This is a genomic window from Leucobacter chromiiresistens, from assembly GCF_001477055.1.
In the GTDB taxonomy this organism is placed as follows: Bacteria; Actinomycetota; Actinomycetes; order Actinomycetales; family Microbacteriaceae; genus Leucobacter; species Leucobacter chromiiresistens_A.
Map to the genome: position 1 here is coordinate 1 of NZ_LDRK01000009.1, position 56,196 is coordinate 56,196.

Annotated in this window: 52 protein-coding genes, 1 tRNA gene and 1 pseudogene; 43 read left to right on the forward strand and 11 right to left on the reverse strand. The window is 70.8% G+C overall.

The genetic code is table 11. The annotated features are described in order from the left end of the window. Window positions 1-55: 55 nt before the first annotated feature. Window positions 56-808, reverse strand: coding sequence for an SDR family NAD(P)-dependent oxidoreductase (locus NS354_RS01135; RefSeq protein ID WP_058592793.1), 753 nt, complete (start codon window positions 806-808; stop codon window positions 56-58). Window positions 809-973: 165 nt separating this feature from the next. Between NS354_RS01135 and NS354_RS01140 the strand changes: the two genes are divergently transcribed. Further along, complete coding sequence (locus NS354_RS01140; protein ID WP_058592794.1) at window positions 974-2,071, forward strand: N-formylglutamate amidohydrolase; 1,098 nt, start codon at window positions 974-976, stop codon at window positions 2,069-2,071. Between the two features lie 60 nt (window positions 2,072-2,131). Here the strand turns inward: NS354_RS01140 and NS354_RS01145 are convergent, their stop codons facing one another. The 3 genes from NS354_RS01145 to NS354_RS01155 all read right to left on the reverse strand — a co-directional run bounded on the left by NS354_RS01145 (window position 2,132) and on the right by NS354_RS01155 (window position 4,200). After that, complete coding sequence (locus NS354_RS01145) at window positions 2,132-3,475, reverse strand: anaerobic C4-dicarboxylate transporter (protein ID WP_058592795.1); 1,344 nt, start codon at window positions 3,473-3,475, stop codon at window positions 2,132-2,134. Window positions 3,476-3,697: 222 nt separating this feature from the next. Further along, complete coding sequence (locus NS354_RS01150) at window positions 3,698-4,024, reverse strand: hypothetical protein (RefSeq protein WP_058592796.1); 327 nt, start codon at window positions 4,022-4,024, stop codon at window positions 3,698-3,700. A 103-nt stretch (window positions 4,025-4,127) separates the two neighbouring features. Beyond that, window positions 4,128-4,200: transfer RNA gene (locus NS354_RS01155), tRNA-Arg, on the reverse strand. A 97-nt stretch (window positions 4,201-4,297) separates the two neighbouring features. Between NS354_RS01155 and argS the strand changes: the two genes are divergently transcribed. Together argS and NS354_RS01165 are read left to right on the forward strand one after the other, a co-directional pair. Then, window positions 4,298-5,968: an arginine--tRNA ligase gene (argS, locus tag NS354_RS01160; protein WP_058592797.1), complete on the forward strand. Its 1,671-nt coding sequence runs from the start codon at window positions 4,298-4,300 to the stop codon at window positions 5,966-5,968. Between the two features lie 16 nt (window positions 5,969-5,984). Then, on the forward strand, window positions 5,985-6,752 hold the full coding sequence (locus NS354_RS01165; RefSeq protein WP_058592798.1) for an LmeA family phospholipid-binding protein: 768 nt from the start codon (window positions 5,985-5,987) through the stop codon (window positions 6,750-6,752). A 1-nt stretch (window position 6,753) separates the two neighbouring features. On the opposite strand, the gene NS354_RS01170 is transcribed toward NS354_RS01165, so the two are convergent. Continuing rightward, window positions 6,754-8,187 carry a PucR family transcriptional regulator gene (locus NS354_RS01170; protein WP_058592799.1) on the reverse strand — a complete coding sequence of 478 codons (1,434 nt, stop codon included), beginning with the start codon at window positions 8,185-8,187 and terminating at the stop codon, window positions 6,754-6,756. Between the two features lie 159 nt (window positions 8,188-8,346). On the opposite strand from NS354_RS01170, the gene NS354_RS01175 reads away from it, so the two are divergent. The 11 genes and pseudogenes from NS354_RS01175 (at window position 8,347) to NS354_RS01220 (ending at window position 21,636) form a co-directional block, all read left to right on the forward strand. Beyond that, window positions 8,347-9,450: an alcohol dehydrogenase catalytic domain-containing protein gene (locus tag NS354_RS01175; protein ID WP_058592800.1), complete on the forward strand. Its 1,104-nt coding sequence runs from the start codon at window positions 8,347-8,349 to the stop codon at window positions 9,448-9,450. Window positions 9,451-9,482: 32 nt separating this feature from the next. Further along, the gene (locus NS354_RS01180) at window positions 9,483-10,907 is read left to right on the forward strand and encodes an APC family permease (protein WP_058592801.1); all 1,425 of its coding nucleotides are present in this window, start codon (window positions 9,483-9,485) and stop codon (window positions 10,905-10,907) included. Window positions 10,908-11,156: 249 nt separating this feature from the next. After that, window positions 11,157-12,593 carry a diaminopimelate decarboxylase gene (lysA, locus tag NS354_RS01185; RefSeq protein WP_058592802.1) on the forward strand — a complete coding sequence of 479 codons (1,437 nt, stop codon included), beginning with the start codon at window positions 11,157-11,159 and terminating at the stop codon, window positions 12,591-12,593. A 69-nt stretch (window positions 12,594-12,662) separates the two neighbouring features. Continuing rightward, window positions 12,663-13,982, forward strand: a complete 1,320-nt coding sequence (locus NS354_RS01190; protein WP_058592803.1) for a homoserine dehydrogenase — start codon at window positions 12,663-12,665, stop codon at window positions 13,980-13,982. Beyond that, window positions 13,979-14,935, forward strand: coding sequence for a homoserine kinase (gene thrB, locus NS354_RS01195; RefSeq protein ID WP_058592804.1), 957 nt, complete (start codon window positions 13,979-13,981; stop codon window positions 14,933-14,935). The genes NS354_RS01190 and thrB overlap by 4 nt, the downstream gene beginning before the upstream one ends. Before the next feature lie 152 nt (window positions 14,936-15,087). Continuing rightward, the gene (locus tag NS354_RS01200; RefSeq protein ID WP_058592805.1) at window positions 15,088-17,295 is read left to right on the forward strand and encodes a transcription termination factor Rho; all 2,208 of its coding nucleotides are present in this window, start codon (window positions 15,088-15,090) and stop codon (window positions 17,293-17,295) included. Between the two features lie 99 nt (window positions 17,296-17,394). Next, on the forward strand, window positions 17,395-18,468 hold the full coding sequence (gene prfA, locus NS354_RS01205) for a peptide chain release factor 1 (RefSeq protein WP_058592806.1): 1,074 nt from the start codon (window positions 17,395-17,397) through the stop codon (window positions 18,466-18,468). A 216-nt stretch (window positions 18,469-18,684) separates the two neighbouring features. After that, window positions 18,685-18,762, forward strand: a pseudogene (locus NS354_RS13915) (hypothetical protein); the annotation flags it as partial. Between the two features lie 250 nt (window positions 18,763-19,012). Further along, window positions 19,013-19,519, forward strand: coding sequence for an endonuclease domain-containing protein (locus tag NS354_RS13755; protein WP_241490290.1), 507 nt, complete (start codon window positions 19,013-19,015; stop codon window positions 19,517-19,519). Between the two features lie 137 nt (window positions 19,520-19,656). Next, window positions 19,657-20,196, forward strand: coding sequence for a GNAT family N-acetyltransferase (locus NS354_RS01215; protein WP_058592807.1), 540 nt, complete (start codon window positions 19,657-19,659; stop codon window positions 20,194-20,196). 48 nt (window positions 20,197-20,244) lie between these two features. Next, window positions 20,245-21,636: an MFS transporter gene (locus NS354_RS01220; RefSeq protein ID WP_058592808.1), complete on the forward strand. Its 1,392-nt coding sequence runs from the start codon at window positions 20,245-20,247 to the stop codon at window positions 21,634-21,636. A 96-nt stretch (window positions 21,637-21,732) separates the two neighbouring features. On the opposite strand, the gene epsC is transcribed toward NS354_RS01220, so the two are convergent. Beyond that, window positions 21,733-22,299: a serine O-acetyltransferase EpsC gene (epsC, locus tag NS354_RS01225; RefSeq protein ID WP_058592809.1), complete on the reverse strand. Its 567-nt coding sequence runs from the start codon at window positions 22,297-22,299 to the stop codon at window positions 21,733-21,735. A gap of 37 nt (window positions 22,300-22,336) precedes the next feature. After that, on the reverse strand, window positions 22,337-23,272 hold the full coding sequence (gene cysK / locus NS354_RS01230; RefSeq protein ID WP_058592810.1) for a cysteine synthase A: 936 nt from the start codon (window positions 23,270-23,272) through the stop codon (window positions 22,337-22,339). A gap of 185 nt (window positions 23,273-23,457) precedes the next feature. Between cysK and prmC the strand changes: the two genes are divergently transcribed. The 14 genes from prmC (at window position 23,458) to NS354_RS01300 (ending at window position 35,761) form a co-directional block, all read left to right on the forward strand. Further along, the gene (gene prmC / locus NS354_RS01235; RefSeq protein WP_058592811.1) at window positions 23,458-24,363 is read left to right on the forward strand and encodes a peptide chain release factor N(5)-glutamine methyltransferase; all 906 of its coding nucleotides are present in this window, start codon (window positions 23,458-23,460) and stop codon (window positions 24,361-24,363) included. A gap of 53 nt (window positions 24,364-24,416) precedes the next feature. Next, window positions 24,417-25,082, forward strand: a complete 666-nt coding sequence (locus NS354_RS01240; RefSeq protein WP_058592812.1) for an L-threonylcarbamoyladenylate synthase — start codon at window positions 24,417-24,419, stop codon at window positions 25,080-25,082. A 1-nt stretch (window position 25,083) separates the two neighbouring features. Next, entirely contained in the window at window positions 25,084-26,292 is a 1,209-nt protein-coding gene (locus NS354_RS01245; RefSeq protein WP_153002067.1) for an MraY family glycosyltransferase, read from the forward strand. Then, window positions 26,285-26,755 (forward strand): hypothetical protein, encoded by a 471-nt coding sequence (locus tag NS354_RS01250; RefSeq protein ID WP_058592813.1) that lies wholly within the window; start codon window positions 26,285-26,287, stop codon window positions 26,753-26,755. Before NS354_RS01245 ends, NS354_RS01250 begins: the two co-directional genes overlap by 8 nt. 179 nt (window positions 26,756-26,934) lie before the next feature. Continuing rightward, complete coding sequence (gene atpB / locus NS354_RS01255; RefSeq protein WP_058592814.1) at window positions 26,935-27,738, forward strand: F0F1 ATP synthase subunit A; 804 nt, start codon at window positions 26,935-26,937, stop codon at window positions 27,736-27,738. Window positions 27,739-27,789: 51 nt separating this feature from the next. Next, on the forward strand, window positions 27,790-28,017 hold the full coding sequence (gene atpE, locus NS354_RS01260) for an ATP synthase F0 subunit C (protein WP_010157574.1): 228 nt from the start codon (window positions 27,790-27,792) through the stop codon (window positions 28,015-28,017). Window positions 28,018-28,056: 39 nt separating this feature from the next. Further along, the gene (locus NS354_RS01265; RefSeq protein WP_010157573.1) at window positions 28,057-28,608 is read left to right on the forward strand and encodes a F0F1 ATP synthase subunit B; all 552 of its coding nucleotides are present in this window, start codon (window positions 28,057-28,059) and stop codon (window positions 28,606-28,608) included. Next, entirely contained in the window at window positions 28,608-29,384 is a 777-nt protein-coding gene (locus NS354_RS01270) for a F0F1 ATP synthase subunit delta (protein WP_058592815.1), read from the forward strand. Before NS354_RS01265 ends, NS354_RS01270 begins: the two co-directional genes overlap by 1 nt. Before the next feature lie 54 nt (window positions 29,385-29,438). Continuing rightward, complete coding sequence (gene atpA, locus NS354_RS01275) at window positions 29,439-31,067, forward strand: F0F1 ATP synthase subunit alpha (RefSeq protein WP_058592816.1); 1,629 nt, start codon at window positions 29,439-29,441, stop codon at window positions 31,065-31,067. A 78-nt stretch (window positions 31,068-31,145) separates the two neighbouring features. After that, on the forward strand, window positions 31,146-32,036 hold the full coding sequence (locus NS354_RS01280) for a F0F1 ATP synthase subunit gamma (protein WP_010157570.1): 891 nt from the start codon (window positions 31,146-31,148) through the stop codon (window positions 32,034-32,036). Between the two features lie 22 nt (window positions 32,037-32,058). Next, the gene (atpD, locus tag NS354_RS01285) at window positions 32,059-33,519 is read left to right on the forward strand and encodes a F0F1 ATP synthase subunit beta (RefSeq protein ID WP_058592817.1); all 1,461 of its coding nucleotides are present in this window, start codon (window positions 32,059-32,061) and stop codon (window positions 33,517-33,519) included. Window positions 33,520-33,522: 3 nt separating this feature from the next. Beyond that, on the forward strand, window positions 33,523-33,780 hold the full coding sequence (locus NS354_RS01290) for a F0F1 ATP synthase subunit epsilon (protein WP_010157568.1): 258 nt from the start codon (window positions 33,523-33,525) through the stop codon (window positions 33,778-33,780). 82 nt (window positions 33,781-33,862) lie between these two features. Further along, window positions 33,863-34,663, forward strand: coding sequence for a YaaA family protein (locus tag NS354_RS01295; RefSeq protein ID WP_058592818.1), 801 nt, complete (start codon window positions 33,863-33,865; stop codon window positions 34,661-34,663). A gap of 30 nt (window positions 34,664-34,693) precedes the next feature. Then, window positions 34,694-35,761, forward strand: coding sequence for a PP2C family protein-serine/threonine phosphatase (locus NS354_RS01300; protein WP_058592819.1), 1,068 nt, complete (start codon window positions 34,694-34,696; stop codon window positions 35,759-35,761). A 57-nt stretch (window positions 35,762-35,818) separates the two neighbouring features. On the opposite strand, the gene NS354_RS01305 is transcribed toward NS354_RS01300, so the two are convergent. Then, window positions 35,819-37,189 carry an aminotransferase class III-fold pyridoxal phosphate-dependent enzyme gene (locus NS354_RS01305; RefSeq protein WP_058592820.1) on the reverse strand — a complete coding sequence of 457 codons (1,371 nt, stop codon included), beginning with the start codon at window positions 37,187-37,189 and terminating at the stop codon, window positions 35,819-35,821. Window positions 37,190-37,238: 49 nt separating this feature from the next. On the opposite strand from NS354_RS01305, the gene NS354_RS01310 reads away from it, so the two are divergent. The 4 genes from NS354_RS01310 to rsmA are packed head-to-tail and all read left to right on the forward strand — an operon-like array spanning window position 37,239 to window position 41,179. Beyond that, entirely contained in the window at window positions 37,239-37,715 is a 477-nt protein-coding gene (locus NS354_RS01310) for an OsmC family protein (protein ID WP_058592821.1), read from the forward strand. Between the two features lie 55 nt (window positions 37,716-37,770). Further along, window positions 37,771-39,357, forward strand: a complete 1,587-nt coding sequence (gene metG, locus NS354_RS01315) for a methionine--tRNA ligase (protein ID WP_058592822.1) — start codon at window positions 37,771-37,773, stop codon at window positions 39,355-39,357. Beyond that, window positions 39,354-40,274: a TatD family hydrolase gene (locus NS354_RS01320; RefSeq protein WP_082677839.1), complete on the forward strand. Its 921-nt coding sequence runs from the start codon at window positions 39,354-39,356 to the stop codon at window positions 40,272-40,274. The genes metG and NS354_RS01320 overlap by 4 nt, the downstream gene beginning before the upstream one ends. After that, window positions 40,241-41,179: a 16S rRNA (adenine(1518)-N(6)/adenine(1519)-N(6))-dimethyltransferase RsmA gene (gene rsmA / locus NS354_RS01325; protein ID WP_058592823.1), complete on the forward strand. Its 939-nt coding sequence runs from the start codon at window positions 40,241-40,243 to the stop codon at window positions 41,177-41,179. Before NS354_RS01320 ends, rsmA begins: the two co-directional genes overlap by 34 nt. Here the strand turns inward: rsmA and NS354_RS13760 are convergent. Both NS354_RS13760 and NS354_RS01335 read right to left on the reverse strand, forming a co-directional pair. After that, on the reverse strand, window positions 41,160-41,744 hold the full coding sequence (locus NS354_RS13760) for a MarR family winged helix-turn-helix transcriptional regulator (protein ID WP_241490291.1): 585 nt from the start codon (window positions 41,742-41,744) through the stop codon (window positions 41,160-41,162). The genes rsmA and NS354_RS13760 overlap by 20 nt on opposite strands. 5 nt (window positions 41,745-41,749) lie before the next feature. Then, window positions 41,750-43,405: an MDR family MFS transporter gene (locus NS354_RS01335; RefSeq protein WP_241490292.1), complete on the reverse strand. Its 1,656-nt coding sequence runs from the start codon at window positions 43,403-43,405 to the stop codon at window positions 41,750-41,752. 231 nt (window positions 43,406-43,636) lie between these two features. On the opposite strand from NS354_RS01335, the gene NS354_RS01340 reads away from it, so the two are divergent. From NS354_RS01340 to NS354_RS01385, 10 genes are all read left to right on the forward strand, one after another. Beyond that, window positions 43,637-44,563 (forward strand): 4-(cytidine 5'-diphospho)-2-C-methyl-D-erythritol kinase, encoded by a 927-nt coding sequence (locus NS354_RS01340; protein ID WP_058592824.1) that lies wholly within the window; start codon window positions 43,637-43,639, stop codon window positions 44,561-44,563. A 72-nt stretch (window positions 44,564-44,635) separates the two neighbouring features. Further along, complete coding sequence (locus NS354_RS01345; RefSeq protein ID WP_058592825.1) at window positions 44,636-45,337, forward strand: DsbA family oxidoreductase; 702 nt, start codon at window positions 44,636-44,638, stop codon at window positions 45,335-45,337. Window positions 45,338-45,364: 27 nt separating this feature from the next. Further along, window positions 45,365-45,574 carry a hypothetical protein gene (locus tag NS354_RS01350; protein ID WP_058592826.1) on the forward strand — a complete coding sequence of 70 codons (210 nt, stop codon included), beginning with the start codon at window positions 45,365-45,367 and terminating at the stop codon, window positions 45,572-45,574. 177 nt (window positions 45,575-45,751) lie between these two features. Further along, window positions 45,752-47,599 (forward strand): ABC-F family ATP-binding cassette domain-containing protein, encoded by a 1,848-nt coding sequence (locus tag NS354_RS01355; RefSeq protein WP_058592827.1) that lies wholly within the window; start codon window positions 45,752-45,754, stop codon window positions 47,597-47,599. A 31-nt stretch (window positions 47,600-47,630) separates the two neighbouring features. Beyond that, window positions 47,631-48,728 (forward strand): helix-turn-helix domain-containing protein, encoded by a 1,098-nt coding sequence (locus NS354_RS01360; RefSeq protein WP_058592828.1) that lies wholly within the window; start codon window positions 47,631-47,633, stop codon window positions 48,726-48,728. A 201-nt stretch (window positions 48,729-48,929) separates the two neighbouring features. Beyond that, window positions 48,930-50,213: an ArgE/DapE family deacylase gene (locus NS354_RS01365; protein WP_058592829.1), complete on the forward strand. Its 1,284-nt coding sequence runs from the start codon at window positions 48,930-48,932 to the stop codon at window positions 50,211-50,213. A gap of 102 nt (window positions 50,214-50,315) precedes the next feature. Next, on the forward strand, window positions 50,316-51,401 hold the full coding sequence (locus NS354_RS01370) for an S-(hydroxymethyl)mycothiol dehydrogenase (RefSeq protein ID WP_058592830.1): 1,086 nt from the start codon (window positions 50,316-50,318) through the stop codon (window positions 51,399-51,401). Next, on the forward strand, window positions 51,401-52,027 hold the full coding sequence (locus NS354_RS01375; protein WP_058592831.1) for an MBL fold metallo-hydrolase: 627 nt from the start codon (window positions 51,401-51,403) through the stop codon (window positions 52,025-52,027). The genes NS354_RS01370 and NS354_RS01375 overlap by 1 nt, the downstream gene beginning before the upstream one ends. 69 nt (window positions 52,028-52,096) lie before the next feature. Further along, entirely contained in the window at window positions 52,097-52,744 is a 648-nt protein-coding gene (locus NS354_RS01380; protein ID WP_058592862.1) for a VOC family protein, read from the forward strand. 11 nt (window positions 52,745-52,755) lie between these two features. Further along, window positions 52,756-54,066 carry an amidohydrolase gene (locus tag NS354_RS01385; RefSeq protein ID WP_193750680.1) on the forward strand — a complete coding sequence of 437 codons (1,311 nt, stop codon included), beginning with the start codon at window positions 52,756-52,758 and terminating at the stop codon, window positions 54,064-54,066. An 8-nt stretch (window positions 54,067-54,074) separates the two neighbouring features. Here the strand turns inward: NS354_RS01385 and NS354_RS01390 are convergent, their stop codons facing one another. Next, on the reverse strand, window positions 54,075-54,752 hold the full coding sequence (locus NS354_RS01390) for a TetR/AcrR family transcriptional regulator (RefSeq protein ID WP_058592832.1): 678 nt from the start codon (window positions 54,750-54,752) through the stop codon (window positions 54,075-54,077). A gap of 170 nt (window positions 54,753-54,922) precedes the next feature. On the opposite strand from NS354_RS01390, the gene NS354_RS01395 reads away from it, so the two are divergent. Then, window positions 54,923-56,143, forward strand: a complete 1,221-nt coding sequence (locus NS354_RS01395; RefSeq protein WP_058592833.1) for an acyl-CoA dehydrogenase family protein — start codon at window positions 54,923-54,925, stop codon at window positions 56,141-56,143. Window positions 56,144-56,196: the final 53 nt, after the last annotated feature.

Here is a 56,196-nt window from a genome sequence, read left to right on the forward strand (position 1 = left end):
GACCCGTCCGCGAACGGCCCCCCGATCACTGATCGGAGGGCCGTTCGCGGACGGGTCAGACGGCGGTGTAGCCGCCGTCGATCAGGTAGTAGGCGCCCGTGACGAAGGAGGCGTCTTCCGAGAGCAGGAACCGCACCACCTTCGCAATCTCCTCGGGGCGGCCGAGGCGCCCGAGCGGATGCTTGGCGACCAGACCCTCCTTCACCTCCGCGGGCGCTCCGGCGAGGAGCGGGGTGTCGATGTAGCCGGGGCCGACCGCGTTGATGCGCAGCCCGGCGGGGCCGTACTCCGCGGCGGCATTCTTGGTCAGGCCCACCACGGCGTGCTTCGTCGCGGTGTAGGCGGAGTTGCCGAGCGCCGCGACGGCGCCGTGAATCGAGGCCATGTTGACGATCGCGCCCTCGGCGGCGCCCGATTCGAGAATGGCCGGGATCTGATAGCGCAGGCCGTAGGCGACGCCGCTCAGGTTGATGCCGACCACCGTGTTCCAGCCGTCGAGGTCGAGCTCGCCGGTGGGGGCGGACGGGCCGCCGATGCCCGCGTTGTTGAACGCGTAGTTGAGCTTGCCGTACGTCTCGACGGCGAATTCGACGGCCTTGCGGCTGTCGTCGGCCTGCGCGGTGTCGCCCTGGATCGCGACCGCCTCGCCGCCGGCCGACGTGATCTCATCGACGACGCGCTGCGCGGCCTCGAGCTTGATGTCGGTCACGACGACCTTGACGCCGTGCCCCGCGAGCTCTTTCGCGGTGGCCTCTCCGATGCCGGATCCGCCCCCCGTGACGATCGCAACCTTGTCTGCGAATGCCATTCGTTGCTCCTCTACGTCCCGATCCACGGGCCGCCGGCGCATCGGGTGGCGCGACTGAGTTCGCCCGGATGAATCGCTGCACCCAGCTTAAACCCGTGGGCGCGATGCGGGGGTGGCCCCTCCCACCCACTGGGCAGCGCGCGCTCGCGGGGTTACGCTGAACGCATGGCGGCGACCGACCTCGACCTCATTCCCGCGGGAACCGTGTTCACGCCGGCGCAGATCGTGCACTACTCCGATCCCGATGCGCGCACCCTCGATGAGGCGATCGGGGAGGCCGATGTGCTGGTGAGCGCCCCGCACGCGGGTGCGGCGATCCCGGAGGAGGTCGCCGAGTTCCTCGCGCCGGAGCTCACGCGCCGGCTCCAGTACGACTTCAGCGACGTGTCGACGGCCTCGGTGGTGCGGCGCTGGGCCGAGATCGATCCGCGCATCGTCGCCGTCGTGAACCCGCATCCGAGACTCGTGCGGGATCCGAACCGGCCGAAGCCCGCAGACCCCCGAGCCGATCTCGCGGCGGCGGTCGAGCGCGTCCGGGCGGCGGGGCCGTGGCAGCCGGTCGATCTCACGGGCGTCGACGCGATCCGCCCGGTCACCTTCTCGTTCTTCCCCATCCTGCGGATCCCCGATACGGAGGCCGGGGTGCAGCGACTGGTCGACACGTTCGCGGCGACCGCCGCGCAGGGGGTCGACGTCTACGAGCGCACCCGCGACGAGCTCACCGACCGCTTCCTGGAGCGCGGGTTCGCGCACGGCGGATCGTTCACGCGACTGTCGTTCCACGACACCATGAACACGACGACGACGCGTGACGGGGCCGTGGCGGTGCCGCGCGACGAGCAGGATCGCCTCCCCTCGATCGTCGCACTGTCGAATCGGGGCGACCACCGCGGCGAGGCGCGCGATCCCGAGGATCCGCCGACGATGCCGCCGGAGAGGCTGCGGCGGCTCGCGGCGGCGCACCGCGCCGGTTTCGAGAGCGCGGACGCCGCTTCCGTCCTGCTCAATCAGCCGTATCTCGGCAGCCAGGAGATCCGCGCCGACGGGGCGAGGTTCCGCCGGCTGGCCGATGCCGCGACGGATGCCGGTCTGCGGCTCGGCGCCGTGCAGGCGGAGTTCCTCCGGGAGTTCCTGCTCGGAGCCGCCGCCGCTGAGGCGCTGCACGAGCCGGGAACCGGCTGGATCGTCGAGGACGGGGCCCGCGTCGACGCCCTCGCCCATGCCTGCAAGCGCTCCTGGGATGCGTTCAGAGACGAGCGATAGCGGCAGGGCGAGCCGCAGCGGGCGGGCGAGTGCGCCCCGGCCCGCCGGATCGCGGCAGGGCTAGCCGCCCCACAGGGCTCCGAAGGCCGCTCCCGCTGCGATGGTCGTGGCCGCCAGCACGAGCGTCGGCACGAAGAAGGAGTGGTCGACGAGCTTCGTGCCCAGCTTCGTGCTGCCCGAGGTGTCGAAGTTCGCCGCCGCGATCTGCGAGCCGTTCGTGGGCAGCAGGTAGATCCCGGCGAAGGCGCCGGCCCACATGCCCGAGAGCAGCCCGAGCGGAATGCCGGCGGCGAGGCCGATCGGCACGATCGTGCGGGTCGCGGTCGATTGGCTGGTGGTGAGCACGCACACGAGGAAGATGCCGAGGGCGAACACCCATGGCGCCGCCGTCACCAGTCCGCCGACGCCGCCCGCGATGAGGTCGGTGTGGGCGCTGAGGAACGTGTCCGTGAGCCACGCGAGGCCGAACAGTGCGATCGCCGACACCATGCCGGCCTTGAACACCGTCATCGTCGGGATGTCCGCGACCTTGGGGCGCGAGATCAGCAGAATCAGGGTGCCCGCGACGAACATGACGATCTCGATGATCGGCGTCATCGCGATGGGATCGCCTGCGGCGTCGAGTGGTCGCAGGCCCTTGACGAGTCCGAAGACGACGATGGCCGCGACGCCGAGCAGGAAGACGGCGGCGGCGTTGCGGCCGGCGGTCGTCACGGTCACCGCGGCGCGCACCGCCTGAGCGTCGGCGTGGGGGTCTGCGAGGTCGCCCGCTGCGATTCTCGCCTGGATCTCGGGGTCATCGGCGATGTCCTTGCCGAGTCGATTCACCACGATGCTCGACAGGACGATGCCCACGACGGCGGCGGGAATGGTGACCTTCAAGATGTCGATCAGCTCGAAGTTCCAGGGCGCGGTGTCGGTGAGCGTGACCATCGCCGCCATCGCGGCGGAGACCGGGCTGCAGGCGAGCGCCACACCCGTCGCGACGACCGACAGCGACAGCGGCCGCGAGGGCCGGATCCCGTTGCGGTAGGCGAGATCCTGGATCACGGGGAGCAGCGGATAGAGGATGTTCGAGGTGCCCGCACCGACGGAGAACAGGAACGCGACGAGCGGCGCGACCAGTGTGATCTGCCGCGGGCTCCGCTCGATCAGCTTCGCGGCGATCGAGACCATCCAGTCGATGCCCCCTGCCGCCTGCATCATGGATGATGCCAGCACCACGACGAGCACGATCAGCAGGGCGTCGACCGGCGGGCTTCCGGGAGCGAGTCTGAAGACGAAGACGAGGATCGCGACCCCCGTGCCGCCCCAGAGGCCGAGGCCGACGCCGCTCGAACGGGTGCCCATCACGATGCAGCCGAGCACCACCAGCAGCTGAGAGACGAACAGCACGGTTTCCATCGCGGCTCCTGCCCGGTGCACCCCCGCGCACCCCTAGGGTCAGCGTACTGAGCACCGGCCGGCTCCGGAAGGCTCGGCATCGGGTTCGGGCACCACCCCCATCTGACGCATCCGGAGGAGGCCGTCCGGCTCATCGCCGATGTCGTCGCAGCGACGTGAGGCGCCCGGCGCGGGGCGCCGCGCTCCCGCACGCCGGGCGTCGGTCGGCGCTCGCGCGCCGCGCTACCGCACGCCGGGGTTCTCGCGCAGATACTTCACGGCGTCCTGCTCGCTGATCGCCGTCAACCCGCGCGAGGTGTGCGAGATCGCATTCAGCGCGACGACCCAGGCCTTGCTGATCTTCGGCTCGCGGCTCCCCGAGAAGTGGAACGCGATCGGCGAGTGCGGGGAGATCCACACCGACATCTCGTTGTCGGCGAGGCACTGCGGGTGCCAGGTCAGGAAGAAGCACTCCATCTTCATCAGTTTGCGCTCGATGACGACCTGCAGATGCGCGAGCAGTCGATCCTCGAACTCGTACGTGGTACCGCCGTACACCAGGTGTCCCATCGGGTGTCCAGTCCTTTCGTTCCGACCACCCACCCACTCGCGAGCGTATCGCATGAACGAGAAAAGGCTCCCACCGCCGAAGCGGTGGAAGCCAGTGCTGCAGTGCCCCCGGAGGGAATCGAACCCCCGACCTACGGTACCGGAAACCGGCGCTCTATCCCCTGAGCTACGGAGGCGAGCATGTGCAACCCCACCAGACTAGCGCAATTCTCGAGGCGCTCCGCACCCCGGCGGTGCGCGGGGCGCGTCGGCGCGCCGGTAGAATCGATCCTCGTGACGCCACAAGAACTCTCTCAAGCTCTCGCCGCCATTCTCGCCGACCTCGTCGCGGCTCGCGGATCCGACATCGAGGTCACCGAGCAGGACACGCAGGTGGAGCGACCGAAGAATCGCGATCACGGGGACTGGGCGTCGAACGCGGCCATGAAGTTCGCGAAGCGCGTCGGGGCGAACCCGCGCGAGCTCGCCGAGGAGATCGTCGCGCGCGCGCTGCAGATCGACGGCATCGCGCACGCCGAGGTCGCCGGGCCGGGGTTCATCAACTTGACGCTCGACGCCGCGAGCGCCGGGGAGACGGCGCGGCGCGTGGTCGAGCAGGGGGAGCGCTACGGGCGCTCCGACGTGCTCGCGGGTCAGAGCATCAACCTGGAGTTCGTCTCGGCGAACCCCACCGGGCCATTGCACATGGGGCACACCCGCTGGGCGGCGCTCGGCGATTCGACGGCTCGCGTGCTGCGCGCCGCCGGGGCGCAGGTCACGAGCGAGTACTACATCAACGACGCCGGCTCGCAGATGAACAAGTTCGGGCGATCCGTGCTCGCCGCGGTGCTCGGGGAGGATGCTCCGGAGGACGCTTACCCGGGCGAGTACATCCAGGAGCTCGGGCGCAAGGTGCGCGAGCAGCTCCCGTACATCGTGGAGCTCGCCGCGAGCGACCGTGCGCAGGCCCTCGAGGAGGTGCAGGAGGCGGCTTACCAGACGCAGCTCGCCGAGATCAAGGATTCGCTCGAGCGCTTCAACGTCCACTTCGACGTGTACTTCTCCGAGCGCTCACTGCACGAGGCGGGGCCCGACGGATCGCCGAGCCCGATCTCCTCGGCCATCGACCGCCTGCGCGAGCAGGGGTACGTGTTCGAGGAGGACGACGCGATCTGGGTGCGCACCACCGCCTTCGGCGACGACAAGGATCGCGTCTTCACCCGCGGCAACGGCGTCTACACCTACTTCGCCGCGGATGCGGCCTACTACCTCTCGAAGATGGATCGCGGCTTCGGCGAGAAGATCTACCTGCTGGGTGCCGACCACCACGGCTACATCGGGCGCCTGACCGCCATCGCAGGCGCTGCGGGCGACAACATCGAGACCGACATCTCGGTGCTCATCGGTCAGCTCGTGAACCTCAACGGGGCGCGCCTCTCGAAGCGCGCGGGCAACATCATCGAGCTCGACGATCTGCTCGAGTGGCTCGGATCGGACGCCCTCCGCTACTGGCTCGCGCGGTACCCGGCCGATTCGCCGCTGTCGCTCGACGGCGAGAAGGTGCGCAGCCGCACGAACGACAACCCGGTGTTCTACGTGCAGTACGCGCACGCGCGCACGTGCGCGGTGGATCGGAACGCCGAGGCGGCGGGCATCGACCGTAGCGCCTTCGCACCCGAGCTGCTGACGCACGCGACCGAGACGGAGCTGCTCGGCAAGCTGCAGCAGTACCCGGGTATCGTCGCCGGCGCCGCGGAGCTGCGCGAGCCGCACCGCATCGCCCGCTTCCTCGAGGAGCTCGCGGGGGCCTACCACCGGTGGTACGACAACTGTCGCGTGATTCCGCTGGGCGAGGAGCCCGTCGCAGACCTGCACCGCACCCGCCTGTGGCTGAACGACGCCGCGGGCCAGGTGCTGCGGAACGGGCTCGATCTGCTGGGCGTCTCCGCGCCCGAGCGGCTGTGACGGCGCGGGTCGGCTGATGCGTGCGCAGCGCGACGGATCGCGGTGGTGGACGAAGCTGATCATCGTCGTGGTGGTCGTCGGCCTGCTGGCGGGAGCCGCCGAGCTCGCGCTCCGGCTCATCATTCCGGGGGTCGTCGCAGGCGCGGTGCGCTCGCAGCTCGACCTGACCGACGATCATCCCGTCGACGTGGCGCTCGGCGGCTCTGCGCTGCTCAACGCCTTCCGCGGCGGCGTCGGCGACGTGCGGGTCGACGTGCCCGACGCGCCGCTCGTCGAGGGCGTGCAGGCGGATGCGTCGCTGCGCGCCGACCTGGTGCCGTTCACTCCGACGTCGGGCGAGATCTCCGACGGGTCCGTCGAGCTCCGCCTGGATCGGGAGCAGCTCGGTCCGGTGATCGAGACGGTGACGCAGGGCGTCGCCCAGTCCGGAGAGGTGCGCGACGGCGAGCTCGTGGTCGGCCGGGCCCTGGAGGCGTTCGGTCAGCAGGTCGACGTCTCGGCGCGTCTCGGCGTGCAGGCGGTCGACGGGGCGGTCGAGATCACCCCGTTGGGGCTGCAGGCCGCCGGCTTCGATTTCTCGGCCGAGCAGCTCGCGCAGGCCACCGGGACGCTGCTCGATCCCATTCTGCAGCCGCAGACCGTGTGCATCGCAGATCAGCTGCCGGTGGGGGTCACGCTCACCGACATCGTGCTCTCGAGCACAGGATCGGTGACCGTGCGCGCAGACCTCGCGCCCGGAATCCTCTCCGACCCCGAGCAGCAGCAGCCGGGCGTCTGCGGCTGATTCAGAGGCCGATCGCGCGCAGCGCCAGCCACGCGGCGGAGCGGTCGTCGGCGCGTGCGAGGTCCAGCCCGGTGAGAGCCTCGGCGCGGCGGATGCGCGAGACGAGCGTCTGGCGATGGATGCCGAGCCTCTCCGCACTCGCGCGGTGCGCCCCGTTCTCGGCGAGGAACACGTGCAGGGTGCGCGCGAGATCGTCGTGCCGCCCCCGGGTCTCCGCGAGCGGCTCGAGCAGGGCGGTCAGCCGCGAGCCCGTGGCGGTGTCGAGCGCCGAGAGCACGAGCTGCACGGAGGGCAGTTCGCCGTAGCGCGCGGTCGGCCTGCCGTCGTCGAGGGCGGCGTCGAGCGCCTGGTGGGCCTGCGCCGCGGTGCGGCCGAGCGACTGAGCGGGGGCGGGGTCGCCGACCCCGATGTGCACGCGGAGCCCGGCGACGGGCGCGAACGATGCGACGCGCTCGATCAGGTCGGGGGCGAGTTCGTCGCGCACGAACCCGCGGATGTGTCCGTGATCCGCTGCGAAGACGTGCTCCGCGCCGAGTTCGTCGAACCAGCGTCGGAGCAAACGTTCGAGGTCGATGGTGCGGGTGCGGGAGCCCAGCTCGAAGGCGGTGAGCGTGCGCTCGTGCACGCCCCAGCGGTGCAGCAGCGCCTCCGCGCGCGGCCCGCCGTCGACGAGGATGTCGATGAGCGCTCCGCGCCCCAGGTGCTCCGTCAGAGACGGGTCGTGACTGCGCAGCAGCAGGTCGAAGAGCGCCGCGGCCAGCGATGAGAGGTCTCGGGCGTGGCTGGTGCGGCTCGATCGTGTGGCGATCACGAGCGATCCGGCGAGATCCTGCTCCGAGCCCACGCGGTGCAGCTGCAGCCCGTCGTGGCGCACGCGCACGGGTCGCCCGAGTGCGAATGCGGCTGCGTCCGAGACGTGCAGCCGGCCGGCTCCGGCGCTCGCGATGACCTGTCCGTGCGCGTCGAGCAGCACCGCCCATCCGTCGATGCGGCGCGCGAGTTCCGCGATCACAGCGGTGACCCCGCCGCGTCGCGCGACCTGCGTCAGGACGTTCATGCCCGCGGTGACGAGTCGGTCGGCTGCGGCTCGGTCGTCGGCGATGAGCGCGCGGAGGGCGGCGTGCAGTGCGGGTCCGGCCAGGGCGGCGCCGAGGATCGCCGTCATGCCGTGCGCGGCGAGGCGTGCCCGCAGTGCGGCGTCGTCGTCGGGGGAGACGAAGACCGCTCCGAGGAGCGCGCCGCCCGGCGTCGGCTGCGCGAGGGCGTCGAGCAGCCGCTCGGGCGCTCCGGTCACGAGGGTGGCGTACTCGGGGTTGCCGATCACGACGTACTCCTCGAGTGCCGCGACGCCGTCGACGGGGGTGCGCTCGGGGAGTCGGGCGGCGACGCAGGTGCCGCCGACGGCGCGAGCCACGGCGGAGAGATCGAGGGCCACCGTCGAAGTGTACCAAGTGTCGATCCCGGGTTGCGAAGATCGACACCTGGTGCAGAGACAGGGGGCGCGGCGGATCCGTAGCATCCTTACGTCGCCGGCGTGGTCGTACGGGCCCGCATGCGGCGACGCGAAGCAAGCGAACGAGCGAAGGAGTGCAGCATGCAGGCTGTCGTGTTCCGAGACCCCGAGACCCGCGCGGAGGTCACCGATGTGACCCTGGCCGCGCCCCGAGCCGGCGAGGTGCGGGTGAAGATCGCCGCGGCCGGCGTGTGCCACTCCGATCTGCACGTGAAGCGCGGGGAGTGGGACGCACCCGCCCCCATGGTCATGGGGCACGAGGGCGCCGGCACCGTCGTCGAGCTCGGCGAGGGCGTCACCTCGCTCGCCGTCGGCGATCACGTCGTGCTCAGCTGGGTGCCGCCGTGCGGCGAGTGCCGCTACTGCCTGCAGGGCCACGAGGCCCGGTGCCAGAAGGTGGTCGAGGTCAACAACGCGCACGGCTCGCTGTTCGACGGCACCTCCCGCCTCAGCCGCACCGACGACGGCGAACCCCTGCGCCACTACCTGAGCGTCTCATCGTTCGCCGAGGAGGTGGTGGTGCCCGTCTCCGGCGCCATCAAGGTGCGCGACGACGCCCCGCTCGACGTCATCGCGGTCGTCGGTTGCGCGGTCGCCACCGGCGTCGGCGCGGTGCTGAACACCGCCGGCGTCGAGCCGGGGGCGACCGTGGCCGTCATCGGCTGCGGCGGCGTCGGCCTGAACGTCGTCCAGGGTGCGAAGCTCGCGGGCGCCGAGCGCATCATCGCGATCGACATCGTCCCCGAGAAGACCGCCATGGCGCTCCAGTTCGGGGCCACCGACCGCATCGACGCGTCCGAGCGCGACGCCGTCGAGCAGCTCTTCGATCTCATCCCCGACGGAGCGGACTACGTCTTCGACGCGATCGGCCGCACCTCGACGACGGAGCAGGCGATCCGCATGCTCGGTCTCGGCGGCGCCGCAGTGATCGTGGGGCTGCCGCCGACCGGCGCGCGGGCCTCCTTCGAACCGCTCGTGCTCGCGGAGGCCGATCAGCGCATCCTCGGCTCCAACTACGGCTCGGTGCGACCCTCCATCGACATCCCCGCCCTCGTCGACCGGTACATGGACGGCCAGCTGAAGCTCGATCCGCTCATCTCGGGCCGCCGCCCGCTCGCCGAAGCAGCCGAGGCCCTCGACGATCTCGAGACCGGGGGCGTGCTGCGCACCCTCCTCATCCCCTGAGCGCTCCCACCGCACCGCACCGGAAAGCAGTCATGACCACCACAGCACCACGCACCGCCGACGCCGGCCTGAGAGAGGGCGTCATGTCGGGCCCCGAGCTCGCCGCGCAGGCCATCGCCAGCATCGCCCCGAGCGCCGTCATCGCCTTCACGGCGGCCTCCATCTACCTCGGCGCCGGCAACGGCACCGTATTCGCCTTCCTCCTCGCCACCATCGTGATCCTCTGCGTGGGCTACATCGTCTCGATGTTCGCCCGACAGCACGCATCTGCGGGGTCCCTCTACACGTACGTCGCGAAGGGGCTGGGCCCGACGGGGGCATTCGCCGCCGGAGTCGCGCTGCTCATCGGCTCCTGGGGCATCGCCGCGGGCTCGCTGGGCGGTGCGATCTCGTACACCTCCGACCTGCTCCAGATCTTCGGCGTCCCGGCCACCGGAACGGTGTGGCTCGTCGTGCTGGCCGTCGTCATCGGCGGCCTGGCGACGTTCTTCACCATCCGCGGCATCCGCATCTCGGCGCGGGTCTCGCTCGTGCTCGAGCTCGTGTCGGTCGCCATCATCCTCGTGCTCCTCGTCGCCGCGCTCGTGTGGCTCGGGCCCGAGGCGTGGGATCCCGGTCAGTTCTCGTTCGACGGCGTGCCGTTCCAGGGAGTCGCCGCCGGCATGGTGCTCGGCATCCTCGGATTCGTCGGGTTCTCCTCCGCAGACGCCCTCGGGCGCGAGGCCCGCAATCCCCACACCGCGATCCCGCGCGCCATCATGTGGAGCGCCGTCGCGGTCGGCGTGCTGTACGTCTTCGCCGCCTACACGCAGATCGCGGTGCTCGGCGACGAGCTCGGCGAGGTGGCGAGCCCGCTGCAGGCCATCGACGAGCGCATCGGCATGCCCGCATGGTTCGCGCCGCTCCTCGTCTTCGGCGTCGCCGCGTCGTTCTTCGCGGTCGTGGTCGCGCCCCTGAACGTCGTCGGGCGCATCGTCTACGTCATGGGCAAGGAGGGCGTTGTGCCCGAGCGCTTCGGTCGCACGCACGCCACGCACCTCACGCCGCATCGCGTGCTCCTCGTCGCGGGCCCGGCCGCGATCGCGCTCGACGTCATCCTGATCGTCGCGGGCACGCACCCCATGGACATCGTCGTGTGGGTCGACACCTACGCGACGTACGGGTACATGGTCGCGTACGCGCTCGTCGCCGTCGCCGGCATCGCCTACACGCGGCGTCACGGCATGCGGAGCGGCGCGATCACGATCGCCGCGGTCGTCGCCGTGCTCGCGATGGCGTACGTGTTCTTCGCGAACGTGTGGCCGGTGCCGGCGTTCCCCATCAACATCCTCCCGTACCTGTTCGCGGCCACCATGCTGCTCGCCTTCCTCCGCTTCGGGTGGCTGCGCGCGAAGCGCCCCGAGGTGCTGCAGCGCATCGGCAACACCCACACCGACATGCTCGAGGGCGTCGGCTAGCGCCGGAACCGTCGGCCATCGGGCCGGTCGCGATCCCTCCCGCGCGGAGGTCGCGGCCGGCCCGACCGCATTCCGGGGCGGGCCGTCTCACCCGGTAAGCTGGACGGGTTCGTTCAGAGACCGGGTCTCCGTGCGCACGGCTTCAGGGGCCAATCCGGGTCCGCTCGCCATCGGCCGCCCGTCCGCGGCCTGCGGGCGCGACGGACACCCGGCAGACCCACCCCAGGAAGACCGATCCCAGGAGCGACGATGGCACAGGCGAACCCCGCCGCCGACCCGAACGCGATCGACCCCCGCGTGTTCCCGCCCTCCGCGCGACGCGGGGCCGAGTGCCGCGAGCTGAAGCTCGGCGGAATCCGAGCCACCGCCCTCACCGAGGAGCACGGCTCTCCGCTGTACGTGGTCGACGAGCAGGCGGCCCGCACCCGGGCGCGCGACGTGCGCGCCGCACTCGAGGCGGAGGCCGCGCGCATCGGCACCGGCGCCACGGTGTACTACGCGGGAAAGGCGTTCCTGTGCGTCGAGGTGGCGCAGTGGATGGCCGACGAGGGGCTCGCGATCGATGTCGCGAGCGGGGGAGAGCTCGCGGTGGCGCTCGCCGCCGGCGTGCACCCGGCGCGCATCGGCTTCCACGGCAACAACAAGTCGGCGGGCGAGATCGCGCGCGCCGTCGAGGCCGGCGTCGGCACGATCATCATCGACAGCGAACTCGAGACCGAGCGCATCGCCCGCGCCGCCGCCGCCGCGGGGCGCCGGCAGCGGGTGCGCCTGCGCGTCAACAGCGGCGTGCACGCCTCGACGCACGACTTCCTCGCGACCTCGCACGAGGATCAGAAGTTCGGGCAGCCGCTCGCCGAAGCGCCCCGACTCGTCGCCGCGATCCTCGCGCACGACAGCCTCGAGTTCGTCGGGCTGCACTGCCACATCGGGTCGCAGATCTTCGCGACCGACGGCTTCCGCGAATCGGCCCGGCGCCTGCTCGGGGCGTACCCCGAGCTCGAGCGGCTGCTCGGGGGGCCGGTTCCCGAGCTCAATCTCGGCGGAGGGTTCGGCATCGCCTACACGTCGGCGCAGGCCGACGAGGCTCCCGAGATCGCGTCGATCGCCCGGGAGCTCGCAGACATCGTGGCGGAGACCTGCGCCGAGGTCGGCATCGCGGTGCCGCAACTCGCCTTCGAGCCGGGGCGCGCGATCATCGGGCAGGCCGGCGTCACCCTGTACACCGTGGGCACCACCAAGCCCGTCCAGCTCGCGGGCTCCGACGCCGCAGCCGACGCCGCCGATCTCGGATTCGCCGAACGGCTCTACGTCAGCGTCGACGGCGGCATGAGCGACAACGCGAGGCCGGCGCTCTACGGCGCCGACTACCAGGTGCGCATCGCGAACCGCGTGAGCGAGGCCGATCCCGCCCTCGTGCGCGTCGTGGGCAAGCACTGCGAATCCGGCGACATCGTCGTGCAGCGCGACGTGCTGCCGGGCGACGTGCGTCCCGGCGACACGCTCGCCGTCGCCGTCACCGGCGCGTACTGCTGGTCGCTCTCCAGCAACTACAACTACGTGCCGCGGCCCCCCGTCGTCGCGGTGTCGAACGGCGCGGCGCGCGTCATCGTGCGCGGCGAGACCGAAGACGAGCTGCTCGCCAAGTCCGTGATTCCGGCGCCGGTGGCCCCGGCGCATGCGGGTTGAGGATCGCCCGCCCATCACCCTCCGCCGCTCACGGCGTATCGAACACGACGCACCACCAAGGAGACGAACATGAATGGATACCGCGACCTCCGCATCGGACTGCTGGGCTGCGGCTCGGTCGGTGCTCAGGTGGCCCGGCTGATCCTCGCACACGGCGACGAGCTCGCGGCGCGCATCGGAGCGCGACTCACGCTCGCCGGGATCGCCGTGCGCGACGTCGACGCGCCCCGCGACGTCGAGCTGCCTCGAGAGCTCTTCACCACCGACGCCGAGCGTCTCGTGCAGGGCTCCGACATCGTCATCGAGCTCATGGGCGGCATCGAGCCCGCGCGCACCCTCATCACGCAGGCGCTGCAGGGCGGAGCCGACGTGGTCACCGCGAACAAGGCGCTCATCGCCGCCCACGGCCCGGAGCTCTCCGAGGCCGCCGAGCAGGTCGGCGCCCAGCTCTCCTACGAGGCCGCCGTCGCCGCCGCGATCCCGATCCTGCGCCCCCTCCGCGAGAGCCTGGCGGGCGACCACATCACCCGCGTGCTCGGCATCGTGAACGGGTCGACCAACTACATCCTGGATCGCATGGACCGGTTCGGCGACAGTGCCGAGGACGCGTCGCGCGTGGCGAGCGAACTCGGGTTCCTCGAAGCCGACCCCACGCTCGACGTCGAGGGGTACGACGCCGCTCAGAAGGCGACCATCCTCGCGAGCATCGCCTTCCACACCGAAGTGCCGGTCGACGCGGTGCACCGCGAGGGCATCACGCAGATCACCGCCGAGCAGATCGATGCCGCCAAGAGCGCCGGCTACGTCATCAAGCTGCTCGCCATCGCCGAGCGGCTGCAGGCCGCGGACGGCACGCACGGCGTCTCGGCGCGCGTGTACCCGGCCCTCATCCGCCGCGATCACCCCCTCGCGGCGGTGCACGAGGGCAAGAACGCCGTGTTCGTCGAGGCTGAGGCGGCCGGCGAGCTCATGTTCTACGGCGCGGGGGCCGGCGGCGCCGAAACCGCGTCGGCGGTGCTGGGCGATCTCGTCTCGGCGGCGCGGCGGCACGTGGTCGGCGGCCCGGGCATCCCGGGATCGCTCCACGCCGAGCTCCCGATCCTGCCCGTCGGCGAGGTGACGACGGCCTACCAGATCATGCTCGAGGTGCGCGACCAGCCCGGCGTGCTCGCGAGCATCGCCGGCATTCTCGCCGAGCGCGGCGTATCGGCGGCCAGCGTCGAGCAGACGGTCGCCGGGGCGGCCGCGGGCGGGGAGCCGAGCGCCGCGCTCGTCATCGGCACGCACCGCGCCCGCGAGGCCGATCTCGCCGCCACCGTCGAGGCGCTGCGCGCCGCCGACGTCGTCACAGCCGTCACCAGCGTGCTGCGGCTCGAGGGCCAGGCGTGAGCGCCGCCGCGGGCGGCGTCGGCCGCACCGTGCAGGTGCGCGTCCCGGCGACCAGCGCGAATCTCGGGCCCGGGTTCGACACGCTCGGCATCGCCCTCGCCTACGGAGACGAGCTCTCGGTCGTCGTGCGCGACGCGCCCGGGGCGACCGTGCACGTCTCCGGGGTCGGCGCGGGGGAGGTGCCGACCGACGAGACCAATCTCGTCGTGCGCTCCGCCGCGCACGTGTTCGCGCAGCTGGGGCGGGAGATGCCGGGCATCGAGATCTCGGCGACCAACCGCATCCCGCACGGGCGCGGCATGGGATCCTCCGGCTCCGCAATCGTCGCCGGAGTAATGATCGCGGCGGGGCTCCTCGAGAGCGACCCGCAGGATCCGGTGGTGCTGACCGAGGAGCAGCTCCTCGCCTTCGCCACCGAACTCGAAGGGCACCCCGACAACGTCGCCCCCGCGCTCTTCGGCGGGCTGACGATCGCCTGGACCACCGAGCAGGGGCCCCGCTTCAAACGCCTCATGGTGCACCGCGGGGTGGCGCCGCTGGTGCTGGTGCCGAGCTTCACCATGTCGACGGAGCTCGCCCGAAGCCTGCAGCCGAAGCAGGTGCCGCACGAGGACGCCGTGTTCAACGTCTCCCGCTCCGCGCTCCTCATCGCCGCGCTCACGCAGAGCCCCGAGCTGCTGCTCGAAGCGACCGAGGATCGCCTGCACCAGAACTACCGGGGCGCCGCGATGCCGGCGACGCGCGACCTGATCGGAGCGCTGCGATCCGCCGGCCATGCCGCCGTGGTCTCGGGCGCCGGGCCCTCCGTGCTGGTGCTCTCGAACGGCCCGCTCGACCGCATGCAGGCGGCGGACTACGTCGCCGAGCACCATCCCGACTGGCGCGTGCTCACCCTGGCCGTCGATACCAAGGGTGCTACAGTGGAGACGGCCCCTGCGGGAGCGACGCTCTAGTCTCGCCCGTCGATGTCCGCTCATGCGGGAACGTGGGCCTTTATCGCACCGTGAACACATCGCACGGTGATCCCGAAGCACGAACGTGCATCACCGCGGGAATGCGCGCCCTTCTGCGCGCGCAGTCCCGACGGCGTTCCGAGAGGAAGAACGTGGAATCCAACGTCGAAGACAACACCACTCCCGCAGCCGAGGAAGCCGCCGCGCCGCCGCGTCGCCGCGCCTCGCGCCGGGTGAGCGCGGCCGCCGGTGCGGCAGCCCCGGAGTCGGCACGGGCGGCTGAGGCCCCCGCCGCCGAGGCTCCGGCCGCCGAGGCGTCCGCCGCGCCCGCTGCGGATGCCGCGCAGGCCGCCGCCCAGGCCCCGGCCGCCGATGAGGCTCCCGCGGCCGCAGCGCCGAAGAAGCGCGCGACCCGCAGCCGCAAGAAGGTCGAAGCCGCTGCCGACGAGGCGTCGGGCGACGCCGCATCGGCCCCCGCCGATGCGGGCTCGACCGAGTCCGACGAGCAGCCCGTGGCCGCGCCGAAGAAGCGCGCGACGCGCAGCCGCAAGAAGGTCGAGACGCCCGCCGAGCCGGCGAGCGACGCCGCATCCGAGGCGCCCGTGGCCGCCGAGGCCGCCTCGGCCGCAGCCCCCGCGCAGTCGAGCGACTCGACCGCTGCCGCGGCGGAGCCCGAGGCGCCCGCGAAGCGCACCCGCAGCCGCCGCGCCACGTCGGCATCGGCGGCGTCGAAGGCTGACGACGCGTCAGCTGCAGCGCCGGAAGCCGCAGCGACTGATGCCGCGCAGCCCGAAGCACCCGCGGGTGCGGCGAGCGACGCGACGCGCAGCGCCCGGAACTCCGAGCAGTCGGAGCGCGGCGAGCAGGAGCAGTCGGAGCGCTCGGAGCGCTCGGAGCAGGAGCGCGGCGAGAAGTCGGAGCGCGGCGAGAAGATGGAGCGCGGCGATCGTTCGGATCGCGCCGAGAAGTCGGAGAACGGCGACGGCGAGCGTTCGGGTCGTGGTCGCCGCGGGCGGGGCCGCAATCAGAAGAACGAGAGCGCCGACGCGAACGAGCAGGCCGAGGCGACCGAAGACGAGGGCAAGCAGCGCGGCCAGAACGGCAGCGGCGCTCAGAACGCGCAGAAGAACGGCGAGGCGAAGAACGGGGAGAACTCGAGCCGCTCCAGCCGCACCCGCCAGCGCGACCGCAAGCGCCGGGGCCAGGGCGACGACATCGAGCCCGAGATCACCGAAGACGACGTGCTGCTCCCCATCGCGGGCATCCTCGACGTGCTCGACAACTACGCCTTCGTCCGTACGAGCGGCTACCTTCCGGGCACGAGCGACGTCTACGTCTCACTCGGGCAGGTCAAGAAGTACGGCCTGCGACGCGGGGACGCGGTCGTCGGTGCGATCCGGCAGCCCCGCGACAACGACGGAGCCAGCCGCCAGAAGTACAACGCGATCGTCAAGATCGACACCGTCAACGGCCGGCCCGTCGACGAGCAGGCTGAGGAGCGCGTCGACATCGCCGACCTCACCGCGACCTACCCCGAGGAGCGGCTGCGCTTCGAGACCGACCAGAAGCACGTGCTCGGCCGCGCCGTCGACCTCGTCGCGCCGACGGGGCTCGGTCAGCGCACCGCACTGGTGGTGCCGGCCCACCTCGACGGCAGCGCCGTGCTCGGCGAGCTCGCAGAGGCCGTCAGCGCGAACCGCCCCGATGCCCACCTCATGCTGCTGCTCGCGAACGCGCAGCCCGAGGAGATCACACGACTGCAGCGCTCCGTGCGCGGCGAGGTCGTCGCTGCGAGCTTCGACCGAGCGGCCGAGGATCAGGCGATCATCGCCGAGCTCGCGATCGATCGGGCGAAGCGTCTCGTCGAGCTCGGCCACGACGTCGTCGTGCTCGTCGACTCGCTGAACCGGTTCGCCCGCGCCTACGCGCAGGCCCAGCACGCGCAGACCCGGCCCGCACTCGACGAGATCGACGAGCTCGCGCTCGCGCAGATCAAGCGACTGCTCGCGTCGGCGCGCAACGTTGAGAACGGCGGTTCGCTGACCGTCATCGCGACGGTGCAGTCGAAGACCGGCGTCGCAGCCGACAAGCTGCTGCTGCGCGAGGTGCTCGCCGTCGTCAACAGCGAGGTGCGCTTCGCGAAGACGGCGCCCGGGCTTCCCGCAGCGGTCGACTTCGAGGCGTCGCGCACCCGCAATCCGGAGTCGATGCTCGGCGCCGACGAAGTCGCGGCCCTGGCGACGCTGCGCGCGGCACTCCACGAGGACGACGCCGACGATCGGCTGCGCGAGCGGCTCCGCTCCACGGCCACGAATGCGGCGCTCCTCGCAGAGGTGCAGCGCTCCGGCAGCCTGTCCTAGCACGCACGAGCCCGCCCCGGTGTTCCGGGGCGGGCTCAGTCGTCGCCGGATGCGGCGGTAGAGTGATGGCGGTCACGCCGCGAGACGTAAGGAAGATACATGTTCGAACAGGTCGCAGGGCTGATCGCGGAGCACGCGCGGTTGCAGGAGGAGCTCGCGGATCCCGCGCTGCACGCCGACGCATCACGGGCGAAGAAGGTCAATCGGCGGTACGCCGAGCTCAGCAAGATCAAGTCTGCGCACGAGCACTGGCAGCAGATGGGCGACGACCTCGAAGCGGCGCGCGAGCTCGCGAAAGAGGATGAGGCGTTCGCCGAAGAGGTTCCCGTGCTCGAGGCCGGACTCGCCGAGGCCCAGGAGCGTGTGCGCCGACTGCTCATCCCGCGCGACCCCGACGACGCGCGCGACGTGATCCTCGAGATCAAGGGCGGCGAGGGCGGCGCCGAATCCGCGCTCTTCGGCGCCGACCTGCTGCGCATGTACCTGCACTACGCGGAGTCGAAGGGCTGGAAGACCGAGATGATCGAGGCCGACGAGAGCGATCTCGGCGGGTACAAGAACGTGCAGGTGGCCATCAAGGCGAACGCCTCCGATCCCTCGCAGGGCGCCTGGGCGCACCTCAAGTACGAGGGCGGCGTGCACCGCGTGCAGCGCGTGCCCGTCACCGAGTCGCAGGGGCGCATCCACACGTCGACCACCGGGGTGCTCGTGTACCCCGAGGTCGACGAGCCGGAGGAGGTCGGCATCAATCAGAACGACCTCAAGATCGACGTGTACCGCTCCTCGGGCCCCGGCGGGCAGTCCGTCAACACCACCGACTCCGCCGTGCGCATCACCCACCTCCCGACGGGCATCGTGGTCGCGATGCAGAACGAGAAGAGCCAGTTGCAGAACCGCGAGGCGGCCATGCGCGTGCTCCGCGCACGCCTGCTCGCTCGTCAGCAGGAGGAGGCCGCGGCCGAGGCCAGCGCGCATCGATCGAGCCAGATCCGCACGATGGATCGCTCCGAGCGCATCCGCACCTACAACTTCCCCGAGAACCGGATCGCCGACCATCGCACGGGGTACAAGGCCTACAACCTCGATCAGGTAATGAACGGCTCCCTCGACGCGGTCATCGAGTCGTGCATCCGCGCCGATGAGGAGGCGCGGCTGGCTGAGCTGGGGCAGTAGGGAGCTCCGCCTTCCGCCGTCCCCCGTTGCTTCGGTGAGAGATTCGGCTTCGGTGAGGCGAATACCTCCCGAAGAGTCTCACCGAAGCCGAATCTCTCACCCCAGCGCCGCCGCAGTCTCCGCTCACAGAACCGGCATATGCGCTGAGGCGCAGCGCGATCCACAGGTGCGCGACCTGACCCACGTGAGCGGCCGTGCTGCATGCATACTGGCGGCATGTCAGTCCTCGTTCTGCTCGCATCACTCGGCGGCGTCGCCCGCACGCGTGAGCTGCGGGATCGGGGCGTCAGCGACGCGCGCATCGCCCGTGACGTTCGCGATGGGCGGGTCGAGCGTCCGCGTCGCGGTTGGCTGGCGCTGCCCGACGCCGATCCCGACCTCGTCGCAGCAGCCGCGCACGGCGTCGTGCTCACCTGCATCACGCAGGCGAAGCGCCTCGGGCTGTGGACCCTCAGCGACGGCCGCACGCACGTCGCGGCTTCGGGCGCGGCACGGCCGAGCGCCCGGGGTTGCGCCGTGCACCGCCGTGCACTGGGGGAGGCCGTTGCAGTTCCGTCCACCGGGCACGCTCGCCGATCCCGTGGTCAACGTCCTGCAGTTCGTGGCCGATTGCCAACCGTTCGAAGAGGCGCTCGTCGTCTGGAACTCGGCGCTCAACCGCGGGCTCGTCGACCGCTCGGCGCTGTCGCGGCTCCCGCTGCGAGGATCGGCGCGACGTCTGCTGACCGAGGCGAGACCGTTCGTCGACTCGGGCCTCGAGACGCTGGTGGCCTCGCGCCTGCGGTGGACGAAGATCCGGCTCCTTCCGCAGGCGCACCTCTTCGGCCATCGCGTCGATCTGCTGATCGGAGATCGACTCGTGCTCCAGATCGACGGCGCATCGCATACCGGGCGCCAACGGGACGCCGACAACGCCTTCGACGCGCTGCTCGTCGCCCGAGGCTACACCGTGATCCGCATCGGCTACCTGCAGGTCGTCGAGGACTGGCCCGGCGTGCAATCTCAGCTCATGGATTGCATCGCCCAGGGGCTCCACCTGGCGCGCCGCTGACCGACGGCGCTCACCGAACCCGTGCCCCGCAGGCGCACCCCGAAGGCGCACCCCGCCAGCGCCCCTGCCAGCACACCCCGCGCGCAGGCAGGGCGAGACAGACGGCGCTCGACGCCCAGTACCGGTACGCTGAGGGCATGTCTGATGTCGCACAGCCGCTCGTGGGTCCGCTCGTCACCCTCCGCGCCCCCGCGCATGAGGATCTCGATCCCCTCGTCGCAATTCTCGGCGAACCCGAGGTCGCGCTCTGGTGGGTGGGTTACACCCCGCAGCGGGTGCGCGAGGAGTTCATCGACGCCCCCCAGACCGCCCGCATCATCGAGGTCGAGGGGCGCACCGCCGGCGCGATGTTCGTGCTGCGCGGCGAGGATCCCGAGTACCCCACCACGGTGATGCACCTCTTCATCGGCACCGAGTTCCGGGGCCGCCGCATCGGTGAAGAGGCGCTGGCACTCGCGATCCGCTCGGAGTTCGCCGCCGGAATCAGCCGCGTCACCCTCGATCCGAACGTCAACAACGACGGGGCGATCCGCAGCTACGAGCGGCTCGGGTTCAAGCGCATCGGCGTGCTCCGCGATTACCAGGTGCGCCCCGGTGGCGCACTCGAGGACGCCCTGTTCCTCGATATCACCCGCTCCGACTTCCCCGACGGCCCGCCCCTGCCCTCGCGCGACTGACCATCGGTGACCGGGCTGAGTCAGCCCGCCCGGCGGTAGCATGGTCGTATGCGCGCCGCCCGTCCGATCCTGCCCTGGGTCGTCTGGGGAATCGCAGCGCTCTCGTACGCGGTGGCGATCATCAACCGGTCGTCACTGTCGGCTCTGGGGCCCGCTGCGCAGGAGCACTTCGGCATCGACGCGACGACGCTGGCGGCGTTCCCCGTGATTCAGCTGGTCGTGTACGCGGGGCTGCAGATTCCCGTCGGCGTGCTGCTCGATCGCATCGGGGCGCGCGCGATGATCCTCATCGGCGGTGCGTTGATGATCGCCGGGCAGGCGGCGATGGCCACGGTGCCCGAGGTGTCGCTCGCGATCGTCGCGCGTGTGCTGGTGGGGGCGGGCGACGCCTGCACCTTCATCAGCGTCATGCGGATGCTGCCCGAGTGGTTCTCGCTGCGGCAGCTGCCGACGATCAGTCAGGTGACGGGCCTGATCGGGCAGTCGGGTCAGCTCGTCTCGGTCGTGCCGCTGGCGGTGCTGGTCGGAGGCGCCGGATGGATGGGCGGGTTCCTCGGGCTCGCCGCGGTCGGGCTGCTCGTCGTGATCCTCGGCGTCGTGGTGCTGCGCGACGCACCGGGGGAGGGCACGCTGCTCGAGCGCATCACCGGCAGGCGCGGTCGGGTCACGGAGAACGCCCGCTCGTTCGCCGATTCGCGCACGGCGGCGCTCTCGGCGGTGCAGCCGCCGGCGACGGAGATGATCCCGGTGATCTCCGAGGTGCGCGTGCGCGGGCTCGGCTTCTGGAACCGGGCGCGCCGACTGCTGCGGCTGCCGGGCGTGCGGCTCGCGTACTGGGTGCACTTCGCGTCGCCGTTCGCGGCGAACGTCTTCCTGCTGCTCTGGGGCACACCGTTCCTGGTCGGGGGTCTCGGTCTCGACGAGGCGGCGGCGCGGGCTCTGCTGAGCCTCACGGTGGTCTCGTCCATGGTCGCGAGCGTGGTGCTCGGCCCGTTGAGCTCGCGCTTCATCGAGCGTCGCGTCTGGTTCAATCTGGGTATCACCGTCGCGATCGCGGTCGTGTGGACGGCGGTGATCGTGTGGCCGGCGACCCCGCCGCTCGCGCTGGTGCTCGTGCTGCTGCTGATCCTGCCCCTCGGGGGGCCCGCGTCGATGATCGCCTTCGAGGTGGCGCGTTCGCACACGCCGCGGAGCTACGCGGGCTTCGGTACGGGGCTCGTGAACACGGGCGGCTTCACGGCATCGCTGCTCGTCATCCTGCTGATCGGTCTGGTGCTCGACGTGCAGGGTGCCGGATCGCCCGAGGACTACTCGCTCCACGCGTTCCAGGTGGCGTTCGCCGTGCAGATCCCCTTCTGGGTGCTGGGCATCGTCATGATCGTCGTCGAGCAGCGCCGCACCAAGCGCTGGATGGAGGACAACGGCCGCACGCTGCGCTGAGGGCCGCACGCTGCGCTGAGGGCCTCGCGCTGCGCTGAGGGCCCCGCGCTGCGCTGAGGGCCCTACGCTGCGCTGGGGCGGCCGGGCGCGATTCGGTCAGATCACGTAGAAGTCGGCCATGTCGGGCTGCTCGATCGGGGCGCCGCGTCGCGGCCGACCGCTGGCGGGGATCCCGGTCAGCGTGGTCCAGGGGGGTGCGGAGCGCACGACGACGGCGTTCGACCCGATCGCGCTGTCGTGCCCGATGTCGATGCTGCCGAGCAGTTTCGCGCCGGCTCCGATGACGACCCGGTCGCCGACGGTGGGGTGCCGTTTTCCGCGGTCGTGGCCCGTGCCGCCCAGGGTGACGCCGTGGTAGATGAGCACGTCGTCGCCGATGACGGCGGTCTCGCCGATGACGACGCCCATGCCGTGGTCGATGAAGAGGCGGCGGCCGATGGTGGCGCCGGGATGGATCTCGATGCCCGAGCAGAATCGCGAGAGCTGGGCGATGGCGCGCGGCAGGAAGCGCAGCCCCCGCTTCCACATCGCGTGCGAGACGCGGTGCCACCACACGGCGTGCAACCCCGAGTACACGAAGAACACCTCCGCGGCACTGCGCGCTGCGGGATCGTGCGCGCGTGCTGCGGAGATGTCTTCGCGGATGCGGGAGAACACGCTCATGCGGTGCGGTGCGTCGGCGGCCTTCGCGGGGCCGCGGTCAGGAGTTGAGGTCTTCGAAGAGCACCGTCGAGAAGTAGCGCTCGCCGAAGTCGGGAACGACGACGACGATCTTCTTCCCGGCGTTCTCCGGGCGGCGGGCGACCTGGGTGGCCGCCCACACTGCGGAGCCGCCCGAGATGCCGGCGAGAATGCCCTCGTCGGTGCCGAGTGCGCGCGCCGTGGCGATGGAGTCGGCGAGGGTGACGTCGACGACCTCGTCGTACACCTCGCGGTCGAGGATCGGGGGCACGAAGTTCGCGCCGAGGCCCTGGATCTTGTGCGGGCCCGCGGTGCCCTCGGTGAGGAGCGGGGAGTCAATGGGCTCGACCGCGACGACCCGGATGTCGGGGTTCTGCTCCTTGAGGTACCCTCCGGCGCCCGTGATCGTGCCGCCGGTGCCGATGCCCGCGACGAAGATGTCGATCTTCCCGTCGGTGTCGTTCCACACCTCGGGGCCGGTGGTGGCGCGGTGGATCGCCGGGTTCGCCGGGTTGGCGAACTGCTTGGCGAGCACGGCTCCGGGGGTGCTCGCGGCGATCTCCTCCGCCTTGGCGACCGCGCCCTTCATGCCGAGCGGGCCCTCGGTGAGCACGATCTCGGCGCCGTAGGCGCGCAGCATCTTGCGGCGCTCGATGCTCATCGTCTCGGGCATGGTGAGGATAACGCGGTACCCGCGCGCCGCGCCGACGAAGGCGAGGGCGATGCCGGTGTTGCCGCTCGTGCCCTCGACGATGGTGCCGCCGGGCTGCAGGTCGCCCGACTGCTCCGCGGCGTCGATGATGGCGATGCCGATGCGATCCTTCACGGATCCGGCGGGGTTGTAGAACTCGAGCTTCGCGAGCACCTCGGCGCCCGCGTTCTCGGTGACGCGGTTCAGGCGGACGAGGGGCGTGTTGCCGAATGCCTGGGTGATGTTGTCGTAGGTCCGTGCCATGGTGCTGCATCCTCCTGGGATCGAATCGTCGCACGCCGGTGGGGCGTCGAGGCCTCCTCAACTATATCGATCAGTTATCGGTCGCGTTCGCAGATGTTATGCAGGATGTCGCGGTGTGACGGCGCACCCCGCCGCCGCCGCGCTCGCCGGCGCAGGGTGGGCGTCGGGTGTGGAAGGGTAAGGGTATGCACGACGAACCCGGCCGCGAGCCGACCCAGAACCCGCGGACCGATGCGCTGCTCGGCGAGGTGCGGCAGCGGCTCGACGACGGGGGCGTCGCGGATCCCGCGACCGATGCGGAGCTGCTCCTCGCCCACGTGCTCGGAGTGACGCGCGGGCGCGTGCAGGCGCTCGCGGTGATGCGCGAACCGCTCGCGCCCGAGGCCGTCGCGGCCGTGCGCGAGCTCGCCGAGGAGCGCGCCCGGCGCATCCCGCTGCAGCACCTCACCGGCCGCGCGCCGTTCCGGTCGATCGAGCTCGCGGTGGGCCCGGGCGTCTTCGTGCCCCGCCCGGAGACGGAGATCGTGGCCCAGTTCGCCATCGACGCGCTGCAGTCGGTGCCCGATCCCGAGCCGCTCGCCGTGGATCTGTGCACGGGAAGCGGTGCACTGGCGCTGGCGCTGGCGCACGAGGTGCCGAGCGCGCGCGTCTGGGCTGTGGAGTTGAGCGCCGAGGCTCGTGCGTGGGCGGAGCGCAATATCGCGGAGTGGGGCGACGGCCGTGTCGCTCTGGTTGCGGGCGATGCGACTGCGCTCTCGGCGATCCCCGAGCTCGGGCCGCTCGTCGGCCGCGTGCACGTGGTCGTCTCGAATCCTCCGTATGTGCCGAGCGGCATGGTGCCGCGCGATCCCGAGGTGCGCGACCACGACCCGCAGCTCGCGCTCTACGGGGGAGTCGACGGGCTCGACGTCGTGCGCAGCATCAGCCGCTCCGCGCGCGAGCTCCTCGTTCCGGGCGGCGCCGTCGTGATCGAGCATGCGGAGTCGCAGGGCCGGGCGATCCGGGAGGTGCTGACCGCCGACGGGTGGCGCGCGGCCGCCACGCACCCCGACCTCACGGGGCGGGACCGGGTCACGACGGCGCTGCGCTGACGGATGCCTGCGGTCCCGCGCTCGTCGAGCCGACGGGAGTAGACTGGCGAGCTATGGCCGAGTTCTTCGATTGCTCCGACAGTTCGCAACTGCTCGCCGGCACGCGCACCGCGCGGCAGGCGATCGGCCGGGGCGAGCTGATCGTCATGCCGACGGACACCGTGTACGGCGTCGCGGCCGACGCGTTCACCCCGGAGGCCGTGCAGCGCCTCCTCGACGCGAAGGGCCGCGGCCGTCAGTCGCCTCCGCCGGTCCTGATCCCGAACGTGGACACGCTGGCTGCGCTCGCGGCCGAGGTCGTCGCCCCCGTGCGGGCGCTCGCCGACGCGTTCTGGCCCGGCGCGCTCACGATCATCACGCAGGCGAACCCGCTCCTCAGCTGGGATCTCGGCGAGACGGGCGGCACGGTCGCGCTCCGAATCCCGCATCAGCCGCTGGCGCTCGAACTGCTGCGCGAGACGGGGCCGCTCGCGGTGTCCTCGGCGAATCTCACGGGCGAGCCCGCGGCGCGCACCGCTGCGGAGGCCCGGGGCATGCTGGGCGACTCCGTCTCGGTCTACCTCGAGGCCGGACCGGCGGCCGGAGACGGCGTCGCGTCGACCATCGTCGACGCCACCCGCCTCACGGAGGAGGGCGGCGAGCTCCGCATCCTTCGCGAGGGGGGAGTCTCGCGGGAGCTGATCGCGGAACTGCTGCCGCAGGTCGTGTTCGGGGAGTAGCGTGCTGGCCTACGTGACGGTGGTCGCGGTCGCGGCTCTCGTCACTGCGCTCGCCTCCTGGGGGGTGCTGCGCTTGAGTCGCCGCTTCCGTCTCGCCCCCGAGGTGCGCGCCCGCGACGTGCACAGCGCCCCCACGCCGCGGCTCGGGGGCGTCGCGATGTTCATGGGCATTCTGGCGGCCTTCGCCGTCGCCGGCACGCAGAGCGAGTTCGCCTCCCTCTTCGAGCAGCGCGACCAGATCTGGGCGCTGCTCGGCGCCTGCGCCATCATCGCCGTGGTCGGGGTGCTCGACGACCTGCTCGATCTCGACTGGATGATCAAGCTGGCGGCTCAGCTCGTCGCCTCGGGCCTGCTCGCCTGGAGCGGCATCCAGATCGTCTCGCTGCCCTTCGGAGACACCCTCATCATCGGATCGCCCGTCGTCAACTTCGTGCTGACGGTCTTCCTGATGACGCTGGTGATGAACGCGGTCAACTTCGTCGACGGGCTCGACGGGCTCGTCGCGGGCGTGGCGATCATCGCCAATTCGCTGTTCTTCATCTACACGCGCCTGCTCGACGATCAGATCGGGAGGGTCGACTCGGTGGTGCTCGCGAGCCTCATCGCGATCGTCGTCGTCGCCATCTGCGCGGGGTTCCTGCCGTTCAACTGGCATCGTGCGCGCATGTTCATGGGCGATACCGGCGCGCTGCTCGTCGGGCTGATGATGGCCACGTCGACCGTGTCGGTGACGGGGCAGTTGAACCCCGCCTCGCTCGACCAGAAACTGGTGCTCGCGAGCTACATCCCGATCATCCTCCCGATCGCGGTGCTCGCCCTGCCGCTCGCCGATTTCTCCCTGGCCGTCGCCCGGCGGCTGCGGGCCGGCAAGAGCCCGTTCACGGCGGATCGCCTCCACCTGCACCATCGCCTCCTCGACATGGGGCATTCGCCGCTCCAGGCGGTCTGCATCTTCTACGCCGGCACGGCGGTGCTCTCGGTGGCGGTGCTGCTCGTGTTCACGACGCAGAGCTTCGTGCTGCCCGTCGTGGTGCTCGTGCTCGGGGGAGCGGCGACGTTCGCGCTCCTCGTCCTCCCCGCGCAGCGCGTGCGTGCAGCCGCGGCACGGCGGGGCTTGATACCGTTGACGGGACGGCGCACCCGAGCCGACGCCGCCGGCGTCGATGCGCTCGCCGAGTCTGCGCCGCCGAAAGGATCCCAGAGTGAGTGATCTCGCGCAGCCGAACGAGACCGACCCTCGCCCGATGCCGACCTCCCAGCCCGTGCTCCTCCGCGCGCTCCGCTGGGGGCTCGTGGTCACAGCGGGGCTGATCGCGGCGTTCGCGGTCATCGGCTTCCTCGTCTCCGGGCAGCCCGGCCTCTGGGGCGGCATGATCGGCACGGCGCTCGGCGGTCTCTTCCTCATGATGACCGTCGGCAGCATCGCCTTCGCGAACCGCTTCATCGAGCGAGACTTCTACATCACGGCCTTCTTCGGCATCGTGCTCGGCAGCTGGGTCTTCAAGTTCATCGTCTTCATCGTCGCGGTGGTGCTGCTGCGCGACGCGGAGTGGCTCGATACGCGCGTGCTGTTCTTCGGGGTGATCGCGAGCGTGTTCGCCTCGCTCGTGCTCGACGTCGTCGTCATCTCCCGCTCGCGCATCCCGATCATCTCGGAGCGCTCGCGCCCGTGAACCTGTGACCACGCCACTCCGAGTTTCTTCTGGGGCGGAAAGGTTGATAGACTCACCTGTGTTCCCTGCTGGGCTGGTTGCGCTGTGCCACCGCCGCCCCGGGGGCACGACCACCGTTCGACACCGTGCAGGCTGCAGGCCGCACCGAAGTCAGGAGAATGGCGCTGTTCGCTAACGCTATGCACCTCGTGGCCCCCGTTCTTTTCGCGGCCGAAGAGGGTGAATTCCACGCGCCGACGATGGCCGAGTTCTTCCCCGACATCGTGCTCTTCGAGGGCACGCCGTTCGCCATGAACCGGATCATGATCATCCGCGTCCTCATGATGGTGGTGCTGCTCCTCCTCTTCTGGCTCGGCACCCGCCGCATGCGCGTCATCCCGACGCGCGGGCAGTCGCTCGCCGAGATGGCGCTCGACTTCGTGCGCGTCAACATCGCGGAGGACCTGCTCGGCAAGAAGGACGGTCGGCGCTTCCTGCCGATCCTGACCGCCATCTTCTTCACCGTGCTGGCGTTCAACATCACGGGCATCATCCCGGGTCTGAATATCGCGGCGAGCTCGGTCATCGGCTTCCCGCTGACCCTCGCGGTCGTCTCGTACGTCACGTTCATCTACGCCGGCATCAAGAAGAGCCCGGGCAACTTCTTCAAGAACGCCCTCTTCCCGTCGGGCGTGCCGAAGGCCATCTACATCATCGTCACGCCGATCGAGTTCGTGTCGACGTTCATCATCCGCCCGGTGACCCTCACCCTGCGACTGCTCATGAACATGCTGGTGGGCCACCTCCTCCTGGTGCTCCTCTTCGCAGCGACCCAGTTCTTCCTCTTCTCGGGCGAGGGCTTCTTCAAGCTCTTCGGCGTCGGCACGTTCGCATTCGGCGCGGCGTTCACGATCTTCGAGATCCTCGTCGCCGTACTGCAGGCCTACGTCTTCGCACTTCTCACCGCCGTCTACATCCAGCTCGCGCTGGCTGAAGAGCACTAACCAATCGGGTTCGGCAACCGCCGCGCTCACATACGGAAGGAAACACATACCGTGTCTGTTCTCGCTGAAATCTCGGGCAACATCGCAACCGTCGGTTACGGCCTCGCTGCTATCGGCCCCGCCATCGGCGTGGGTATCGTCGTCGGCAAGACCATCGAGGGTGTCGCCCGCCAGCCCGAGCTCGCCGGCCGCCTCCAGGTCCTCATGTGGATCGGCATCGCGTTCACCGAGGCGCTCGCGTTCATCGCGATCGCGACGCCGTTCATCTTCGCTGCGTAAGCCGCTTTCACCTTTCCCTAGTCTCGAAAGGGAGGCTCGATGAATAACGCAGTCTTCGTTGCAGCGGAGGAGGGCGCGAACCTCAATCCGCTTCTCCCCGCAACGTACGACATCGTGTGGTCTGCGGTCGTCTTCGCCATCATCCTCGTCGCGTTCTGGAAGGTCTTCCTTCCCAAGATGCAGACGATGCTGGATGCTCGCGCAGAGGCGATCGAGGGCAACATCGCCAAGGCCGACGAGGCTCAGGCGAAGGCCGAGGCCGCGCTCCAGGAGTACACCGCTCAGCTCGCCAGCGCCCGTCAGGAAGCCGGCGAGATCCGCGAGTCCGCACGCCTCGACGCGAACAAGATCGTCGCGAAGGCCAAGGAGGATGCGGTGACCGAGCAGGCGCGCATCACCCACGCCGCGCAGGCGCAGATCGAAGCCGAGCGCCAGAGCGCGGTCGTCTCGCTCCGCAAGGATGTCGGCTCGCTCGCGATCGACCTCGCCTCGAGCGTCGTCGGCGCATCGCTCACCGACGACCAGAAGGCATCGGCGCTCGTCGACCGCTTCCTGGCCGACCTCGAAGCATCCGAGAAGGCGGCTCAGTAATGGGAAGCGCGTCACGCGAAGCACTGGCCCAGGCGCGCTCCGCGCTCGGGTCGGGTCTCGACACGAACGTCGGCGGCGAGCTGCTCCAGGCGGCGCGTCGGATCGCTGAGAGCCCCGCGCTCGCAGCGGCGCTCGGCGACGCCTCGGCTCCGGCTCAGGCGAAGTCGCAGCTGGTCGAGCGACTCTTCAGCGGTCTCTCCGCTGGCGCGCGCTCCGTACTCACCGCCGCCGTTCAGGCCCGGTGGTCGAATGTCGCCGAGTTCGTCTCGGGTGTCGAAGAGCTCGGGATCCGCGCCGAGGGAGCCGCCAATGCGGCACTCTCGGACGAGCTCCTCGCCGTGGTCGATGTGATCGACCGCAACCATGAACTGCAACTCAGTCTCGGCAGCAAGCTGGCGGAACCCGCCGGCAAGCTCGCCCTCGTGCAGCGCCTCTTCCAGGGGAAGACGTCGGCTTCGGCTCTGGCGGTCCTCTCGCATCTCGTCGCTAGCCCTCGCGGGCGTCGCCTCGATGCGACTCTGCGTCAGGCCGCGCGCCTCGCGGCGGATGAGGCCGGAAGCGAGCTCGCAACGGTGACCGTTGCGGCGCCGCTCACGGCGGAGCAGCAGCAGCGTCTGGCACGCGCACTCGAACGGTCGGCGGGGCGCCCCGTGCGCATCACGACCGTCGTCGATCCGGCACTGGTCGGCGGCATCCGGGTGCAGATCGCCGATGACGTCATCGACGGCAGCGTTCGCGCGCGACTCGCCGATCTCCGACAGCAGCTCGCTGCATAGCGACAACTTTTCACCCCCGGGGGCGGCGCTTCCGGAACAGACAGAGGAAACGAAATGGCAGAACTCTCAATCAGCCCGGACGAGATCCGTAACGCGCTGAAGGACTTCGCAGCGTCGTACGAGCCGACCGAGGCTGGCAAGACCGAGGTCGGCACGGTCGTCGACGCCGCTGACGGCATCGCGCACGTCGAGGGCCTCCCGGGCGTGATGGCGAATGAACTGATTCGCTTCGGCGACGGAACCCTCGGGCTCGCGCAGAACCTGGAGGAGAACGAGATCGGCGTCGTCGTGCTCGGCGAGTTCACCGGCATCGAAGAGGGCCAGCAGGTCACTCGCACCGGTGAGGTCCTCTCCGTGCCCGTCGGCGAGGGCTACCTCGGCCGCGTGGTCGACCCCCTCGGCAAGCCGATCGACGGCCTCGGCGAGATCACCGCGATCGAGGGCCGCCGTGCACTCGAACTGCAGGCCCCCGGCGTCATGCAGCGCAAGTCGGTGCACGAGCCGCTGCAGACCGGCATCAAGGCGATCGATGCCATGATCCCCGTCGGCCGCGGCCAGCGTCAGCTCATCATCGGCGACCGCCAGACCGGCAAGACGGCGATCGCGATCGACACGATCATCAATCAGAAGGCCAACTGGGAGTCGGGCGACGTCACGAAGCAGGTGCGCTGCATCTACGTCGCGATCGGCCAGAAGGGCTCGACCATCGCCTCGGTGAAGGGCGCGCTCGAAGACGCCGGCGCCATGGAGTACACGACCATCGTGGCTTCGCCGGCATCCGATCCCGCGGGCTACAAGTACCTCGCTCCGTACACCGGCTCGGCGATCGGCCAGCACTGGATGTACGCGGGCAAGCACGTGCTCGTGATCTTCGACGACCTGTCGAAGCAGGCCGAGGCCTACCGCGCCGTGTCGCTCCTGCTGCGCCGTCCGCCGGGGCGCGAGGCCTACCCGGGTGACGTCTTCTACCTGCACTCCCGTCTGCTCGAGCGGTGCGCGAAGCTCTCCGACGAGCTCGGCGCGGGTTCGATGACCGGCCTGCCGATCATCGAGACCAAGGCGAACGACGTCTCGGCGTACATCCCGACCAACGTGATCTCGATCACCGACGGCCAGATCTTCCTGCAGTCGGACCTCTTCAACTCCAACCAGCGTCCCGCTGTGGACGTGGGCATCTCGGTGTCGCGCGTCGGCGGCGATGCGCAGGTGAAGTCGATCAAGAAGGTCTCGGGCACGTTGAAGCTCGAGCTCGCGCAGTACCGTGCGCTCGAGGCGTTCGCGATGTTCGCCTCCGACCTCGACGCGACCAGCCGCAAGCAGCTCGCACGCGGCGCGCGCCTCACCGAGCTGCTCAAGCAGCCGCAGTACACGCCGTACCCGGTGGAGGAGCAGACGGTCTCGATCTGGGCCGGCACCAAGGGCTTCATGGACGACGTGCCGGTGGAGGACATCCTCCGCTTCGAGCGCGAGTTCCTCGACTACCTCGGCCGCAACTCCGAGGTGCTGAGCACCCTCCGCGAGACCAACGTCCTCGATGACGCGATCGTCGCCGAGCTCGAGCGCCAGATCGGCAAGTTCACGGGCGAGTTCCGCACGTCGAGCGGGCAGAGCCTGAGCGAGCAGTTCGACGCGATCGACGAAGCCGAGATTCAGCAGGAGCAGCTGGTCGTCTCCAAGAAGTAGGGACCTCCGGGCGGGGGCCGCGCCCCCGCCCGTCCCGAACCTTGATCACCAGCCAGCCCCAACCACTACAGGAGAGACATGGGAGCGCAACTTCGGGTCTACCGGCAGAAGATTCGTTCTGCCCAGACGACCAAGAAGATCACCCGTGCGATGGAGCTGATCGCGGCATCTCGCATCCAGAAGGCGAAGGCGCGCGTCGAAGCATCGACGCCGTACACGACCGCGATCACGCGCGCGGTATCCGCCGTCGCCACGCACTCGAATTCCGATCACCCGCTGCTGACCGAGGCTGAGAAGGTCGAGCGCGCCGCGGTCGTCATCTTCACCTCGGATCGCGGCCTCGCGGGCGCCTTCAACTCGCAGGTGCTGCGCGAGGCGGAGGAGCTCAGCGAGCTGCTCCGCAGCGAGGGCAAGGACGTCGTGTACTACCTGATCGGCCGCAAGGCCCAGGGGTACTTCTCGTTCCGCCGCCGTCCCTCCGAGCGGGTCTGGACGGGCGATACCGAGAACCCGACGTTCGAGACGGGGAGCGAAGTCGCCGAGTCGCTGCTCGAAATCTTCGGGCGCCCCGCGGCCGAGGGCGGCGCTCAGGAGATCCACCTCGTCTACAACCGTCTGATCAGCATGGTCAGCCAGGTGCCGCAGGTGCACCGGCTGCTGCCCCTGCAGATCGTCGAGGGCGTGGCCGAGGCGACCGACGCCCCGGAGTCGCTGTACGAGTTCGAGCCGGACGCCGATACCGTGCTCGACCGCCTGCTCCCCGCATACATCGAGTCCCGCGTGTACAACGCCATGCTCGAGTCGGCTGCGGCGAAGCACGCAGCGACGCAGAAGGCGATGAAGTCCGCAAGTGATAACGCCGACTCGCTGATCCGGGATTACACCCGCCTCGCGAACAACGCGCGCCAGGCGGAGATCACCCAGCAGATTTCCGAGATCGTGGGCGGCGCTGACGCGCTGTCCGGTTAATCCAGCACGAAGAGAGAGAATCATGACCGAAACCGCCGCAGTGGCGACTGAGGCCACCAAGGTTGTCGGGCGGATCGCTCGAGTCACCGGCCCCGTCGTCGACATCGAGTTCCCCCACGATGCGATTCCCGACGTCTACAACGCTCTCGAGACGAGCGTCGACTTCGGCGATGGCACCGCTTCGTCGAAGCTCGTGCTCGAGGTCGCCCAGCACCTGGGTGACAACCTCGTCCGCGCGATCGCACTGAAGCCGACGGACGGCCTCGTCCGCGGCCAGGAGGTGTTCGACACGGCCGGCCCCATCAGCGTGCCGGTCGGCGACATCACCAAGGGCAAGGTCTTCGACGTTGCCGGCAACGTGCTCAACCTGCCCGAGGGCGAGAGCATCGAGGTCACGGAGCGCTGGGGCATCCACCGCACGCCGCCGTCCTTCGACCAGCTCGAGTCGAAGACGGAGCTCTTCGAGACCGGCATCAAGTCGATCGACCTCCTCACCCCCTACGTGCAGGGCGGCAAGATCGGCCTGTTCGGCGGCGCCGGTGTGGGCAAGACCGTGCTCATCCAGGAGATGATCCAGCGCGTGGCCCAGGATCACGGCGGCGTCTCGGTGTTCGCCGGCGTCGGCGAGCGCACCCGTGAGGGCAACGACCTCATCCATGAGATGGAGGAGGCGGGCGTGTTCGACAAGACCGCGCTCGTGTTCGGCCAGATGGACGAGCCGCCGGGAACCCGTCTCCGCGTCGCCCTGTCGGCGCTGACCATGGCGGAGTACTTCCGCGATGTGCAGAAGCAGGACGTGCTGCTCTTCATCGACAACATCTTCCGCTTCACGCAGGCCGGTTCCGAGGTGTCGACGCTGCTCGGCCGCATGCCCTCCGCTGTGGGCTACCAGCCGAACCTCGCCGACGAGATGGGTGTGCTCCAGGAGCGCATCACCTCGACCCGCGGACACTCGATCACCTCGCTGCAGGCGATCTACGTCCCCGCGGACGACTACACCGACCCTGCTCCGGCCACCACCTTCGCGCACCTCGATGCGACGACGGAGCTGTCGCGCGAGATCGCATCGAAGGGCCTCTACCCCGCGATCGATCCGCTGACCTCGACCTCGCGCATCCTCGACCCCCGCTACTTGGGCGAGGACCACTACCGCGTGGCGACGACGGTGAAGGCGATCCTGCAGAAGAACAAGGAGCTCCAGGAGATCATCGCGATCCTCGGTGTCGACGAGCTCTCCGAAGAGGACAAGATCACCGTGTCGCGCGCACGTCGCATCCAGCAGTTCCTCTCGCAGAACACCTACATGGCGAAGAAGTTCACCGGTGTCGAGGGATCGACGGTGCCGCTCAAGGAGACCATCGAGTCGTTCGATGCGATCGCCAAGGGCGAGTTCGACCACGTCGCCGAGCAGGCGTTCTTCAACGTCGGCGGCATCAGCGACGTCGAGGAGAACTGGGCGAAGATGCAGAAGGATCTGGCCTAACCGATGGCGCTGAACGTGAGCGTCGTCTCGGCCGAGCGGCAGGTCTGGGCGGGTGAGGCCTCCCAGGTCGTCGCGAAGACGGTCGAAGGCGAGATCGGCATCCTCAGCGGCCACGAGCCCTTGCTCGCGCTGCTCGCGAAGGGCGAGGTCCGCGTGACCACGGCCGGGGGCGAGAAGGTCGCCGTCGAGGCGGAGGACGGGTTCCTGTCCGTCGACCACGACACCATCACCATCGTCGCGGGCCGCGCCACCGTCGCGTAGTCCACCGCAGTCGCGAAAGGCCGGTCGCGCTCCTCCGGGAGCGTCGATCGGCCTTTCGTCTGACCAGCTCCGAGAGGCAGCCATGCTCATCCTCCTCCCTCCCTCCGAGACGAAGCGCGCCGGCGGCTCCGGGGCGTTCGACCCCGAGCGGCTGCGCTTCTCAGCAGAGCTCGCCGAGAGCCGGGGCCGGGTGCGACGGGCGCTCGAAGCGTTGAGCGGCGACGAGGAGGCGGCGGCGAAGACCTTGAAGCTCGGCGTCAAGAACCGGGGCGAGCTGGCGCACAACCTGCGCCTCGGCGAGAGCGGTGTGCGGCCGGCCATCGAACGGTACACGGGGGTGCTGTACGACGCGCTCGACGCGCAGACGCTGGATGCGGCCGCCCGCGAATGGGTCGACGCCCACGTCGCCGTGCAGTCGGCCCTCTTCGGAATGATCGGCGCCGGCGACGGGATACCCGCCTATCGACTTTCGGCGAGCTCCCGCCTGCCCGAGCTCGGCGCGCCCCTGAAGCGCGTCTGGAGCGCGGCGCACGCCGCGACTCCCTGGGCGGAGGGCCGCGGAATGGTGCTCGATCTGCGCTCGCAGGACTACGCCGCGCTTGCGCCGCTCCCGGCCGGCACCGGCTGGTTCGTCCACGTCGCTCAGCGCGGCTCCGATGGCGAGGTGCGCGCACTCAATCACTTCAACAAGGCCGCGAAGGGGGACCTCGTGCGCCGGCTCGCGCAGGCGCAGGCTGCATTCGGAGACGTCGGTGCGCTCCTGGAGTGGGGTGCGGCGACGGGCCTCGAACTGCACGCCGACCCCGAGAGCCGGGTGGTCACCCTTGTCACTGCACTCGGTGCCCCGGGAGGCGCGACGTCGCGCTCGTCAGATGCAGGGTAATATGGCTCGGGTGTCGATGAGAGGGAAGCTGTGACGGCTCGCGGAGAGAACGGGGTTCGGCGACGCCTGAACTACCGCGCCGGGGGCGAGCTCGAACTCGAGCTCTCGTGGTTCGCAGTGACCGACGTCGGCAGACGCCGGGAGAACAATCAGGACAGCTACGTCACGACGCCGCCGGTCTTCGCGATCGCCGACGGCATGGGCGGGCACTCCGCGGGCGAGATCGCCTCGGCCGCCGTCGTGCGGCGCCTCGCCGAGCTCGGCGGACGAGAGCTCGTGAGCGAGCAGGACATCGACGAGACGCTCAGCGACGCGGTGGACGACATCGAGCTCGACGCGGGCGACACGGAGCTCGGCGCGGGTACCACCGTTACAGGCGTCGTGCTCGGCACCGAGGCCGAGCCGACGTGGAAGGTCTTCAACATCGGCGACTCGCGGGTGTATCAATACTTCAAGGGCGCGCTCAGCCAGATCACCGTCGATCACTCGGTCGTGCAGCACCTCATCGACACCGGCGCGATCACCGAGGAGGAGGCCGAGGTGCATCCCCACGCGAACGTGATCACGCGCGCGGTCGGGTTCAACGAGGCGCCGATCCCGGACTACACGTCGCTCGCCCTCATCCCTGGCCAGCGCATCCTCATCTGCTCCGACGGCCTCACCAAGGAGCTCACCGACGTGGGCATCCAGCACTTCCTCGCGACGGAGCCCACGGCCGAGTCCGCTGCGCGCTCGCTCGTGCGGCATGCGCTCGAGAACGCGGGTCGGGACAACGTGACCGTCGTCGTCATCGATGTGCACGCCGTGGGCGATGTCGTCGACACGGGGAGCCTCGCGGGATCCGGGATCGAGCTCGTCGAGGCCGGCGGGAGTGCGCCGCTCGAGAGCGGTGCGGCTCGGGCTGCCGCCGTCGTCGCCGCGCCGCCGCGTCACGACGGCGAGGACGTGGATCGGGGGTCGTCCGGCCTCGAGCAGCGTTCCGGCGCGGACGAGGGGTCCTTCGACGGGTTCGCGGACGATGGCTCGGCCGAGTACGACGACCTCGAGCCCGTGATCCTCCCCGATGCGCCGACCACCCCGCGAGCCGAGCGCAGCTGACCGCGGGGGCCCGGAGCGGCCGACACGCGGCGACCGCGCCCGGGAGGCGCCCCGCCGTTAGGCGCTCGCGGCCGCGAACGACTCCTCGAGCACCTGCAGCACGTCGGCGATCAGCTCGTCCGTCATCTTCAGCGACGGGAGGAAGCGGATCGCCTGGTTGTGCACTCCGCTGCTCAGCAACAGCACGCCGCGCTGCGCAGCAGCGTCGATCACTCGGGCCACGAGGTCGGCGTCCGGCTCGAGCGTGCCGGGCTTCGTCACCTCGATGGCGAGCATGGCGCCGCGCCCCCGCACCTCCGCGATCGCGGGAACGCGCTCCTGCAGGGCGCGCAGGCCCCCGCCGAACGCGGCCTCGATGCGTCGCGCCTCGCCGAGCAGGTCGAGGGCGTCGATCTGCTCGAACACTGCGACGGCCGCGGCGCAGGAGACGGGATTGCCGCCGAAGGTGCCGCCGAGGCCGCCCGGCTGCGACTCGTCCATGATCTCCGCCCTGCCGGTGATACCGGCGAGGGGGAGGCCCCCGGCGATGCCCTTGGCGGAGAGCACGATGTCGGGCTCGACGCCGAACTGCTCGATGGAGAAGACGGTGCCGGTGCGCGCCATGCCGGCCTGCACCTCGTCGGCGATGAATACGACGCCGTTCGCGCGGCACCACTCGGCCAGCGCGGGGAGGAAGCCGTCGGCGGGCACGATGAACCCGCCCTCGCCCTGGATGGGCTCCACGACGAGGCACGCGAGATCCTGCGCGCCGGCCTGCTTCTCGAGGAAGGCGATGGTGCGCGCCGCCGCCTCCGCGCCGGAGAGCCCGTCGTGGAGGGGGTACGAGTTCGGCGCCTTGTAGATGTCGCCGACGCGCGGGCCGTAGCCGAGCGCGTACGGCGCGGCCTTGTGGTTCATGCTGCTCGTGAGCAGCGTGCGCCCGTGGTAGGCGTGCTCGAGCACGGCGACGCCCGGCCGGCCCGTGAACTTGCGCGCGATCTTGACGCCGTTCTCGACGGCTTCGGCGCCCGAGTTCATGAGCAGGGTCTTGTAGGGCGCTGCATCGGTCGACCCCGGCACGTGCGCGGCGAGGTGCTCGGCGACCCGCACGTAGGGCTCGTACGGGGTCATCGTGAACAGCGTGTGGGTCACCTGCTGCAGCTGGGCCGTTGCGGCTTCGACCACCCGCGCATCGGTGTGGCCGACGGTGGTGACGCCGATCCCGCCGCAGACGTCGATGATCTGGTTGCCGTCGACGTCGACGAGGATCGAGTCGTGCGCGCGCTCGATGTACACCGGAAGCACGCTGTGGACTCCGGGCGGCACGACCGCGCGGCGGCGCTCGTGGATCTCCTGCGATCGGGGCCCCGGGATCTCGGTGCGCACCAGGCGCTCCTGGGGAATGGAGGATTCGGTGCGGACGGCTGCGGTGCTGGTCGCTGAACTCATGCTGCCGATCCTACTCTCGCGCCACTGCGGGCCGGTTTAGAGTGGGGGCATGAAGGATCTCCACGAGTACCGCATCGGCATCGAGTGGACGGGCAACCGGGGGAGCGGCACGAGCGGGTACCGCGCGTACGGGCGCGAGCTGCTGATTCACGCCGACGGCAAGCCGGCGCTCCCGGGTTCGGCCGATCCGACGTTCCACGGCGATCGGGACCGGTGGAACCCCGAGGAGCTGCTCGTCACGGCGCTCGCGCAGTGCCACATGCTGTCGTACCTGCACATGGCGGTGCGCGCCGGCGTCGTCGTGACGGAGTACACCGACGCCGCAACCGGCGTCATGCGGCAGCAGGGGGTCGGCGGCGCGTTCGAGGAGGTCGTGCTGCGCCCGCGCGTGGTCGTCGCCGACGCCGGCATGGTGGAGGCGGCGCGCGCCGCGCATGCGGAGGCCTCGGCGGCGTGCTTCATCGCGAACTCGGTGAACTTCCCGGTGCGCCACGAACCCGAGATCGTCGTCGCCGCGGCCTCGTGACCCTACGGACGCGGAGCGCCCGGCCCGGCCCCCGGTTCCCAATACAATGGAGGTCATGGCCAACCCCTCCTCGTTCTTCCTGACGACGCCCATCTTCTACGTCAACGACGCCCCGCACATCGGGCACGCCTACACCGAGGTGGCGGCCGACGTGCTCGCCCGCTGGCACCGTCAGGCCGGGGACGACACCTGGTTCCTCACCGGCACCGATGAGCACGGCCAGAAGATCCTGCGCACGGCGACGGCGAACGGCGTCGCCCCGAAGGAGTGGGCGGATCGGCTCGTCGAGTCGGCGTGGAAGCCGCTGCTCGACCTGATCGACATCTCCAACGACGACTTCATCCGCACGACGGATGAGCGGCACGAGTCGGGCGTCGCGAAGTTCCTGCAGAAGCTGCACGACGACGGTCACGTCTACGCGGGCGAGTTCGAGGCGCTCTACTGCGTCGGGTGCGAGGAGTTCAAGCCGAAGAGCGAGATCGTGGACGGTGCGGGGGAGTTCGCCGGCCAGAAGGTCTGCGCGATCCATTCGAAGCCCCTGGAGCTGCTGCAGGAGAAGAACTACTTCTTCAAGATGAGCGCGTTCCAGGATCGACTGCTCGCCCTCTTCGAGGAGCGGCCCGATTTCGTGCAGCCGGCCAGTGCGCGCAACGAGGTCGTCGCCTTCGTGCAGCAGGGCCTCGAAGACCTCTCGATCTCCCGCACCTCGTTCGACTGGGGCATTCCGATCCCGTGGGACTCGTCGCACGTCACGTACGTGTGGTTCGACGCGCTGCTCAACTACGTGACCGCGATCGGCTACGGGCAGGACGACGAGGAGTTCGCGCGCCGCTGGCCCGCCAACCATCTCGTCGGCAAGGACATCCTGCGCTTCCACGCCGTGATCTGGCCGGCGATGCTGATGGCCGCGGGCCTCGAGGTGCCGAAGCACGTCTTCGCGCACGGCTGGCTGCTCGTCGGGGGCGAGAAGATGTCGAAGTCGAAGCTCACCGGCATCGCGCCGAACGAGATCACGGACACCTTCGGCTCGGACGCGTTCCGGTACTACTTCATGCGCGCGATCTCGTTCGGCCACGACGGGTCGTTCAGTTGGGAGGATCTCGCGGCGCGCTACCAGGCCGAGCTCGCGAACGGCTTCGGCAATCTCGCGAGCCGCGTGCTCGCGATGAACGCGAAGTACTTCGGATCGCAGGTGCCCGAGGCGGGCGAGGAGTCGGCCGCCGACGCGGCGATCCGCGAGCTGGCGTCCTCTGCGGCGGAGCGGGCCGACGCGCACATCGAGGCGTTCGCGATCCACGAGGCGATCGCCGCGATCTGGGAGCTCGTCGACGCCCTGAACGGCTACATCACTGAGCAGGAGCCGTGGGCGCTCGCGAAGGATCCCGAGCAGCGGCCGCGCCTGGGCACGGTGCTCTACACCGCGACCGAGGGGCTGCGCGTGCTCGCCGAGCTGCTCGCCCCCGTCGTGCCCGTCGCCACGGGCAAGCTCTGGGCGGCGCTCGGCGCGGAGGCGACGCTCGGCGCGCTCGACGAGCAGCCGATCCGCGACGCGGCCGTGTGGGGCAAGCTCGCGCCGGGCACCGAGCAGCAGCCGCTCGCCGTGCTCTTCCCCCGGATCGAGACCGACGAGACGAGCAAGTGAGCGGGGCCGCGGCGGAGGTGCCCGCCGGAGGGCTGCGCAAGCGCGCCGGGTCCTCGGGGCGCGATCTGTCGCGCCCCGAGGCGCCCGAGCCCCTTCCGCTTCCCGTCTACGACAATCACACGCATCTCGAGTTCGAGGACGGGGTGGATCAGCTCGACCCGCTCGACTCGCTCGCACGCGCCGAGGCCGTCGGGGTGCGCGGCGTCGTGCAGGTCGGCACCGACCTCGAGACGAGCCGGTGGAGCGCGCAGCTGGCGGCGAGCGACCCGCGAGTGCTCGCCGCGGTGGCGCTGCACCCGAACGAAGCGCCGCTCGTGGCGGAGCGCGGGATGCTGCACGAGCAGCTGTCGGAGATCGCGCGGCTCGCGGCGCAGCCGCGCGTCCGCGCCATCGGGGAGACCGGGCTCGACTTCTTCCGCACCGGCGAGGAGGGTCGCGGCGCCCAGATCGAATCGTTCGAAGCGCACATCGAGATCGCCAAGGCTCACGGCATCGCGCTGCAGATCCACGACCGCGACGCGCACGACGAGGTGGTCTCGACGCTGCTGCGCGTCGGGGCGCCCGAGCGCACCGTGTTCCACTGCTTCTCGGGCGATGTCAGACTCGCGAAGATCTGCAACGAGCGCGGCTGGTACCTGTCGGTGGCGGGGCCGTCGACGTTCAAGAACGCTCCGAAGCTGCGCGAGGCGATCTCGATCGCGAAGCCCGAGCTGCTGCTCGTGGAGACCGACGCTCCGTTCCTCACCCCCGAGCCCTTCCGGGGCCGCCCGAACGCGCCCTACCTGATGCCGCACACGGTGCGGCGCCTCGCCGACACCCTGGGGCGCCCGCTCGACGAGGTGTGCGCGCTGCTCGCGTCGAACACCGAGCGCGTCTACGGGGCATGGGAGTCCGAGCCGGAAGCGGTCGGCGCGTGAGCGACGCGGCCCGCGAGACGAGCGCGCTGCTCGGGCCCGCGCAGGTGCGCGAGCTCGCGGAGCGGCTCGGCGTCTCGCCGACGAAGAAGCTCGGGCAGAACTTCGTCATCGATCCGAACACCGTGCGCAAGATCGTGCGCCTCGCCGATGTGCGCCGCGGAGAGTGCGTCGTCGAGGTCGGGCCGGGGCTCGGGTCGCTGACCCTCGGCCTGACCGAAGCCGGGGCCGAGGTCACCGCGGTCGAGATCGACCACCGCCTCGCCGCCGAACTGCCCGCCACGGTCGCCGCCCTGCAGCCCGCCGTCTTCGCCGATGCGGATCGCCCGCGCCTCCGCGTGGTGCGCAGCGACGCGCTCGAGGTGACCGCCGCCGACTTCGCGGGAGGCGCGCCGACGCTGCTCGTCGCGAACCTTCCCTACAACGTCTCGGTGCCGATCCTCATGCACCTGCTCGAGCTGCTCCGCGAGCTGCGGGGAGGCCTCGTGATGGTGCAGGCGGAGGTGGGCCACCGCATCGCCGCGCAGCCGGGCTCGAAGGAGTACGGCTCACCGAGCGCGAAGGCGGCCTGGTACGGCCGGTGGAGCATCGCGGGCGCCGTCAGCCGCAGGATCTTCTGGCCCGTGCCCGGCGTCGACTCGGTGCTGGTGCGCTACGAGCGACGGGAGTCGCCGCTCGGCACCGAGGCGGAGCGACGCCTGACCTTCGACATCGTGGGCGCGGCGTTCGCCCAGCGGCGGAAGATGCTGCGGCAGGCGCTGCAGCCGGTGCTCGGAGCGTTCGATCGCACGGTCGGCATCATCGCCGATGCCGGGGTGAACCCCGAGGCGCGGGCGGAGCAGCTGGCGATCGACGAGTTCCTCGCGATCGCGCGCGCTGCCGCTCGGCTCACGGATCCCGCGGCGTAAGCCCCCGAGAGAGGGCGTGGAGCAGCTCGGTGAACCGCACGATGTCGCCGACCGTCCACCGGTCCATCGCGTCGCGCAGCTCGTGCTCCTTCTCGCCGCGCGTCACCGCGAGGCGGTGAGCGCCGAACTCGCTCAGGGAGATGCGCATCGAGCGGCCGTCGCACGGGTCGGGGGCCCGGTCGATGAGTCCCCGCTCGTCGAGCTCGCGAATGGTGCGGCTCATCTGGCCCTTATCGGTGAGCAGGATCTCGGTGAGCTCGGAGAGGGTCGCGCTGCCGATCCGCGAGATCGTGGTGAGCACCTTGTAGGCGCCGGGGAGCATGCCCGTGCTCACCTGCGACGCATTGGCCATCGCCGAGCGGCGGAACTGGGTGAAGATGTGCTCGAACTCCCGCTCGAGCGCTGCGAAGGCCCGGGAGCGGGGGTCGCCGCCAGGCGACCCCTCCGAGCCCGCCGATGCATCCGGGCCGGCCGATCCCGCCGATCCCGCCTCCTCCGCGGGGAGTCCGGCGGGATCGACGGGCGAGGCGGGATCGGCCGGATCGCGATCGGTCTGAGCAGACAACGTCGCTACCTCCTCGACGACCGATTCGGCTCGTCCTCGTCGATCACGGGGATGCCGCCCGTCGCGGTCAGCACACCCATGCCCGCGGAGGTCGACACAGTCGCGAGGTCGGCCTCCGCGGCCTGCGCGCGCTCGGTGTTCGTCATCTGGGTGAGCGGCGCATTCGGGAGGAACACGATCGCGATGAGGCTGATCACGGCGAACGGCACGGCGATGAGGAACGAGTGCGAGATGCCCTGCGCGTACACGTCCTCGATGATCACGCGAACCGCCTCGGGCAGTTTCGAGACCTCGGGGAGCGCGCCCGACTGGAGCTGCTCCGCGACCGCGAGGCCCTCCTTGCCGAGCGACCGCAGGGCGGCGGTCATCTTCGCCGTGATGGACTCCGATCCCATGAGGTCGGCGACCTTCGTAGCGAGGGCCGCACCCATCACGGAGACGCCGATGGTGCCGCCCAGGCTGCGGAAGAACGTGACGCCCGAGCTGGAGACGCCGATCTGCGAGGGCTCCGTGGTGTTCTGCACGACGAGCACGAGGTTCTGCATCGTCATGCCGACGCCCGCGCCGAGCAGGAACATGTAGAGGGAGACGAGCGCGAAGTTGGTGTCGTAGTGGATGGTCGAGAGCAACGTCGACCCCGCGATGAGCAGCACGCCGCCGACGATCAGGTACGGCTTCCACTTGCCGTACTTCGTGATGAGGCCGCCCACCCCGATGGATGCGAGCAGCAGCCCGGCGATCATCGGGATCGTCATGATGCCGGCCTGGGTCGGGGTGGCTCCGCGCGAGAGCTGCATGTACTGGCTGAGGAACACCGAGGAGCCGAACATCGCGATGCCGGTCGCGATCGATGCGACGACTGCGAGCGTGAAGGTGCGGCTGCGGAACAGCGTCAGCGGGATGAGCGGCTCCTTCGACCGCAGCTCGACGATGATGAAGAGCACCGTGGCGACGATCGCGCCGCCGACCATGAGCACGGTGGTGAGGCTCCACCAGTCGTAGTCCTTGCCGGCGTTGGTGATCCAGATGAGCAGCAGCGAGACGGCTGCGGAGAGCAGCACGATGCCGAAGTAGTCGATGCTCGTCTGCTTCTTGGGGCGCTTCGGCAGGTGGAGCGTCTTCTGCACGATGAACAGTGCGGCGACGGCGAAGGGCAGGGCGACGAAGAAGTTCCAGCGCCAGTTGATGGAGTCGGTGATGACACCGCCGAGCAGGGGCCCGCCGACCGTCGAGAGTGCCATGACGGCGCCGAAGAGACCCATGTAGCGGCCGCGCTCGCGCGGGCTGATGATGTCGGCCATGATGACCTGGCTGAGGGCCGCGAGCCCGCCGGCGCCGACGCCCTGGACGGCGCGGAACGCGATCATGGTTCCGGGATCCTGCGAGAACCCGGCCGCTGCGGTTGCGAGCACGAACACGCCGATCGCGAGCTGGAAGAGCAGTTTGCGGTTGAAGAGATCGGAGAGCTTGCCCCAGATCGGGGTGGAGATCGCGGTGGTGAGGAGCGTGGCCGTGACGACCCACGTGTATGCGGCCTGGTCGCCTTCGAGATCGTGGATGATGACGGGCAGCGAGCTCGAGACGACGGTCGAGGCGAGCATCGAGACGAACATGCCGAGGAGCAGGCCGGAGAGCGCCTCGAGCACCTGGCGATGGGTCATCTTCGGTGGCTGCGGAGGAGCGGATGCGGGAAGGGACATGAACACCTGTTTCTGTGTGCTGACGGTTGGCATCGCGCGCGTCGCGGGGCGCGGGATGCGGAAGTGGCGTCGGTTGATCCAAGTCAACTGTTGACAAGGGTCAACTATAGCACTTGGTTGACGGGTGTCAACTAACGAACGCCTGTTGCAGTTCCGTCGGATCGGGGGGAGCGCTTGCGCTAGCGTAGGACCATGGGTAGGAGCCGAGGGGGCCCGGTCACGGTGCGCGCACCCGGGAAGATCAATGTGTTTTTCCGCGTCGGAGCGCTGCAGTCCGACGGGTATCACGACGTCGCATCGCTCTACCAGGCCGTCTCGCTGTTCGAAGAGGTCACCGCCGTCCACGCCGACGACTTCTCGATCCGGTTCGTCGGCCCCGTCGACGCCTCCGAGCTGCCGCTCGACGACTCCAACCTCGCCATCGCCGCGGCGAAGCTGCTGGCCGAGCGCACCGGCTTCAGCGGGGGAGTCTCCCTGACCGTGCTCAAGCGCGTGCCCATCGCGGGCGGCATGGGCGGCGGATCGGCCGACGCCGCGGCGACGCTCGTCGCCTGCGACGAGCTGTGGGGCACCGGGCTCGGCCGAGCGGGCCTGCTGCCGCTCGCCGCCGAACTGGGCGCCGACGTGCCGTTCGCGCTCGAAGGCGGCACCGCGGTCGGCACCGGGCGCGGGGACGAGCTCAGCCCCGCGCTCGCGCAGGGCGACTTCCACTGGGTGCTCGCGCTCTCCGAATCCGGTCTCAGCACCCCGGTCGTCTACCGCACGCTCGACGAGCACCGGGACCGCCACGCGAGCGCGCTCGGCCCGCAGCCCGACCTCGTGAAAGTGGAGACCGCCGTGCTGCAGGCGGTGCGCGTGGGCGACGCGGATTCGCTCGCCGACGCCATGCACAACGACCTGCAGGTGGCCGCCTTGAAACTCGCGCCCGAGCTGACCGAGATCCTCGAGCTCGGGGAGTCGCGCGGAGCGCTCGCGGGCATCGTGTCGGGTTCCGGGCCCACCATCGCGTTCCTCGTCGGCACCCCGCAGGAGGCCGCGGAGGTGCGCACGGTGCTCGGTCGGCGCGGCTTCCGCGCGCTGACCGTGTCGGGGCCCGTTCCGGGCGCGCGCGTCATCTGAGCGCCGATGCCCGCCGCCGCGCGTTTCGGACGCGGCGGGAATACGGGAGGACCGCCCGGCGCTGCACTGTGCGTGAGTGAAACGACGCCCGCGGACACCACGATCCGCGTCGACATCTGGTCGGACATCGCCTGCCCCTGGTGCTACCTCGGCAAGCACCGCTTCGAGGCCGGCGTGCGCGCCTTCCGCGAGCGGCACCCCGATGTCGCGGTCGAGACGCAGAGCCACAGCTTCGAGCTCGCCCCCGACACGCCGCTCGACTTCTCGGGGAGCGAGGTCGACTTCCTCGTGCGCCACAAGGGCATGCCGGCGGAGCAGGTCGAGCAGATGCTCGGGCAGATGACCGCACTCGGCGCCGCCGAGGGCATCGAGTTCCGTTTCGACGAGGTGCGGCACGCGAACACGCAGCGCGCCCACCGCCTGCTGCATCTCGCGCGCGAGCGCGGCGCGCAGGCGGACGTGCAGGAGCGACTGTTCCGCGCCTACTTCGCGGAGGGCGAGGATCTGTCGAGCGCCGACGCGCTCGCACGGCTCGGCGCCGAGGCGGGCCTCGACCCGGCGGAGGCGCGGGCCGCGCTCGACGACGACGCCTACGGCGAGGCGGTGCGGCGCGACATCGTGCGTGCCCGGCAGCTCGGCATCAGCGGCGTTCCCTTCTTCCTGCTCGACGAGCAGTACGGCGTCTCGGGCGCGCAGTCGGCCGACGCCTTCGAGAACGTGCTCGAGCAGGTGCTCGGGTTCCGCCGGGCAAACGCGCCGGCGAGCGCCGTCTAGACTCGACCCACGACGAAGGAGTACTCCATGACCGATCAGCAACGCACCGAGAGCCCGGCGAGCACCGAGCGCGCCGTCGGCGCCGACGCCGCGGCCGCCCCGGCGGTCACCGAGTCGGCCGCGCCCTACACGGGCCTCGACGGCGCCGCCTCCTTCGCCGACGCCGAGTCGCGGGAGATCATGAATCTGCTCGGCGACGGCGGATCCTGCTGCGGCGGTTCCTGCTGCGCAGCGTGACGCGGCCCCCGCTCGTGCGATGAGCGCGGGCGCCTGAAGCACCGGCGCCGGAAGCGCCGGCGATCCGTGCACGCTTCGGCGAGACATTCGGCCTCGGTGAGACCGGACCGGGCCAGCACGTCTCACGCACGCCGAATCTCCGACGCTCCGCGCCGGGCCGAGTACGCTTGAGGGGATATGGCGCATCTACTGGGAGCCGAGGCCCTGCACCTCGAAGTACCGACCAAGACCGTGTTCGACTCGGTGACGCTCGGCGTCGGCGAGGGCGACCGGATCGGCATCGTCGGCCGCAACGGAGACGGCAAGTCGAGCCTGCTGATGATGCTCGCGGGGCGACGCGAACCCGACTCCGGCAAGGTAACCCTGCGCGGCGGCACGACGATCGGGGTGCTCGACCAGGCCGATGCCTTCGAGCCCGGTGCGACGGTCGGGCGCACCGTCGTCGGCGATCGCGAGGAGTACGAGTGGGCGGGCGACCCGCAGGCGCGCGACGTCATCGCGGGCCTGATCTCCGACCTCGACTGGGACGCGCCGCTCGACGCCCTCTCCGGCGGGCAGCGCCGCCGCGTCGCGCTCGCCCGGCTGCTCGTGCAGCAGTTCGACATCCTCTTCCTCGACGAGCCGACGAACCACCTCGACGTCGAGGGCATCGCCTGGCTCGCCGACCACCTGAAGCGGCGCTGGCCCCGCGGGCAGGGCGCGCTGCTCGTCGTCACCCACGACCGGTGGTTCCTCGACGAGGTGTGCACCACGACGTGGGAGGTGCACGACCGCATCGTCGAACCGTTCGAGGGCGGGTACGCCGCCTACATTCTGCAGCGCGTCGAGCGCGATCGTCAGGCGGCGACCATCGAGCAGAAGCGGCAGAACCTCGCCCGCAAGGAGCTCGCCTGGCTGCGGCGCGGCGCGCCGGCGCGCACGTCGAAGCCGAAGTTCCGCATCGACGCGGCGAACGAGCTGATCGCCGATGTGCCCGAGATCCGGGATCGCGTGTCGCTGCAGTCGATGGCCGTGGCGCGCCTCGGCAAAGAGGTGGTGAACCTCGTCGAAGCGGGTGTGGCGTACGACGGCCGGGTGATCCTCGACGGAGTCGACTGGCTGCTCGCGCCGGGCGAGCGCACCGGCATCCTCGGCGTGAACGGGGCGGGCAAGTCGACGCTCCTGGGCCTCATCTCGGGCGCCGTCGAGCCGACTTCGGGTCGGGTGAAGCGCGGCAAGACGGTGCAGGTCGCCACCCTCACGCAGCGCCTCGACGAGCTCGAGGAGCACCTGCAGGATCCCGTGCGCACGGTGATCGCCGGCCTGCGCACGAGCTTCACGGTCGGCAGCGGATCGAAGGCGCAGGAGCTCACGCCCGGTCAGCTGCTCGAGCGCATGGGGTTCACGAGCGCGCAGCTGTCGACGCCCGTGAAGGATCTCTCCGGCGGCCAGAAGCGCCGGCTGCAGCTGCTGCTGATCCTGCTCGACCAGCCGAACGTGCTGATCCTCGACGAGCCGACCAACGACCTCGACACCGACATGCTGGCGGCGATGGAGGATCTGCTCGACTCGTGGCCGGGCACGCTCATCGTCGTGTCGCACGACCGGTACTTCCTCGAGCGGGTCACCGATCAGCAGTACGCGATCCTCGGCCGGCGGCTGCGGCACCTGCCCGGCGGGGTGGACCAGTACCTCGAGCTGCGCGCCGCGGAGGAATCGGCCGCCGCCGCGGCGCCGACCCCGGCAGCCGCTCCGGGCGGCGCGGGGCCGGCGGGCGGCGCGTCCGCCGGGTCGGCGACCGGGCCCGCATCCGCTCCCGCGCTCAGCGGCGCCGAGCGGCGCGCGGCCGAGAAGGAGCTCGCCGCCGTCGAGCGCAAGATGGAGCGCCTGCAGCGCGATGCCGAGCAGGCGCGCACCGCCCTCGCGTCGATGGATCAGAGCGACTACACCGCCCTGAACGCGGAGATGACCAAGATCACCGCGCTCGAGGACGAGGTCGCGGCGCTCGAGGAGCGCTGGCTGGAGCTCTCCGCCGAGTTGGAGTAGCACCGGGCGCCGCGTGCCGCACAATGGAGTGATGCACGATCCGCGCTGGCTCCAGCTCATCGAACGCGTGCGCGCGGATACGCCGCGGCTCCTCGACGACTTCCTCGCCGAACTGCGCACGCACGACGGCTACGTGGGCGACGCGGTGGCCGCCGAGGACATCGAGCGCACGGCGCGCAGCGCCTTCGCCCTCTTCGCGGCGCGGCTCGCGGGAGACGCCGGCGCGGAGGAGCCGTCGGCGTTCGCGGAGGCCCTGGGCCGGCGCCGGGCGCGCCAGGGGGTGCGCGTCGAGCGCTTCATGGAGGCCGTGCGCATCAACTTCCGGGTGCTGTGGCGCGGTCTCGAGCGCGCCGCCCGCCCCGACTTGACCGACGCGCTGCTCGCGCACGGCGAGCAGGTGCTCGACGTCGTGGAGCGCTACGCGACCGAGGTGCAGCGGGCCTTTCTCGCGGAGTCGGAATCGATGGCGCAGCAGCATCGCACGGCGAAGGAGCGCGCCCGCGCGCGGCTCTTCTCCGGGCAGGCCGAGGGCGAGGAGCTCGCCGCGATCGCCCAGACGCTGCGGCTCGCCCCCGCAGTCGAGTACGAGATGCTCGCCACCGCCCACGACGTGGAGCGCCTGGTGCGCGAGGTGGTCAGCGCGGGCGGCCAGTACTTCGACGACGGCGACACGACCGTGCTGCTGCGGCCGCGGCACGGCCCCGTCGACTGGGTCGACGCCGACGATCGGCTCGCAGGCGGATACGTCTCGCGCGTGCCCGGCCTCGCCCTCGTGGGGCGGGCGGCGGCGATCGCGGTCGATCTCGCGGAGCGCGCCGCCGCCGGCTCGGTCTGCCGCCTGCGCGACGGCTTCGCATCGATCGCGCGCGAGACGATGCTCGAGCGCGTCGACGGTTTCGCGCACGAGCTCGTCGGTGCGTTCGAGGCGGCGCCCGCGGGCGAGCGGGAGCGTCTCGCCGTCACGGTGCGCACCTTCATCAGAACGGGATCGATGCAGCGCACCGCGGAGGAACTCTACTTCCACCGCAACACCGTGCTCAAACGGCTGCGGGCGTTCGAAGATCTGAGCGGGCTCGACGTGACCGTGCCGCGAGACGCGGCGATCGCGATGGTGATGCTCGACCTGTGACCGGCGGGCGGCGCAGCGGGCGGCGGCCCGGCGGCCGACCGGGAGGCGGGCCGGTGTCCGTTTGCACACGGAGCGGGGGCAAGCGGGGGCGATCCGACACGGATCGCGGCGCGCTGCCGCCCTAGCCTCGAAGGCATGCGGGGCCACCCGCGCCCGGCAGCCTCGTCGCCGTCGGATGAGCACACGGAATCGGAGGCACCCATGATCTCGGACACGCAGGCGCAGCGCATTCTCGACGCGGTCGACGCGGCATTCGACGAGCAGCTCCGCGCGACGGCGGACCTCGTCGCCGCTCCCTCACTGCGCGCGGACGAGGAGACCGCGCAAGATCTCGTCGAGGCGCGCATGGCGGCGCTCGGCCTCGAGATCGACCGGTGGACGATCGGCTCGCCCGAGCTCGAGGCGCACCCGGGCTACGGCCCCTCCACGGTCGACTACTCGCGGATGACCAACGTGGTCGGCACCTACACACCGGAGCGCGTGGAGGGCCGGTCGCTCATCCTGAACGGGCACATCGACGTCGTGCCGGAGGGGCCCGAGGCGCAGTGGTCGCGCTCCCCGTGGGACGCCGAGGTACGGGACGGCTGGATGTACGGCCGCGGCGCGGGCGACATGAAGGCGGGGCTCATCGCGAATCTGTTCGCCTTCGATGCGCTGCGCCGGGCGGGCCTCGCGCCGACGGCACGCGTGCACCTGCAGTCGGTGGTCGAGGAGGAGTGCACGGGCAACGGGTCGCTCGCGGCGCTGCTGCGCGGCTACGAGGCCGAGGCCGTCATCATCTCGGAGCCCGAGGAGGACGCGCTCGTGCGCGCGAACGTCGGGGTGCTGTGGTGCACGATCCGCGTGAGCGGGGAGCCGACGCACCCGCGGGAGATGGCGAACGGCTTCAATGCGATCGACGCGGCCTACGAGGTGATCGGCGCGCTGCGGGGCCTGGAGCGGGAGTGGAACGCGGAGCGGGATCGCCACCGCTTCTTCGAGGATCTGGATCACCCCATCAACTTCAACATCGGCGGGATCTCGGGCGGCGACTGGCCGTCGAGCGTCCCCGCGTGGTGCGAGCTGCGCCTCCGCGTGGCGCTGTACCCCGGCATGACCGCCGCCGAGGCGCACGCGGCCGTCGAGGACTGCGTGCGAGCGGCGGCCTCGGGCTCGGCGGAGCGCCGCCCGTTCGACGTGCGGGTCACCCCCGACGGGTTCTACGCGGAGGGCTACGTGCTCGAACCGGGCAGCGACGCCGAGGCGGTGCTCGAGCGCGCGCACCGCGCTGCGTTCGGGCGCGACCTCACCAGCTTCACCACGCCCGGCTACCTCGACGGCCGCGTGTTCGTGAACTACGGCAACACGCCCACGCTCGTCTACGGCCCGGTCTCCGAGAACATCCACGGATTCGACGAACGCGTGAGCGTCGAGTCGGTGCGGCGATGCACCCAATCGATGGCGCTCTTCATCGCCGAGTGGTGCGGGGTGGCCGAGATCGACTGAACTGCGGGGCGCGTGTCGGCGGCACTCGGTAGCCTGGGGTGAGCGCATGCGCGAGCCGCGAGCAGGCGCGCGCGCCCCCGAGACCCCGCGAAAGGAACCCACATGCCCTACCGAGTGCAAGGCGTCGTCGTTCGAGAGCAGAACGCCCCGGTCTCCATCGAGACGGTGATCGTACCCGACCCGGGCCCGGGGGAGGCGGTCGTCGACATCCTGACGAGCGGCGTGTGCCACACCGATCTGCACTACAAGCTCGGCGGCATCAGCGACGAGTTCCCCTTCCTGCTGGGTCACGAGGCGACGGGCCGCGTGGCGGCGGTCGGCGAGGGCGTCACCGAGGTCGCCGTGGGCGACCGCGTCATCCTGAACTGGCGCGCCGTCTGCGGGCAGTGCCGCGCCTGCGCCAAGGGCCAGCCGCAGTACTGCTTCAACACGCACAACGCGCAGCAGAAGATGACGCTGGAGGACGGCACGGAGCTCTCGCCGGCGCTCGGCATCGGCGCGTTCATCGAGAAGACGCTCGTCGCCGCCGGTCAGTGCACGAAGATCGACGAGGAATCGGACGCCGCGGCCGTCGGTCTGCTCGGCTGCGGCGTGATGGCGGGCATCGGAGCCGCGATCAACACGGGAGGCGTGCAGCGCGGCGAGTCGGTCGCGGTGATCGGCTGCGGCGGTGTCGGCACCGCCGCCATCGCGGGCGCGCAGCTGGCGGGGGCGACCACGATCATCGCGGTCGACATCGACGACGCGAAGCTCGAGCAGGCGAAGCGCTTCGGGGCCACGCACACGGTGAACTCGCGCTCAGAGGATCCGGTCGAGGCGATTCGCGCGCTCACCGACGGCTTCGGGGCCGACGTGGTGATCGACGCGGTCGGCCGTCCCGAGACCTACACGCAGGCCTTCTACGCGCGCGACCTCGCGGGCCGCGTCGTGCTCGTCGGCGTCCCGACCCCCGAGATGCAGCTCCAGCTGCCCCTGCTCGACGTGTTCGGGCGGGGCGGATCGCTGCAGTCGTCGTGGTACGGAGACTGCCTGCCGAGCCGCGACTTCTCGATGCTCATCGACCAGTACCGGCTCGGCCGGCTCGACCTCGAGGGCTTCGTCACGGAGCGCATCGGGCTGGGCGACGTGGAGGCCGCGTTCGACCGCATGCACGACGGCACCGTGCTCCGCTCGGTGGTGGTGCTCTGATGGCCGCGCGCATCGAGCGCCTCGTCACGAGCGGCACGTTCTCGCTCGACGGCGGCACGTGGGAGGTCGACAACAACGTGTGGATCGTCGGCGACGACGACGAGGTGATCGTCATCGATCCGGCGCACAGCGCCGCCGCGGTGGCGGAGGCCGTCGGCCGTCGGCGCACCGTCGCGATCCTGCTCACCCACGGGCACGACGATCACATTCGAGCCGCTCGGGAGACCGCCGAGCAGCTGGGAGCTCCGCTGCACCTGCACCCGGCGGACGCGATGCTCTGGGAGACCGTGCACGAGGCCGCTCCCGACGCGGAGATCGCGGAGGGCGACGCGTTCTCCGTCGCCGGCGTCGAGCTGACGGCGCTGCACACGCCGGGGCACTCGCCCGGATCGATCTCGTTCTCGGCGCCCGGCCTCGGCGCGGTATTCACCGGCGACACCCTCTTCCAGGGCGGCCCCGGCGCCACCGGCCGCTCGTTCAGCGACTTCCCGCTCATCATCGAGTCCATCCGGGGCAAGCTGCTGACGCTGCCCGCGGAGACGGTCGTGTACACGGGCCACGGCGACACGACGACCATCGGCGACGAGGCGCCGCACCTCGAGGAGTGGATCGCTCGGGGGCACTAGCGCGCGCCGCGTGACGGGGTGTGACGAGCCCCGTCGCGCGCGCCGCCCCGAGTGTGGTGGACTCTCGGCATGAGCATTCCCCGCCTCCTCGACCACATCGTCATCGCCGGACCCGACCTGCCCGAACTCGTGGACTGGTTCGCCCGGCGCACCGGCGTCACCGCGGTTCCGGGCGGCGCGCACCCGACCGGAACCGCGAACGCGCTCGTCGCCCTCACCGTGGGCGGCGCCCGGGGGCCGCAGTACATCGAGCTGATCGGTCCGGATCCGGATCGCGACGACGCGGCGCTCCCCACCACGTTCGGCATCGACGCGCTCGACGGCCCCAGCGTGCAGGCGTACGCGGTGCATCCCGCCGACATCGACGCCGCCGTCGCGCGAGCCCGCGCGCATGGATTCGATCCCGGCGACGTCTGGGAGCTGTCGCGACGCACCCCGGCGGGAGACCTCCTCGAGTGGCGGCTGACGGGGGCCTCCGCGGATCGCCTCGACGTCCCGTTCCTGATCGACTGGGGCGCGACGCCGCAGCCGGGCACCGGCGACCTGCCGGCCATCGAGCTCGTCTCGTTCGTGCGCGAGGAGACCGACCCAGCGGCGCTGCAGCACGCGCTCGACGCACTCGGCCTCGGCGACGGGGCGGCCGGCCTCGTCGCGGGGGCGCGAGCCCGCTATCGCCTGGCACTGCGACGCGCCGACGGCGACATCGTCGAGTTCTGAGGGGCGGAGCGGTGACCGACTTCCACGACGTCTACCTCGACTACCAGCGACGAGCGCGGACCCCGCCGGAACCTCCGGCCGACGGGCCCTCGCGCTTCGACGGTGCGGGGGAGGAGGCCCGCGCGCGGCTCTCGCGGTCGGTGCACGCCCTGCAGCCCGAACTCGAGGCGCTGGCGACCCGGCTCTTCGCGGCGCCCGAGCTCGGGTTCGCCGAGCACCGCTCGGTGCGAGCCGTCGCCGACGTGCTGCTCGCGCACGGCATCGACACCGAGGTGGGCGTCCACGGCCTCGATACGGCGCTCCGGGCCAGTATCGGCACGGGAGCGGGGCCGCACTTCGCGATCCTCGCCGAGTACGATGCGCTACCCGGCATCGGCCACGCGTGCGGCCACAACCTCATCGCGGCCATCGCCGTCGGCGCGTTCCTCGGCGCAGCGCCGATCGTGCGCGAACTCGGCGGCACCCTCACGCTGCTCGGCACGCCCGCGGAGGAGAACGGGGGCGGCAAGGAGCTTCTGCTGCGCGCCGGCGCATTCGACGAGGTGCACGCGGCCGCGATGGTGCACCCGGCGGCGGGATCGCGCGTCTCCCCGATCTGGGGGGAGCGCACCACCGGGGTGCGCCGGGTGGCCGTGACCTACCGGGGGCGCGCGGCGCACGCCGCCGGCGAGCCCTGGCTCGGCGTCAACGCGCTCGACGCGGTCGTCACCGCATACCAGTCGGTGGCGCAGCTGCGCCAGCACATCCTCCCGATCGACCGGGTGCACGGGATCATCACGGACGGCGGCGCCGCGCCCAACATCGTGCCCGAGCGGGCGGCGGCGCTCTTCTACGTGCGATCCGGCGAGATCGATACCCTCCGGGTGCTCACCGAGCGCGTCGTCGATGCGCTGGAGGGCGCTGCGCGAGCGACCGGCACGACCGCCGAGATCGAGGTGGACCCGGTGCCGCCGTACCTGCCGCTCGAGCCGAACGTCGCACTCATGCGCCGCTGGGCGGACGCGCTCGGCGACCGCGGGCGGGTGACGCCGCCGCCGCCGGCCGTGCCCGCGCAGGCCGGACCCTCCACCGACATGGGGAACGTGACGCAGTTCATCCCCGCGATCCACCCGTCGATCGGCCTGGGCGGGCCCGACGACGTGCACCCGCACCACGCCGCCTTCGCCGAGTGGACGGTGCAGCCGGCGGCGTTCGCGGCGATGGGCGATGCGGCGGCCGCCCTCGGCGCGGTGGCCGTCGACTATCTCGCCGACGCCGAGCTGCGCGCCGCGGTCGACGCCGAGTTCGCGGCCCGCGGAGGGCGGTACCGCTGGGAGGGGTGAGGCCCGGCTCAGGGGCGCAGGCGCTGCGCGACCTCGTCGAGCACGCGATCGGGGGATGCGGCGGCATCGTAGACCGCGACGAGCACCCGGGTCTCCTCCTGCGGGCCGTCGCCGCCGTCGAGCCAGCGCCGGTACAGGCCCGTCAGGTCGCGCAGATCGCGGGTCAGCGCCGATGCCGCGTCGTCGATGCGCCCCCGCAGCCACGCCCGCAGCGACGCATTGTGTGCGGCGACGAGCGATGCGCCGAGGGTGGATGCCGCCCAGGCCGGCGTTCCCGGCTGCTGCACCTCCCGGATGTAGCGCGTGAACACCCGCTCGTAGCGGTGCGTGATCACGAGTTCGCGGTCGCGGAGCGCGGGGGTGACGCGCATGAGCTCGAAGCGCAGGCGGGCCGCCTCCGGATCCCTGAGGAGCAGGCGCAGCACATCGGTGGTCGCGGTCACGAGCGCCTCGGTCGGGGCGAGGGAAGTCTCGTCGAGCGCGGCCTCCAGGCGGGCGAGCGCGAGGTCGTGGTCCGCGAAGACGACGTCGTCCTTGCTGCCGAACCGGCGGAAGAACGTGCTGCGGCTCATGCCCACCGCCGCTGCGAGCGCCTCGGCGGTAGTCGCCTCGTAACCGCGCTCGGCGAGATGGCGGATCGCCGCGGTGGAGCTCTCGGGCGGGGGTGCGGAGGCGCGCGCTGACATGCCCCGAAACTAGCACAGCGCGGCCCATGTGGGACGCGGTTCCACCGCTTTCGGCGAGTCAGCGAGTCGCAGAGGTGGACCAGAGTGTCGCAGACTGCTTGACGTGACACCGCGTGTCAGGCATGCTCGGTGCAGGTGCGGCGGCGCGAGCCCGCCGCGGGAAGGAACCGATGTCGAGGTCCACGATCGTCAGCCAGGGAACCGCCGAACCCGAATACTCGCTCTGGGAGCCGCTGGACCCCGATGTGTCGGGAGTCTTCCGCGGCGTCTCCGGCGAGGATCTCGCCTACCGCGACCGCGCTCGGGCATTCGTGCAGGAGGAGGTGCGCCCCGTCATCGCGGGGATCTGGGATCGCGCCGAGTACCCGCTCGATCTCGCGCGCCGTCTCGGCGAACTCGATCTGCTGCGCGACGGCATCGATGTGCCGGGGTTCCCCGAGCAGAGCCTGCTGGCGGCGAGCCTCACGATGATGGAGCTGGCGCGCGGCGACGGATCGATCGCCACGATCGTCGGCGTGCAGGGCGGTCTCGCGCTGCGCTCGATCGCCCTCTGCGGCTCCCCGGCGCAGCACGAGCGATGGTTCGAACCGCTGGCGCGCGGTACCGAGCTCGGCGCGTTCGCACTCACGGAGCCGACGCACGGATCCGACTCCGTGAGCCTCGAGACGAGCGCCGTGCGCGACGGGGACGAGTACGTGATCCGCGGACACAAGAAATGGATCGGATCGGGCAGCGTCGGCGAGATCTCCGTGGTCTGGGCGCGCGGCGAAGACGGCCAGGTGCAGGGATTCCTCGTGCCGCAGAGCTCGGACGGCTATCGGGCGACCACGATCGAGGGCAAGGTCTCGCTCCGGGCCATCTGGCAGGCGCACATCGAGCTCGACGGCGTGCGCGTTCCCGAGAGTGCGCGCATGCCGAAGGCCAACAGCTTCGCCGACACGGCCCGAGTGCTCCAGGCGACCCGGCTCGGGGTCGCCTGGTCGGCGCTCGGGCACGCGGTCGCGGTGTACGAGTCCGCCGTACACTACGCGCGCCAGCGGGTGCAGTTCGGGCGACCGCTCGCGGCCTCGCAGATCGTGCAGGCGCGTCTGGCCGAGATGCTGAGCGCGCTCACCTCGCTGCAGACACTGCTCATGCAGCTCACGCGAGCCGAGGAGCGCGGAGAGCTCTCGGGTCCGGGCGCATCCCTCGGCAAGTACACCGCGACGCGCACGGCACGGGATCTCGCCCGCAACGCGCGCGATCTGCTCGGCGGCAACGGCATCCTGCTCGAGAATCGCGTCGCTCGGCACTTCGCCGACATCGAGGCCCTGCACACCTACGAGGGCACGGAGACCGTGCAGGCGCTCATCATCGGTCGCGACATCACCGGGCTCTCGGCGTTCGCCTGACTGTGACCGTGCGCGAGAGCGCGATTCAGCACATCGCTACTGGGGCGGACGGC

What these genes read in the sequence shown, in the direction of transcription:
- NS354_RS01135 (WP_058592793.1), bottom strand. Translation starts at nt 808, where the DNA reads ATGGCATTCGCAGACAAGGTTGCGATCGTCACGGGGGGCGGATCCGGC.
- NS354_RS01140 (WP_058592794.1), top strand. Translation starts at nt 974, where the DNA reads ATGGCGGCGACCGACCTCGACCTCATTCCCGCGGGAACCGTGTTCACG.
- NS354_RS01145 (WP_058592795.1), bottom strand. Translation starts at nt 3,475, where the DNA reads ATGGAAACCGTGCTGTTCGTCTCTCAGCTGCTGGTGGTGCTCGGCTGC.
- NS354_RS01150 (WP_058592796.1), bottom strand. Translation starts at nt 4,024, where the DNA reads ATGGGACACCTGGTGTACGGCGGTACCACGTACGAGTTCGAGGATCGA.
- NS354_RS01165 (WP_058592798.1), top strand. Translation starts at nt 5,985, where the DNA reads ATGCGTGCGCAGCGCGACGGATCGCGGTGGTGGACGAAGCTGATCATC.
- NS354_RS01175 (WP_058592800.1), top strand. Translation starts at nt 8,347, where the DNA reads ATGCAGGCTGTCGTGTTCCGAGACCCCGAGACCCGCGCGGAGGTCACC.
- NS354_RS01180 (WP_058592801.1), top strand. Translation starts at nt 9,483, where the DNA reads ATGACCACCACAGCACCACGCACCGCCGACGCCGGCCTGAGAGAGGGC.
- lysA (WP_058592802.1), top strand. Translation starts at nt 11,157, where the DNA reads ATGGCACAGGCGAACCCCGCCGCCGACCCGAACGCGATCGACCCCCGC.
- NS354_RS01190 (WP_058592803.1), top strand. Translation starts at nt 12,663, where the DNA reads ATGAATGGATACCGCGACCTCCGCATCGGACTGCTGGGCTGCGGCTCG.
- prfA (WP_058592806.1), top strand. Translation starts at nt 17,395, where the DNA reads ATGTTCGAACAGGTCGCAGGGCTGATCGCGGAGCACGCGCGGTTGCAG.
- NS354_RS01215 (WP_058592807.1), top strand. Translation starts at nt 19,657, where the DNA reads ATGTCTGATGTCGCACAGCCGCTCGTGGGTCCGCTCGTCACCCTCCGC.
- NS354_RS01220 (WP_058592808.1), top strand. Translation starts at nt 20,245, where the DNA reads ATGCGCGCCGCCCGTCCGATCCTGCCCTGGGTCGTCTGGGGAATCGCA.
- epsC (WP_058592809.1), bottom strand. Translation starts at nt 22,299, where the DNA reads ATGAGCGTGTTCTCCCGCATCCGCGAAGACATCTCCGCAGCACGCGCG.
- cysK (WP_058592810.1), bottom strand. Translation starts at nt 23,272, where the DNA reads ATGGCACGGACCTACGACAACATCACCCAGGCATTCGGCAACACGCCC.
- prmC (WP_058592811.1), top strand. Translation starts at nt 23,458, where the DNA reads ATGCACGACGAACCCGGCCGCGAGCCGACCCAGAACCCGCGGACCGAT.
- NS354_RS01240 (WP_058592812.1), top strand. Translation starts at nt 24,417, where the DNA reads ATGGCCGAGTTCTTCGATTGCTCCGACAGTTCGCAACTGCTCGCCGGC.
- atpB (WP_058592814.1), top strand. Translation starts at nt 26,935, where the DNA reads ATGCACCTCGTGGCCCCCGTTCTTTTCGCGGCCGAAGAGGGTGAATTC.
- NS354_RS01265 (WP_010157573.1), top strand. Translation starts at nt 28,057, where the DNA reads ATGAATAACGCAGTCTTCGTTGCAGCGGAGGAGGGCGCGAACCTCAAT.
- NS354_RS01270 (WP_058592815.1), top strand. Translation starts at nt 28,608, where the DNA reads ATGGGAAGCGCGTCACGCGAAGCACTGGCCCAGGCGCGCTCCGCGCTC.
- atpA (WP_058592816.1), top strand. Translation starts at nt 29,439, where the DNA reads ATGGCAGAACTCTCAATCAGCCCGGACGAGATCCGTAACGCGCTGAAG.
- NS354_RS01280 (WP_010157570.1), top strand. Translation starts at nt 31,146, where the DNA reads ATGGGAGCGCAACTTCGGGTCTACCGGCAGAAGATTCGTTCTGCCCAG.
- atpD (WP_058592817.1), top strand. Translation starts at nt 32,059, where the DNA reads ATGACCGAAACCGCCGCAGTGGCGACTGAGGCCACCAAGGTTGTCGGG.
- NS354_RS01290 (WP_010157568.1), top strand. Translation starts at nt 33,523, where the DNA reads ATGGCGCTGAACGTGAGCGTCGTCTCGGCCGAGCGGCAGGTCTGGGCG.
- NS354_RS01295 (WP_058592818.1), top strand. Translation starts at nt 33,863, where the DNA reads ATGCTCATCCTCCTCCCTCCCTCCGAGACGAAGCGCGCCGGCGGCTCC.
- NS354_RS01305 (WP_058592820.1), bottom strand. Translation starts at nt 37,189, where the DNA reads ATGAGTTCAGCGACCAGCACCGCAGCCGTCCGCACCGAATCCTCCATT.
- NS354_RS01310 (WP_058592821.1), top strand. Translation starts at nt 37,239, where the DNA reads ATGAAGGATCTCCACGAGTACCGCATCGGCATCGAGTGGACGGGCAAC.
- metG (WP_058592822.1), top strand. Translation starts at nt 37,771, where the DNA reads ATGGCCAACCCCTCCTCGTTCTTCCTGACGACGCCCATCTTCTACGTC.
- rsmA (WP_058592823.1), top strand. Translation starts at nt 40,241, where the DNA reads ATGGGAGTCCGAGCCGGAAGCGGTCGGCGCGTGAGCGACGCGGCCCGC.
- NS354_RS01335 (WP_241490292.1), bottom strand. Translation starts at nt 43,405, where the DNA reads ATGACCCATCGCCAGGTGCTCGAGGCGCTCTCCGGCCTGCTCCTCGGC.
- NS354_RS01340 (WP_058592824.1), top strand. Translation starts at nt 43,637, where the DNA reads ATGGGTAGGAGCCGAGGGGGCCCGGTCACGGTGCGCGCACCCGGGAAG.
- NS354_RS01350 (WP_058592826.1), top strand. Translation starts at nt 45,365, where the DNA reads ATGACCGATCAGCAACGCACCGAGAGCCCGGCGAGCACCGAGCGCGCC.
- NS354_RS01355 (WP_058592827.1), top strand. Translation starts at nt 45,752, where the DNA reads ATGGCGCATCTACTGGGAGCCGAGGCCCTGCACCTCGAAGTACCGACC.
- NS354_RS01360 (WP_058592828.1), top strand. Translation starts at nt 47,631, where the DNA reads ATGCACGATCCGCGCTGGCTCCAGCTCATCGAACGCGTGCGCGCGGAT.
- NS354_RS01365 (WP_058592829.1), top strand. Translation starts at nt 48,930, where the DNA reads ATGATCTCGGACACGCAGGCGCAGCGCATTCTCGACGCGGTCGACGCG.
- NS354_RS01370 (WP_058592830.1), top strand. Translation starts at nt 50,316, where the DNA reads ATGCCCTACCGAGTGCAAGGCGTCGTCGTTCGAGAGCAGAACGCCCCG.
- NS354_RS01375 (WP_058592831.1), top strand. Translation starts at nt 51,401, where the DNA reads ATGGCCGCGCGCATCGAGCGCCTCGTCACGAGCGGCACGTTCTCGCTC.
- NS354_RS01380 (WP_058592862.1), top strand. Translation starts at nt 52,097, where the DNA reads ATGAGCATTCCCCGCCTCCTCGACCACATCGTCATCGCCGGACCCGAC.
- NS354_RS01390 (WP_058592832.1), bottom strand. Translation starts at nt 54,752, where the DNA reads ATGTCAGCGCGCGCCTCCGCACCCCCGCCCGAGAGCTCCACCGCGGCG.
- NS354_RS01395 (WP_058592833.1), top strand. Translation starts at nt 54,923, where the DNA reads ATGTCGAGGTCCACGATCGTCAGCCAGGGAACCGCCGAACCCGAATAC.